This window comes from Arthrobacter sp. 147(2020) (assembly GCF_013116715.1).
Taxonomy (GTDB): domain Bacteria; phylum Actinomycetota; class Actinomycetes; order Actinomycetales; family Micrococcaceae; genus Arthrobacter_D.
The window spans coordinates 1-57,671 of record NZ_JABFOM010000015.1 but is presented as its reverse complement, the minus strand read 5'-3'; the positions used below and the strand labels follow the sequence as shown (position 1 = coordinate 57,671).

47 protein-coding genes, 2 pseudogenes and 1 riboswitch are annotated in these 57,671 nt (G+C 60.1%); of the genes and pseudogenes, 25 read left to right on the top strand and 24 right to left on the bottom strand.

What is annotated here, in order from left to right; genetic code table 11:
* Nucleotides 1–257: 257 nt before the first annotated feature.
* The gene (locus HMI58_RS11230; RefSeq protein ID WP_171619821.1) at nucleotides 258–1,289 is read right to left on the bottom strand and encodes a LacI family DNA-binding transcriptional regulator; all 1,032 of its coding nucleotides are present in this window, start codon (nucleotides 1,287–1,289) and stop codon (nucleotides 258–260) included.
* A gap of 595 nt (nucleotides 1,290–1,884) precedes the next feature.
* Between HMI58_RS11230 and HMI58_RS11225 the strand changes: the two genes are divergently transcribed.
* Together HMI58_RS11225 and HMI58_RS11220 are read left to right on the top strand one after the other, a co-directional pair.
* The gene (locus HMI58_RS11225) at nucleotides 1,885–2,301 is read left to right on the top strand and encodes a hypothetical protein (RefSeq protein WP_171619819.1); all 417 of its coding nucleotides are present in this window, start codon (nucleotides 1,885–1,887) and stop codon (nucleotides 2,299–2,301) included.
* Between the two features lie 179 nt (nucleotides 2,302–2,480).
* Nucleotides 2,481–2,885: a MerR family transcriptional regulator gene (locus tag HMI58_RS11220; RefSeq protein ID WP_171619817.1), complete on the top strand. Its 405-nt coding sequence runs from the start codon at nucleotides 2,481–2,483 to the stop codon at nucleotides 2,883–2,885.
* Nucleotides 2,886–2,888: 3 nt separating this feature from the next.
* Here the strand turns inward: HMI58_RS11220 and HMI58_RS11215 are convergent, their stop codons facing one another.
* Both HMI58_RS11215 and HMI58_RS11210 read right to left on the bottom strand, forming a co-directional pair.
* Nucleotides 2,889–3,299 (bottom strand): hypothetical protein, encoded by a 411-nt coding sequence (locus HMI58_RS11215; RefSeq protein WP_171619815.1) that lies wholly within the window; start codon nucleotides 3,297–3,299, stop codon nucleotides 2,889–2,891.
* A gap of 45 nt (nucleotides 3,300–3,344) precedes the next feature.
* On the bottom strand, nucleotides 3,345–5,363 hold the full coding sequence (locus HMI58_RS11210; protein WP_171619814.1) for an acyltransferase family protein: 2,019 nt from the start codon (nucleotides 5,361–5,363) through the stop codon (nucleotides 3,345–3,347).
* Between the two features lie 94 nt (nucleotides 5,364–5,457).
* On the opposite strand from HMI58_RS11210, the gene HMI58_RS11205 reads away from it, so the two are divergent.
* Nucleotides 5,458–7,083, top strand: a complete 1,626-nt coding sequence (locus tag HMI58_RS11205) for a peptide chain release factor 3 (protein WP_171619867.1) — start codon at nucleotides 5,458–5,460, stop codon at nucleotides 7,081–7,083.
* Here the strand turns inward: HMI58_RS11205 and HMI58_RS11200 are convergent.
* Entirely contained in the window at nucleotides 7,067–7,432 is a 366-nt protein-coding gene (locus HMI58_RS11200) for a MerR family transcriptional regulator (RefSeq protein WP_171619812.1), read from the bottom strand. The two genes, HMI58_RS11205 and HMI58_RS11200, sit on opposite strands and share 17 nt — an antisense overlap.
* 180 nt (nucleotides 7,433–7,612) lie before the next feature.
* On the opposite strand from HMI58_RS11200, the gene HMI58_RS11195 reads away from it, so the two are divergent.
* The 6 genes from HMI58_RS11195 to HMI58_RS11170 all read left to right on the top strand — a co-directional run bounded on the left by HMI58_RS11195 (nucleotide 7,613) and on the right by HMI58_RS11170 (nucleotide 14,908).
* On the top strand, nucleotides 7,613–9,142 hold the full coding sequence (locus tag HMI58_RS11195; protein ID WP_171619810.1) for a SulP family inorganic anion transporter: 1,530 nt from the start codon (nucleotides 7,613–7,615) through the stop codon (nucleotides 9,140–9,142).
* A gap of 58 nt (nucleotides 9,143–9,200) precedes the next feature.
* Nucleotides 9,201–10,451 carry an MFS transporter gene (locus HMI58_RS11190; RefSeq protein WP_171619808.1) on the top strand — a complete coding sequence of 417 codons (1,251 nt, stop codon included), beginning with the start codon at nucleotides 9,201–9,203 and terminating at the stop codon, nucleotides 10,449–10,451.
* Nucleotides 10,452–10,637: 186 nt separating this feature from the next.
* Nucleotides 10,638–11,648 (top strand): type I glyceraldehyde-3-phosphate dehydrogenase, encoded by a 1,011-nt coding sequence (gene gap, locus HMI58_RS11185; RefSeq protein ID WP_171619806.1) that lies wholly within the window; start codon nucleotides 10,638–10,640, stop codon nucleotides 11,646–11,648.
* A 57-nt stretch (nucleotides 11,649–11,705) separates the two neighbouring features.
* Nucleotides 11,706–12,896, top strand: a complete 1,191-nt coding sequence (locus HMI58_RS11180; protein ID WP_345890621.1) for an ROK family protein — start codon at nucleotides 11,706–11,708, stop codon at nucleotides 12,894–12,896.
* A gap of 139 nt (nucleotides 12,897–13,035) precedes the next feature.
* Entirely contained in the window at nucleotides 13,036–13,188 is a 153-nt protein-coding gene (locus HMI58_RS11175; RefSeq protein WP_171619802.1) for a hypothetical protein, read from the top strand.
* Between the two features lie 58 nt (nucleotides 13,189–13,246).
* Nucleotides 13,247–14,908, top strand: coding sequence for a ribonuclease J (locus HMI58_RS11170; RefSeq protein WP_171619800.1), 1,662 nt, complete (start codon nucleotides 13,247–13,249; stop codon nucleotides 14,906–14,908).
* 1,076 nt (nucleotides 14,909–15,984) lie between these two features.
* Here the strand turns inward: HMI58_RS11170 and pyk are convergent.
* Together pyk and rapZ are read right to left on the bottom strand one after the other, a co-directional pair.
* Nucleotides 15,985–17,466, bottom strand: a complete 1,482-nt coding sequence (gene pyk / locus HMI58_RS11165) for a pyruvate kinase (RefSeq protein ID WP_171619798.1) — start codon at nucleotides 17,464–17,466, stop codon at nucleotides 15,985–15,987.
* Nucleotides 17,467–17,499: 33 nt separating this feature from the next.
* Nucleotides 17,500–18,351 (bottom strand): RNase adapter RapZ, encoded by an 852-nt coding sequence (rapZ, locus tag HMI58_RS11160; protein ID WP_240153766.1) that lies wholly within the window; start codon nucleotides 18,349–18,351, stop codon nucleotides 17,500–17,502.
* Between the two features lie 224 nt (nucleotides 18,352–18,575).
* Between rapZ and HMI58_RS11155 the strand changes: the two genes are divergently transcribed.
* From HMI58_RS11155 to gnd, 5 genes are all read left to right on the top strand, one after another.
* A complete protein-coding gene (locus tag HMI58_RS11155; RefSeq protein ID WP_171619796.1) occupies nucleotides 18,576–18,857 on the top strand; it encodes a hypothetical protein in 282 nt (93 codons plus the stop codon).
* 135 nt (nucleotides 18,858–18,992) lie between these two features.
* Nucleotides 18,993–20,180 (top strand): potassium/proton antiporter, encoded by a 1,188-nt coding sequence (locus HMI58_RS11150; RefSeq protein WP_171619865.1) that lies wholly within the window; start codon nucleotides 18,993–18,995, stop codon nucleotides 20,178–20,180.
* Between the two features lie 292 nt (nucleotides 20,181–20,472).
* Entirely contained in the window at nucleotides 20,473–20,748 is a 276-nt protein-coding gene (locus HMI58_RS14865) for an SGNH/GDSL hydrolase family protein (RefSeq protein WP_263971916.1), read from the top strand.
* 44 nt (nucleotides 20,749–20,792) lie between these two features.
* Entirely contained in the window at nucleotides 20,793–21,257 is a 465-nt protein-coding gene (locus HMI58_RS14860; protein WP_263971917.1) for a hypothetical protein, read from the top strand.
* A 65-nt stretch (nucleotides 21,258–21,322) separates the two neighbouring features.
* Nucleotides 21,323–22,219 carry a phosphogluconate dehydrogenase (NAD(+)-dependent, decarboxylating) gene (gene gnd / locus HMI58_RS11140; protein ID WP_171619794.1) on the top strand — a complete coding sequence of 299 codons (897 nt, stop codon included), beginning with the start codon at nucleotides 21,323–21,325 and terminating at the stop codon, nucleotides 22,217–22,219.
* A 50-nt stretch (nucleotides 22,220–22,269) separates the two neighbouring features.
* On the opposite strand, the gene HMI58_RS11135 is transcribed toward gnd, so the two are convergent.
* From HMI58_RS11135 to mobF, 5 genes and pseudogenes are all read right to left on the bottom strand, one after another.
* Entirely contained in the window at nucleotides 22,270–22,938 is a 669-nt protein-coding gene (locus tag HMI58_RS11135; RefSeq protein WP_171619792.1) for an FkbM family methyltransferase, read from the bottom strand.
* A gap of 346 nt (nucleotides 22,939–23,284) precedes the next feature.
* Nucleotides 23,285–24,113 (bottom strand): annotated as a pseudogene (locus HMI58_RS11130) (hypothetical protein); the annotation flags it as partial.
* Nucleotides 24,114–24,143: 30 nt separating this feature from the next.
* Nucleotides 24,144–24,212: pseudogene (locus HMI58_RS14710) on the bottom strand (hypothetical protein); the annotation flags it as partial.
* A 452-nt stretch (nucleotides 24,213–24,664) separates the two neighbouring features.
* Nucleotides 24,665–26,593 carry an AAA family ATPase gene (locus tag HMI58_RS11125; RefSeq protein ID WP_171619790.1) on the bottom strand — a complete coding sequence of 643 codons (1,929 nt, stop codon included), beginning with the start codon at nucleotides 26,591–26,593 and terminating at the stop codon, nucleotides 24,665–24,667.
* Nucleotides 26,594–26,944: 351 nt separating this feature from the next.
* The gene (gene mobF, locus HMI58_RS11120; protein WP_192476296.1) at nucleotides 26,945–31,720 is read right to left on the bottom strand and encodes a MobF family relaxase; all 4,776 of its coding nucleotides are present in this window, start codon (nucleotides 31,718–31,720) and stop codon (nucleotides 26,945–26,947) included.
* Between the two features lie 577 nt (nucleotides 31,721–32,297).
* Between mobF and HMI58_RS11115 the strand changes: the two genes are divergently transcribed.
* Together HMI58_RS11115 and HMI58_RS11110 are read left to right on the top strand one after the other, a co-directional pair.
* Complete coding sequence (locus HMI58_RS11115) at nucleotides 32,298–32,726, top strand: hypothetical protein (protein ID WP_171619786.1); 429 nt, start codon at nucleotides 32,298–32,300, stop codon at nucleotides 32,724–32,726.
* A gap of 260 nt (nucleotides 32,727–32,986) precedes the next feature.
* Nucleotides 32,987–33,844, top strand: a complete 858-nt coding sequence (locus HMI58_RS11110; RefSeq protein WP_171619784.1) for a hypothetical protein — start codon at nucleotides 32,987–32,989, stop codon at nucleotides 33,842–33,844.
* Nucleotides 33,845–33,954: 110 nt separating this feature from the next.
* On the opposite strand, the gene HMI58_RS11105 is transcribed toward HMI58_RS11110, so the two are convergent.
* The gene (locus HMI58_RS11105; protein WP_205208110.1) at nucleotides 33,955–34,899 is read right to left on the bottom strand and encodes an oxygenase MpaB family protein; all 945 of its coding nucleotides are present in this window, start codon (nucleotides 34,897–34,899) and stop codon (nucleotides 33,955–33,957) included.
* 500 nt (nucleotides 34,900–35,399) lie between these two features.
* On the opposite strand from HMI58_RS11105, the gene HMI58_RS11100 reads away from it, so the two are divergent.
* Entirely contained in the window at nucleotides 35,400–35,984 is a 585-nt protein-coding gene (locus tag HMI58_RS11100; protein WP_171619780.1) for a recombinase family protein, read from the top strand.
* A gap of 121 nt (nucleotides 35,985–36,105) precedes the next feature.
* Here the strand turns inward: HMI58_RS11100 and HMI58_RS11095 are convergent, their stop codons facing one another.
* Nucleotides 36,106–36,639: a hypothetical protein gene (locus HMI58_RS11095; protein ID WP_171619778.1), complete on the bottom strand. Its 534-nt coding sequence runs from the start codon at nucleotides 36,637–36,639 to the stop codon at nucleotides 36,106–36,108.
* A 579-nt stretch (nucleotides 36,640–37,218) separates the two neighbouring features.
* On the opposite strand from HMI58_RS11095, the gene HMI58_RS11090 reads away from it, so the two are divergent.
* Nucleotides 37,219–37,854, top strand: coding sequence for a DUF305 domain-containing protein (locus HMI58_RS11090; protein WP_171619776.1), 636 nt, complete (start codon nucleotides 37,219–37,221; stop codon nucleotides 37,852–37,854).
* 54 nt (nucleotides 37,855–37,908) lie between these two features.
* A complete protein-coding gene (locus HMI58_RS11085; protein WP_171619774.1) occupies nucleotides 37,909–38,553 on the top strand; it encodes a DUF3105 domain-containing protein in 645 nt (214 codons plus the stop codon).
* 157 nt (nucleotides 38,554–38,710) lie between these two features.
* On the opposite strand, the gene HMI58_RS11080 is transcribed toward HMI58_RS11085, so the two are convergent.
* From HMI58_RS11080 to HMI58_RS11070, 3 genes are read right to left on the bottom strand one after another with little or no spacing between them, the layout of a single operon-like run.
* A complete protein-coding gene (locus tag HMI58_RS11080; protein ID WP_225668041.1) occupies nucleotides 38,711–40,198 on the bottom strand; it encodes an FAD-dependent oxidoreductase in 1,488 nt (495 codons plus the stop codon).
* Between the two features lie 26 nt (nucleotides 40,199–40,224).
* The gene (locus HMI58_RS11075; RefSeq protein WP_171619770.1) at nucleotides 40,225–41,097 is read right to left on the bottom strand and encodes an FAD:protein FMN transferase; all 873 of its coding nucleotides are present in this window, start codon (nucleotides 41,095–41,097) and stop codon (nucleotides 40,225–40,227) included.
* Nucleotides 41,094–41,555, bottom strand: a complete 462-nt coding sequence (locus HMI58_RS11070; RefSeq protein WP_318779191.1) for an FMN-binding protein — start codon at nucleotides 41,553–41,555, stop codon at nucleotides 41,094–41,096. The genes HMI58_RS11075 and HMI58_RS11070 overlap by 4 nt, the downstream gene beginning before the upstream one ends.
* Nucleotides 41,556–41,892: 337 nt before the next feature.
* On the opposite strand from HMI58_RS11070, the gene HMI58_RS11065 reads away from it, so the two are divergent.
* Nucleotides 41,893–42,459: a DUF3093 domain-containing protein gene (locus HMI58_RS11065; RefSeq protein WP_318779192.1), complete on the top strand. Its 567-nt coding sequence runs from the start codon at nucleotides 41,893–41,895 to the stop codon at nucleotides 42,457–42,459.
* Nucleotides 42,460–42,706: 247 nt separating this feature from the next.
* Here HMI58_RS11065 and HMI58_RS11060 read toward each other — a convergent pair whose 3' ends face one another.
* The gene (locus tag HMI58_RS11060) at nucleotides 42,707–43,465 is read right to left on the bottom strand and encodes a metal-dependent transcriptional regulator (protein ID WP_171619768.1); all 759 of its coding nucleotides are present in this window, start codon (nucleotides 43,463–43,465) and stop codon (nucleotides 42,707–42,709) included.
* Nucleotides 43,466–43,551: 86 nt separating this feature from the next.
* Nucleotides 43,552–44,829 (bottom strand): Nramp family divalent metal transporter, encoded by a 1,278-nt coding sequence (locus HMI58_RS11055; RefSeq protein WP_171619766.1) that lies wholly within the window; start codon nucleotides 44,827–44,829, stop codon nucleotides 43,552–43,554.
* A gap of 471 nt (nucleotides 44,830–45,300) precedes the next feature.
* Here HMI58_RS11055 and HMI58_RS11050 point away from each other — a divergent pair, with 471 nt between their 5' ends.
* Nucleotides 45,301–46,080 (top strand): CHRD domain-containing protein, encoded by a 780-nt coding sequence (locus HMI58_RS11050; RefSeq protein ID WP_171619764.1) that lies wholly within the window; start codon nucleotides 45,301–45,303, stop codon nucleotides 46,078–46,080.
* Nucleotides 46,081–46,523: 443 nt separating this feature from the next.
* On the opposite strand, the gene HMI58_RS11045 is transcribed toward HMI58_RS11050, so the two are convergent.
* Together HMI58_RS11045 and HMI58_RS11040 are read right to left on the bottom strand one after the other, a co-directional pair.
* The gene (locus HMI58_RS11045) at nucleotides 46,524–46,682 is read right to left on the bottom strand and encodes a hypothetical protein (RefSeq protein WP_171619762.1); all 159 of its coding nucleotides are present in this window, start codon (nucleotides 46,680–46,682) and stop codon (nucleotides 46,524–46,526) included.
* A 198-nt stretch (nucleotides 46,683–46,880) separates the two neighbouring features.
* Nucleotides 46,881–47,747: a LysM peptidoglycan-binding domain-containing protein gene (locus HMI58_RS11040; protein ID WP_171619860.1), complete on the bottom strand. Its 867-nt coding sequence runs from the start codon at nucleotides 47,745–47,747 to the stop codon at nucleotides 46,881–46,883.
* Between the two features lie 3 nt (nucleotides 47,748–47,750).
* Nucleotides 47,751–47,964: riboswitch (cyclic di-AMP (ydaO/yuaA leader) on the bottom strand.
* A 314-nt stretch (nucleotides 47,965–48,278) separates the two neighbouring features.
* On the opposite strand from HMI58_RS11040, the gene HMI58_RS14855 reads away from it, so the two are divergent.
* Nucleotides 48,279–48,695, top strand: a complete 417-nt coding sequence (locus HMI58_RS14855) for a metal-sensitive transcriptional regulator (protein ID WP_318779193.1) — start codon at nucleotides 48,279–48,281, stop codon at nucleotides 48,693–48,695.
* Nucleotides 48,696–48,806: 111 nt separating this feature from the next.
* Here HMI58_RS14855 and HMI58_RS11030 read toward each other — a convergent pair whose 3' ends face one another.
* The 4 genes from HMI58_RS11030 to HMI58_RS11015 all read right to left on the bottom strand — a co-directional run bounded on the left by HMI58_RS11030 (nucleotide 48,807) and on the right by HMI58_RS11015 (nucleotide 53,682).
* A complete protein-coding gene (locus HMI58_RS11030; RefSeq protein ID WP_318779194.1) occupies nucleotides 48,807–49,706 on the bottom strand; it encodes a F510_1955 family glycosylhydrolase in 900 nt (299 codons plus the stop codon).
* A gap of 88 nt (nucleotides 49,707–49,794) precedes the next feature.
* Nucleotides 49,795–50,433: a DUF305 domain-containing protein gene (locus tag HMI58_RS11025; protein ID WP_171619758.1), complete on the bottom strand. Its 639-nt coding sequence runs from the start codon at nucleotides 50,431–50,433 to the stop codon at nucleotides 49,795–49,797.
* Between the two features lie 730 nt (nucleotides 50,434–51,163).
* Entirely contained in the window at nucleotides 51,164–53,134 is a 1,971-nt protein-coding gene (locus HMI58_RS11020) for a copper-translocating P-type ATPase (protein WP_171619856.1), read from the bottom strand.
* A gap of 224 nt (nucleotides 53,135–53,358) precedes the next feature.
* Nucleotides 53,359–53,682, bottom strand: a complete 324-nt coding sequence (locus HMI58_RS11015; RefSeq protein WP_171619756.1) for a heavy metal-associated domain-containing protein — start codon at nucleotides 53,680–53,682, stop codon at nucleotides 53,359–53,361.
* A 286-nt stretch (nucleotides 53,683–53,968) separates the two neighbouring features.
* Between HMI58_RS11015 and HMI58_RS11010 the strand changes: the two genes are divergently transcribed.
* The 3 genes from HMI58_RS11010 (at nucleotide 53,969) to HMI58_RS11000 (ending at nucleotide 57,562) form a co-directional block, all read left to right on the top strand.
* A complete protein-coding gene (locus HMI58_RS11010; protein ID WP_171619754.1) occupies nucleotides 53,969–55,207 on the top strand; it encodes an MFS transporter in 1,239 nt (412 codons plus the stop codon).
* Nucleotides 55,208–55,223: 16 nt separating this feature from the next.
* Nucleotides 55,224–55,568 carry a metalloregulator ArsR/SmtB family transcription factor gene (locus HMI58_RS11005; protein WP_345890623.1) on the top strand — a complete coding sequence of 115 codons (345 nt, stop codon included), beginning with the start codon at nucleotides 55,224–55,226 and terminating at the stop codon, nucleotides 55,566–55,568.
* A gap of 929 nt (nucleotides 55,569–56,497) precedes the next feature.
* Nucleotides 56,498–57,562, top strand: coding sequence for an IS30 family transposase (locus HMI58_RS11000; RefSeq protein ID WP_318779195.1), 1,065 nt, complete (start codon nucleotides 56,498–56,500; stop codon nucleotides 57,560–57,562).
* The last annotated feature ends 109 nt before the right edge of the window (nucleotides 57,563–57,671 follow it).

Genomic DNA, 57,671 nt, shown 5'->3' with positions numbered 1-57,671 from the left:
CCGCCGATCACTTTTTTTGGGTACCTACATCGGGTCGAGTCGATCATTCACGCGATGCCAGCCCACTAGCAATACATCAGAATGATTGACCGCTAGCTGAGGCCACTGCTGGGCCTAACACGGTGACCCGGTAGTTTAGGATTTTCTGATCCTGGGCATCTGGGGGTCCGTAGATATTTGACGGCTGGCCCCTTGGTGAGAGTGCGGCCAGCTTTACGCTTCTCGTTGAAAGGTAAGTTGTCCCGGTGAGATCGGCGTTACGGAGTAGGCAAAGATAAGGTTCCCGCAGGGATACGAGTGCTTGCTCGTTCAATTAGCGTGGGTTCGAACCGTAGGTGCTGTCGGCGGGGCGAATTGTGGGTGAGTAGATTCACCGCGGCTTTCCCAATTTCATCTGCCGGGAGCTTGATGGAGGAGAGTGCTGGACGGGTCGACGCGGTGAAGGGCGAATCATCGAAACCTATGAGGGCAAGGTCTTGAGGAATCCTCACGGCGTCCTTCAGTTTGGCGGACTGCAGCAGACCTAATGCCAACGGATCGTTCGCACAGATGATCGCGTCGGGTATTTGATCAGGGTCTCGCTGTGCAATGGCGTTGCCGATCGCCAATCCTGCCGCGCTTGAGTTGGATTCCGCTGCTATCACTTCTAAAGACATTCCGTGCGCTGAGTCTAGTTCCGCACGCGCGCCGTAAAGTCGTTGTGCTGATTGTGGTACGAAGGCGGAGGATATGAACGCTATCCGCCGACGACCTGTCTCTAACAGGTGGGCGGCGGCTAGGCGCCCGCCGGCAACGTTGTCTGCCGACACCGAGTTATAGGCCAGCGAGAAGCCGTGGCTTTCAACGAATACCGCAGTTCCGGCGAAGCCCGTTTCGGGAATCGAATCGATACCGCTCGAAGACACGACAATCAGGCCAAAAACATGTTGTTGCACAAACATCTCAATGTTGCGCAATTGCCTTGCTCTCCCGCCACGACCGTTGGCGATGATAGTGGCAAACCCTTGGCGTGCACCTTCTTCGCGTGCGGCGGCGGCGATCGCTCCTTGGTAAACATTGGAGGAGTCCGCAAGAATCACGCCGATCACGCGTGCATGTCGATCCACCTTTCGGCTTTTGACCGAGCTTTTAACGCTCGAGTCTCGGAGGTATTCGAGCTCAGCAACGGCTTGCAAGACACGGTCTACCAGCGACGGATTTACCCGTCGCGAGTCCGATAGGACTTTGGATACGGTGTCGGTCGATACGCCTGACCGGATGGCCACCGTGGTGATGTCTTTGGTGTTCATTTCAGTTTCCTTCTGTGTAGTTTTGGTGACCCCGGCGATACAGAGGCCCGGCCGGATTTGTCGCGTTCTTTACCTTGGTTTACGCTTTCGTTCCATTGCGGCCGGACGGTAGTCAGGTGGGAGCGGCGCCGCTTCTTGGGTGCTTCGCAGGAGCTCTTCCCGATCGCAGGCACCACACATGGGGACCTCGTGCCACCCAAGAATGGACAGTTGATTGCCGCGGGAAAAAGCGGTCAATGTCTGAGGGCGAGTTGCGATGTCCTCGCCACCGCACGTCGCGCACCGATGGCGAGTTCCGCGGTCCCACTCCAGGCCGCAGGTGCTGCATAAAACGCGGATGCCAGTGTTGGTTTTGTGACCCCGTAAATTGGTATCTTCACCGCAGCTAGGGCATTCTAAATCCGCCAAAGGGATACCTTCTTCCTCCCAAAACCAACTCTACTCTAACGTTACAGTAGAGTGAATGAGTTCGGTTCGAAAATTTGGTGACGCCTCTCATTCAAAGGAGTCATGCAAGGGGTTACACAGGAAGGAACGTTGCGTGTGCAAAGGTCCCGGCAGGGTGATGCGATTAGCGAGGTCTTCGCGGTGGACGATGATTCAAGCCGTGGTGGTTCTGTACTTGCTGGCGGCGGGAATGGTGCTGTCAGGGTGGTGGACGATGCAGGCCTTCTCTATGCCTATTTTGGCGGTGTTCGTTCTGTGCGTGGCCATGTTCAGGGTCGCGCTCTCGGCGCAGCGTGCTCTGCTGAGCGATCGTCCGGCAATTGGGCTAGATGTCCGGAGGAGGACTTCTTGGTTAGCGAAGTTTGATCTTGATAACCTGCGGAAAAGACCGATCAGCACCTTGACCGCGATGGCGGGTGCCTACTTCGGTGTTGCTGCAGTTTCTACTGGATTGTTTCTAAACGAGGGGGGAGCTGCGATCAGCGCCGTCCTTATTCAGCTCTTCATCGCTGTACTGGCTATTCCGCTCTATGGTGCTGCCAGTACAGGTCTGGAAGATGGGTAACTGAAGGAGACCATTTTTTCTTTCGATGTGTTAGCTGCCGGTTGCGTTCCGGGGTGTCAGATTGGGCCGGTAGACTCTACGGCAAAGTACACAGGGATCTGCATGGTGCAGAGTGCCTGATGTAACTCGAACTCAACGTCACGAGAGGTTGTCGCCGGTGCTGCGCAGGGAGTGTAACTATGGGTGAACCTTCGGGCCCGGTGCGCGAACGTACGATGCATATAGGCGAGGTCGCGGAGCGGACCGGATTGTCTTTGCGGACGATCCGGCATTACGACGAGATCGGTCTACTTCCGGCGTCGGCGCGTACCGAGGGTGGTTTCCGGGTTTACACCGATGGCGACGTTGAGCGCTTGCTAGTTGTACGCCGGATGAAACCCTTGGGTTTCACCCTTGAGGAAATGACTGATCTGCTTTCCATCGTGGACGGCTTGGCCAAAGCCAACGCTGACACACGAGGCGATACGTCCGATTTACGGAAAAGATTGGACAGCTATTTCAAGTCGGCGGCGGCCCAGCGCGAGAAGATGGCCGAGAATCTTCGGCGCGCAGATGAGTTTATTTCGACTTTGGAGACCTATTAAGTGTTAGGTGAGCCAGGCGTAGCGATGAGATAGCGCCTGGATGAGAGCCTTCCGTGCGGCGATTTGTTCGTCTGTGGAGACAGGTCTCCGGCGCATCGCTCCCATGAAGGCTCCTAGTCTGACACGATGTCGAGCCGCGAGTTCTGACCCGGGGTGGGTTCCCAATATCTCAGCTACTTGCACCATGTCCCGCATTTCTTCCAGCCGAAAATTCAGGGCATTCATGGCGGCAAGAATCTCCAGCAAGGGGGTCTGGTCCAGGGAGAAGAGTTTACCGTCCGAAGTTCCGTCGCCCGCGGGAGTGATGAGGTTCAGGGCAACCAGCTGATCGATAGCCTGAGAGGGCACTCCACTAATATCTGCGGCTTCGTCCTGTCGGATCAGCTGGGGCTGAAACTTTCCAAGGTGATTCATACCTCCTACCCTACAGTTACGTGAGGGTAGATATCCACTGGTTGGCTACCACCCAGTTTCTTCCAGGAGCCGTTGTTCGAGGTCGGGGATCATTGTTTCGACGTAGCTTCTGTTGAGGTGGTCGAAGTCACGGTATACATAGACGTTGCCCACCATGGCTGGGCAGGTGGTCTCTGTGCAGATTCGATCTGTCAGATCCACTGAATGAAAGAGCGGCTCGCTGGTAGCGATGAGGTCCGCGGGGTTTTCCGGAAGCAAAACTTCTTCTCGATCAGGGTTGCACTGTGCCGCATCGATTCCTTCTACTTCGGCGCACTCGAACATGTTGAAGGGGAACCGGGGGTTGTCGCGAATCGAAATCACTTCGATGCCTTCGTTGAGGAACGGCTGAATGCCGGCTTGATAGTCCGGTACCAAAGATTCGCGGGGACCGTCGGTATAGGTGAGGGTTCCCAACGTGAGGATGGCGTCAGGATCCTTGTCGAGCGCGTAGTCTCGTGCGGCGGAATTGAACTCGTTGCAGTCTTCGTCGCGCTCGGCCGACTCACCGCCGTAGCGGCAGGCATCTTTCAACACTGAAACCACACGCCAGTTGTTCTCGACCGCGATAGGGCCAATCGCCGCCATCAATTGCTGCGCGTGTGAATCTCCGATGACGATAATGGTCTTTTCGGGGTCACCCTCCGGCTCGATCTGGTGACAACGTTCCATGGCCGGGTCGATGGTTCGATAGTCCGGGCCGCAGGCGGGCCCCGCGTTCCCCCATTCGTTCCCTAGGTCGGTCGCGGCTGGTATGGGGGCGGCATCCGGGACTCCATTTTCAGGGTATCCCGGGACCAGTACCGCTGCGCCAGGGTTGAGTTCGCTTGGTTGGGATGCCAGCTGGTGTTCGGTCGATGAAATCTGCGTTTCCCAACCGGTGAGTGGTACAGCAACCATCAGTGTAAGTGCCACGGTCAACGTCGCCTGACGGCGTCGTCGCCGTTGTATCCAACGCCAGGATCGTAGTGGACGTTCCACTAGGCGGGTGGTCGCTGCTGCCAGCACTATGGAAGCTGCGATGATGGCCGCACCGACGCCTACCGAAACGTGGTCGGATCCTGAGGCGACCAGATAACTGATCAGGATTGGCCAGTGCCATAGGTACAGGGCGTAGGATATGGCTCCGAGTCGCAGCACGGGCGAGGCAGAGAGGATCCTCTCGACGCCGTACTTGCTACCACTTTGGCCGGCGGTAATCACAAGCACTGCCCCGATGGTCGGTACCAGCGCTACATAACCGGGGAATGCATCGGCGACTGGAATGATGCTGCCGCACAGCGCAATGGCCAGTATTCCTATCCAGCCCATTGCGACGCGCGCGAGGCGGTATGGGCGCAGCCACGGCAAGGCGAGAGCAAGAAGCGATCCAAGCGCAAATTCCCATAGGCGGGTGCGTGTATCGAAGTAGGCGAACGGCTGGTTCTGTAAAGTTTCGCTGATTGAGTAGGACAGCGAAATGATGAACACGGTGGTGAAGACCGTGCCTGCGACCACCCGGAAGGAGGACCTAAGTGCGCGGGCGGCGGCCGCACAGCCAACGAGAAGCAATGGCCAGAGAATAAACACCTGGCCCTGAATTGATAGGGACCAAAAGTGTTGCATGGGACTGACCCCTGCGCCCGCCTCCTGATACTCAACCGCGCCGAGGGCAAGCGCCCAATTCTGCACGTACAAGAGGGAGGCCCAGCTATGGTCGATAACCGTCCCCCACCTCGCTTGGGGGAAAATGACAAGTGCTGCGGCAATAGTCGCCAAGAGCACGATCACAGCAGCTGGCACGAGCCTGCCAAACATCCGCACCCAACGGCCCACGAGCTCGAACGGTCGCTTCGTGTCCACCCGATGAGTAAACGACAGGGTAAGCAAGAACGCCGAGATCAGAAGGAAGACATCAACCCCACCCGAGACTCGATCCAGCCAGACGTGATAGACGACCACCATTAAGACTGCAACTGCACGCAGCCCCTCGACTTCCGGGCGAAACGCCTTCTGATCCTGCCGCGATTCAAGGGCCGAGCCCACTACCAACCTCTTTCATTGCCTCAATGCATTAGCGTCTCGCCGCCCCATCAACTCTAACCTCACGTTAGAGAAGAGTATAATTGGGTCCATGACGATGACTACCTCAAGCAATGCCGTGGACGGTCGTGAGATAAGCCGGCAGGCGGGACGTCGTCGGACCTTCGCCGTCATTTCGCACCCCGACGCCGGTAAATCCACCCTCACCGAAGCTCTCGCCCTTTACTCGAAAGCAATCAAGGACGCAGGAGTCACCCACGGAAAGTCCACCAGGCACGGTACGGTGTCGGATTGGATGGGGATGGAGCGCGAGCGGGGCATTTCCATCAGTTCTGCCGCTTTGCAGCTTGAGCATCAGGCTAAAGTTCTCAACTTGGTAGACACTCCGGGTCACGCCGACTTCTCGGAGGATACCTACCGGGTGCTCGCTGCGGTTGACTGTGCCGTGATGCTCATTGACGCCGGTAAGGGTTTTGAACCACAGACGGTGAAACTCCTGGAAGTTTGTCAGCAACGTAACTTGCCGATCATCACTGTGATTAACAAATGGGACAGGCCGGGCCTCGACGCGCTAGATCTGATTGACCAGATTGGTGAGCGGACCAGGATGACGCCAGTACCGCTGAGTTGGCCGGTCGGTATCGCCGGACACTTTTCCGGTCTCATCGATCTCAGGGCTCGTCGTTCACTCAGGTTGGAAAGCGTAGACGGTGGGGCGAAGCCAGCTGTGGAAATTGAGGTTGACCCCGGCAACCTCGAAGAGTTAGAGGCTGCTAAATGGGAGGCTGCTCTCGAAGAAGCAGCTCTGGTCGGCTCGGCAAACGGTCAGTTCAACGCCGCGGCCTTCGCTGATGCGCAGCAAACGCCAGTATTTTTTACCGCTGCTTCGCGCAACTTTGGTATCCGTCAACTTCTGGACATGCTCGCCGAGGCTGGGCCGCCACCCACGCCACGATTGACGGCGGATGCGTCCCGGCGCGGTTTGGAAGCCGGATTCTCCGGATTCGTTTTTAAGGTACAGGCTGGCCAGGACACCGCGCACCGCGATCATATTGCCTACGTGCGGGTATGTTCTGGGATGTTTGAGCGTGGGATGATCGTCATCAATCCTCGGACCGGACGGCCTTTTGCGACCAAATACGCCCACAGGGTTTTGGGTCAGGGGCGTGAGGTCCTCGACGTCGCCTGGCCAGGTGACGTTGTGGGGCTGGTCAATGCCCACAGTCTTCGCGTTGGGGACAGCTTGTATCAGGACGACCCGGTGACCTTCCCTGATATCCCACATTTCTCGCCCGAACATTTTGCTGCCGCCCGGGCCAATGATCCCGGCCGATACAAACAGTTCCGCCGCGGTATCGACCAACTTGACCATGAGGGTGTGGTCCAGGTGCTCCGCTCTGACGTACGCGGTGACCAATCACCAGTGCTCGCTGCCGTCGGACCACTGCAATTCGAAGTAGCCGAACAAAGAATGCGCACCGAGTTCAACGCGCCAATATCGCTTGACCACCTTCCCTACAGTGTTGCGCGGCGCGTCGTAGAGGGTACAGCAGATATTCCCGACAACTTTAGAGGCGGGGAATTGCTACGTCGCCCGGATGGTGAAGCCATCGCGCTTTTCGGGGACAGGTGGAAGCTTGGGCACTTCGCTGAGGCCTTCCCGCAAGCGGTTCTTCAGACTATCGGGGCCGAGCCGTCTTCGGTAGTCAGGGAGAGGAACTGATCCGATCAGTCATCGCTGCAATGAAACTATCGGCTCTATCAAGGTTGACCGCCATCGCTTCGCGACGTGCGCGGGCTTCTTCAAGAAACCGGTCCAGTCTGAGACTCGCGTTCTCGTCGGCGTGCCGCTTACGGCTAAGCGCGTCGAGCAGGTCGGCGACTTCATCGAGACTGAACCCCAGTGCCCGGGCCTGACGGATCAGCATCAGACGTTGATAATCATCTTCAGAGTAGATCCGGAAATTGCCGTCAGTTCGCGCTGATGGATGGAGTAACCCCACCTCGTCGTAGTGCCGGATCGTCCGCAAAGATAGCTGCGCGCGTTCGGCCAGCTCGCCAATTTGCATCATGCCCCGTCCTTCGATGGAAAAGTAGTGGATTTAACTCTACCATCACGTTAGGGTAAGGTCAGGTTGGGAAGTGTCGATGCCGGACCTTCCACCCTCTTCTTGGCGCAACGCAGCGCCCACCACACTTCGCTTGATTCCCGGACACGAGTGTGTCCACCCCGAGCCTGAAATGGAGCCCGCATGGCGACAACGGCCTATGCCCCTAATCCGGATGCAAAACTGACCCCTGAACAAATCCAGTCCGTCTGGGGGACGTTGCGTTCCCCGCGGCGTCTGAAGACCGAGGTGCTCGCCGGTCTCGTCGTCGCTTTGGCGCTGATCCCGGAAGCGATCGCGTTCTCCCTGATTGCTGGTGTGGATCCGCGCATCGGCCTTTTTGCGTCCTTCACGATGGCTGTTTCCATTGCGTTCCTCGGTGGGCGGCCAGCGATGATCTCGGCCGCCACAGCCGCGACCGCCCTGGTCATCGCGCCGCTGGTTTCTAGTCACGGAGTCGACTATTTTATCGCAGCGGTCATTCTTGCTGGTATTTTCCAGGTAATCCTGGGGCTTATTGGTGTCGCGAAGTTGATGCGTTTCATTCCCCGCTCCGTCATGGTCGGGTTCGTCAACGCCCTGGGTATCCTGATCTTCACCTCGCAACTGCCCGAGCTGCTGAATGTGCCGTGGCTGGTCTACCCGATGGTCGCCGTGGGCTTGTTCATCATCTACCTGCTACCCCGGATCACGAAAGTTGTACCCGCACCCCTGGTAGCGATCGTGATCCTCACCGCCGCTGCAGTCGTTTTCGCGCTCAACGTACCCACCGTGGGGGATAAGGGAGAGCTGCCCGAAAGCCTGCCTTCACTTTTCATCCCGAATGTTCCCTTGACGTTCGAGACGTTCCAGATCATCGCCCCCTATGCCTTGGGTATGGCCGTGGTTGGTCTGATGGAGTCCTTGATGACCGCGAAGTTGGTCGATGACATCACCGACACCCGGTCCAACAAGGTCCGCGAGTCCTGGGGTCAGGGGACAGCGAACGTCATCACCGGGTTCTTCGGCGGCATGGGCGGTTGCGCCATGGTCGGTCAGACCATGATCAATATCAAAGCCTCCGGGGCGCGGACCCGGATCTCGACCTTCCTCGCCGGCATATTCGTCCTCATCCTCGCCGTGTCCCTCGGAGACATTGTGGCGCTGATTCCGATGGCAGCCCTGGTCGCGGTGATGATCTTCGTTTCCGTCGCCACGTTTGATTGGCACAGCATCAAGATCGACACGCTCCGGCACATGCCCAAGAGCGAAACCACGGTCATGGTGTCCACCGTAGCCCTCACGGTCATCACCCATAACCTGGCCATCGGCGTCATCACCGGTGTCCTCGTCGCGATGGTTGCCTTCGCCCGCCGGGTCGCCCACTTCGTCAGTGTCGAACGGACCATCGAGGAACACTTCGGGGAAACCTTCGCCAAATACGTCGTCAGTGGTGAACTGTTCTTCGCCTCCTCGAACGACCTCTACATGCAGTTCGAGTACGCCGAAGACCCGGACAAGATCGTCATCGACATGTACCAATCCCACCTCTGGGATGCATCCACGATTGCCTCACTGGATGCGATCATCGAAAAGTACCGCCACTACGGCAAAGAAGTAGAGATCCAGGGCCTCAACACCGCCAGCACTGCCATCCGGGACCGACTCAGCGGCCGGCTCGCCGGAAGCCACTAGGTTCCACAGAAGAACGGATAGGCACGACGGGAGACAGGTGGCAACGGGAACGGACGCAGTGAGAAAGTCACGGGGAGCGGGATCATGGTCCGGCACGGTAGTAGCAGCCGCGCTGATCACCGCGGCCACGGCGCCGGGACAGACCGCGGGGCTCTCACCATTCACCGACCCGCTGATCGAGCAGTTGGATGTCTCGCGGACCGCTATTTCAGTCAGCTATCTGATTGGAACGTTAGTTGGTGCGGCTGCCCTTCCATTCATCGGCAGGGGCGTAGATCGGTGGGGTGCCCGGACCATCATCACGGCGGCGGCTCTGGTATTCGCTGGGACGCTACTCGCGCTAAGCTTCGCCACTGACATTGCTGGTCTGACAGTAGGTTTCGTGTTCTTACGGATGGCGGGACAGGGTGCTTTGACCCTGGCCGCTACGACCGCCGTGGTCAAAGCCATCACCACCAGGCGCGGTCTCGCCCTCGGCATCACAGCCGCCGTCGGATCGGCCGGAATATCCCTTACCCCCGTTCTGGTCGATCGTTTGATTAGCGCCGGGGGCATAGAAATGGCCTGGCGATACCAAGCCGTGGCTGTACTGGTGGTCATCTTGCCGATGGTTCTCCTACTCCCGAAGCACCGCAAAACAAGTACCGCAAAGCCGGCCCGTAGCCAGGCCGCGTCCCACCCAAATATGGTCCTCGGCGCTGATTGGTCGAGCAGACAAGCTAGCCGGACGCCCATCTTCTGGGCGATCGCAGCGGCGCTGGCTGCAACCGGTATGCTCACCACTGGTCTCGCCTTCCATCAGATATCCATCCTTACCGCACGCGGCTTGACCAGTACCGAAGCCGCGGCGAACTTCATTCCCCAAACCGTGACCGGCATCCTGGCAACTCTTGTCGTAGGTGCCCTTTCCCACCGCATTGACCCCCGGTATGCCCTGGCCGGATCAATGGCACTTTTAGCGGCTGCGCTCGGTTTTTTGCCTCTGGTAGACGGCATACCATCGGCCCTGCTTTACGGGCTGGTGCTGGGCGCGGCTGCCGGCTCGATCCGAGCAGTCGAACCCATCGCGCTGTCCCACTATTTCGGGACAGAGAATATTGGCGGAATCCGTGGGATCATCACAGCCATCAATGTGGGCTCCACCGCTCTGGGCCCGATCATGTTCTCCCTCGGGCGCGACCTTACAGGTAACTATGCTGTGCCAGGCTTGATCTTCGCGGTACTTCCGCTAGCGGTAGCAGTGTTCGCCCTGCTGTGTCCGGTCCCGGGTCGAAACCGCAAACTTATGACCCGGAACCGGATTCAATAGATCCCGCCACGATGCCGAAAGCATCGTGGCCACTTCCCGAATCTTCAGCCAAACCTTCAGCCTTCGGCAGCAACTCGCTTTGGAGTAAACCTAACCTTACGTTAGAGTAGGGTATGAGTGAGCGGTTCGTTAGCATCCTCAACAAGAGCACCTCCGCTCGCTATCATCAGCAAGGAGCATTCACGGATGACCATTCGCGTAGGCATCAACGGATTTGGCCGGATCGGCCGCAACTACTTTCGAGCCTTCCTCTCCCGTGGCCAAGGCTTCGAAGTCGTCGCGGTCAATGACCTTGCGGGTGCGGAGATGCTTGGGCATCTGCTGAAGTACGACTCTGTGGCGGGGCGACTTGAACAAAGAATCGAAGTCTCCGGCGATAGCCTCATCATCGGCGACAAGACCGTCAGGGTTCTGGCCGAACGCGATCCTGCTCGTCTGCCTTGGGGGGAACTCGGTGTAGATATTGTCATCGAGTCCACCGGTTTTTTCACCCAAGGCGCTGAGGCTCGCAAACATCTCGAAGCCGGTGCTCGAAAGGTGATCATTTCAGCGCCAGCATCGGACGAGGACTTCACTGTCGTCATGGGAGTCAACGACTACCTGTACGAGCCCAACAGCCACCACATCGTCTCCATGGCGTCGTGCACTACCAATTGTTTGGGCCCGCTGGCCATGGTCCTCAGCGAACGCTTCGGCATCTCTAGCGGACTCATGACGACTATTCATGCTTATACTGCGGACCAGAATCTGCAGGATGGACCGCACAATGACCTGCGACGGGCGCGGGCCGCGGCCCTGAATATGGTTCCCACCTCGACGGGGGCCGCAAAGGCCATCGGAGCGGTGCTGCCAGAGTTGAAGGGCAGGCTCGATGGTTACGCCGTTCGGGTGCCGGTGCCTACGGGATCCGCAACTGACCTGACAGTCAACGTCGAGCGTGAGACGACGGTTGAGGAGGTCAATGCCGCGTTCAAGGAGGCTTCCGCAGGGGATCAACTGGGCGCCTACCTTTCATACACCGAGGATCCTATTGTGTCCTCCGATATCGTGGGAGACCCGTCATCATGCATCTTCGATGCGGGACTGACCAAGGTGCTGGGTAACCAGGTGAAGGTTGTCGGGTGGTACGACAACGAGTGGGGTTACTCCAACAGGCTGGTCGACCTCACCGCACTGGTGGCGAACAAACTTGTTTGAGCTGCGTGCAGGTACCCGTCACCTTCCGGGCAGTGGCATCCCCCATCTAGGCTCACAATGGTGACGGCCACTCCCCCGCGGGGGGCAACCATGCCGGGTGGCCGAACCGGTCCGGGATCCCAACGGGCTTTGCGTCGGCTCAATGAGCAGTCGGTGCTCTCTGTCGTCCGCGACCATGGACCGATCTCTCAGGCGGATCTCGCACGGAGGACAGGTCTGTCCCGTGCGACTGTGTCGATTCTCGTCGCCTCGCTTCGCATTGAGGGAAGCGTCTGCACTTCCGTGGGGGTCAGCTCCGGTAGGCGCGCTGTCCTTGTCGAGTCGGTCAACGAGGAAACACTTTTCGCAGGAGTCACTTATCTGCCCGACGGTATCGTCGCCAGCCTTGTTGACTCGGGCGGAACGATCGTTGCCCGATCAGCATCACATTTCATGCGCCAACCCAAGAAGTACGGCGTCCAGCCGTGCCCGCAAATCGTCGTAGCGGAGTTAATGCAGGAATCGGGAATTCCCCTCAACTTCGTGGCCGGCGTGTCCGTGGCGGCTGATCCTCGCGCCCCCTTACCTGGTTGCACCAGTCACGACCACGTGGCCGTGATGCCGGTGCTGGGGGAAGTGCTGTCCCTGACGGAAGCCACGGCTCTGAGCGTCGCGACGGCCGGGAGGGAGAGGACACTCTTCATCGACGTCGGACTTGAGATATCAGCAACGATGCTCACTGGCCGGTCGCTGCTTCCCTGCGATCCCCTCACCTCCCAGTTAGCCCACCTGAGGGTGGGCGGCAGCACTCTTCCCTGCCCGGTCTGCCGACGCACTGGATGCCTTGATGCGGTTGCGTCCTTGGCGGGCATGGCCACTGTCGCGGGCGCGGCGGATATCGCGAAGACGCCAGGGCCCACACGGGCTGTCGAGGAGTTTCTTGATCTGGTTCAACATGATGACCAAGGTGCGGTTCGGGTAGTGAGCAGCGCGGCCCTTACGCTGGGGGAAGCGTCGGCGGCGATGATCACTTTCGCAGGTATCACCAACATCGTCCTGGCAGTTCCTTCCGTCCTCGCCGCGCGCTTCGTGAAGGATTTCACGCGAAGCTTGCGCAGTACCGCTTACCTGCCTTATTCCGGGCCGGTCTCCATCGCTTCCTGCACCCGGGACCCGCACGCGACGGCAGTGGGAGCGGCACTGCACGCCCTGCACACCGTCACCGGACCGAGAACCTCATCTATCGCACACCGCGCCCTATCGACATGATCTGACTGACACTACTGCTTCATGCCGGCACCGTTGCCCTTCCCAGTACGTACTGGTGGGGCGCACGACTGGCTTGGATCACCGGGCCTTGAGGGCCCACCGACTGTCCTTTACGGGACAACAAGAAAAGGAATAGGAAATGACTGCACACAACACGATTACCAAGACCGTCACCGTCCAGAACACCGAGCACCTCGACGAGGTGACGGTTCACGTCGAGATGGATGTCGCCTGCACCTGCAGCTCCGGTCTTGGTGGCTCCTATACCCGTTCGGACTTCGGTCATCGCTGAGCGCATGCGGAATGTGAGGAAAGATTCCCGCCGCCCGACAAGAAGTAGCGATACGAGCATGCCAGCTCCGCTTCAGCAGGGGGCAATGCGGATTGTGGCTCTTGGTGGGATCGGCGAAATTGGCAGAAACATGACCGTCTTTGAGTTCGACGGCAAGTTGCTGATCGTGGACTGTGGCGTGCTGTTTCCCGAGGACCATCAGCCGGGCGTGAACGTCATCCTTCCCGACTTCTCCTACATTAGGGACCGGCTCGATGACGTGGTGGCCGTAGTCCTCACGCACGGGCACGAAGATCACATCGGTGGGATACCTTACCTGTTGAAGGAGCGCTCCGATATCCCTCTCGTCGGTTCCCGTCTCACGGTCGCCTTCATCGAAGCGAAGCTGAAAGAACACCGGATCACCCCCAAAACTATCCAGGTCAAGGAGGGTGACCGCCGGACCATGGGTGGATTTGACCTCGAGTTCGTCGCGGTCAACCATTCAATCCCGGACGGCTTCGCCGTCGCGATTCGCACCGCGGCTGGCATGGTGCTTCACACGGGCGACTTCAAGATGGACCAGTTCCCGCTGGACCGCCGCATCACAGACCTCGGCGCCTTCGCACGCCTAGGGGCCGAGGGTGTCGACCTCTTCCTCACGGACTCGACAAACGCGGACGTCCCAGGGTTCACCACCTCGGAGAAGGACCTCGCGCCGGCCATCGACGCCGTTTTCCGTACTGCACCGCGCAGGATCATCGTCTCGAGTTTCGCGAGCCACATCCACCGCATACAGCAGATCATTGACACCGCGCACCAACACAGCCGCAAGGTCGCGTTTGTGGGCCGTTCGATGGTGCGGAACATGACGATCGCCGCAGACCTGGGCTACCTCACTATCCCGCAGGGCCTGCTCGTCGACTTCAAAAAGCTCCAGCGAAGTGACGACCATAGAGTTGTCCTCATCTGCACGGGCTCACAAGGGGAGCCGATGGCAGCGCTGTCTCGCATGGCCAACAAGGACCACGCAATCCGTATCAGTGAAGGCGACACCGTTTTACTCGCCAGCTCGCTCATCCCGGGCAACGAAAACGCGATCTACGGAATCATTAATGCCCTAACGGAGATCGGTGCCAATGTTGTTCATAAAGGCAACGCCAAGGTCCACGTTTCTGGGCACGCTAGCGCTGGAGAACTCGCCTACTGCTACAACATCGTCAAACCTCGCAACGTTATGCCCGTTCATGGTGAATGGCGCCACCTGCGCGCCAACTCTGGGATCGCCGTCGCGACAGGCGTAGACCCCCGAAACGTCATCATCGCTCAGGATGGGGTGACGGTCGACCTTTCCCAAGGTCGCGCAACAATTTCCGGCAAGATCGACGTGGGTCTTGTGTTCGTTGACGGTGACAATGTCGGCGGTATCACCGAAGAAGACTTGAGCGAACGTCGCCGCCTCGCTGAGGAAGGCGTCGTCACGGTCCTCGCGATCATCGATCCTGACAACGGTGACATCGTCGAAGCGCCCGAGTTTTTCGTCACGGGATTCTCATGCTCGCAAGTGGACCTCGACCGGGCCGGCGATGCCGTTGAGAAGGCGCTGCGAGACGCCGCTTCGAACCGCCAAGGTGGCCGCCGGCAGGACCCGGAGGGCATCATCGAGCGGGTCACGGCCAGCTGGATGCGCCGCTTCTATAACCGCGAACCCGTTGTCACAGCAATTGTCGTCGACGCCTGACCACCGTGGGCGACCCGGAGGATGTCTATCCGCTTTGTAAGGGATGAGATCAAAAATGGAGGAATCCCCTCATCTACAGGGAAGGGGCTTCCTCCATTTCTGTGCACACTCAAAACTCGCCTGGGCCACATCCGATGTTAAGGGTTGATGCTGACAAGAGGTCAGCACGCTCATCTTTCTCACGTTGTTGCGCGAACGTCGGGTGTCTTCAGAAGATTTCGGAGAGGACCCGGAAGAGCCCTTTCGGTGATTATCGACGCGGCGGATGTAAACGGCGTCGGTCCACGCTGGGGACCGATACTGGGACCAAGTGGAGGCTCACATGGCCGATCACATCAAAAGAACCGGATGACCCCGGCTGTGCATGCACCTCAGGCAGGCGGAAAGTGAACCGAGACTCGGCTTGAAAAGCGATGGCGGAGTCGCCCATCCCCTCATCCGTCAAGGATAAGGGCCAGTGGGAAGTGACCGCCCGGAGGTGCCCTCGTCCATCACCGCAACGAAGGAGGCCTGCGTACTCCTGGACGGATTCGTAGGGGCCGCTGCGGTGAGCTTCCATAATGATGATTGCTCCCTCCAGCCAAGCAGACGATTGGGTTCCCGATGATGCGACTTGATTCAGGGAAGCCCCGGCCGGGCCGGGTTTGCTGAATCCCGAAGCTTTAGCGGCCACCTACCCGTCGGCTGCGTAGGCGAGAGCGAAACGAAGATACATGCGATCTCCTTCGATCCGCAGCAGACCGGATCTGACCGACAGTTTTGCGACCGGGCCGGGAAATTTGCCTGACGGCGCGTATCTCAGGGAAACGACCGATCGATCACCGTGGACACGCCACGCGCGGGCTATATCCGAATGCTTACCTTGAATAGTCCCGTGATCCTGGAGTTCTGCAGCGAATTTATTAGTAAATCTACTCACCATTACACTCTACTCTAACGTAAGAGTAGAGTGTAATGGTGGGTTGCCGAGGAAAGAAGTGGCTGTCGTTGGGTGAGCGCTGAGACCAAAGCAGCTGTGGACCGCCACCCTTCCCACCCTGGAGTGATTACTTGTGCCCCGGCTGGTCTTCCGATCGCTAGGACTCGGGCCAGGGTCCCACCTTCTCTTTACGGCGTTGGCGTTGATCCGACGCCGAAAGTACTTCTGTCAGGTCGCCGATGCGATGAACCTTCACCGCATTGGTCGAACCGACCTTCCCGGGAGGTGATCCCGCGGCGATCACCACCAGATCGTCCTGTTTTACCAATCCCGCCCGCAGAAGAGTTTGTTCGACCAAAGCCGTGACGTGATCGGTGTGGTCGACCATGTCGGTGCGGACTGCCTCGACTCCCCAGAACAGGCTCATGAAGCGCTGTGTGGATTCCGAGGGCGTAAACGCGAAGATCCGCTGGCCCGGACGCAGGCGGGAGAGGCGCCGCGCTGAATCACCTGATTGGGTGAATGTGCAGATGAGATCTGCGTCCAGCTGGAACGCGATGTCAACTGCTGCACGTGTGATCGCACCGCCGCGAGTTCGGGGGTTGCTGCCCAGGGCTGGGAGCCGTTCGAATCCCTCAGTCTCGGTCGATTGGATGATCCGGGCCATGGTGTCCACCGCTTGAATAGGGTATTCACCCACACTTGTTTCGCCCGAAAGCATCACCGCGTCGGCGCCGTCAAGGACAGCGTTGGCGCAGTCCGAGGCTTCCGCCCGGGTAGGTCGTGGGCTAGTCATCATGGACTCGAGCACCTGAGTGGCAACAATGACAGGCTTGGCCCAACGCCGGGCAATTTCGACGGCCCGCTTTTGCACCAGTGGCACCTCTTCCAGAGGGAGCTCCACGCCCAAATCGCCACGGGCGACCATGATGGCGTCGAAGGCATCGACAATCTCTTCCAGTGCCTCCACTGCCTGCGGTTTTTCGATTTTCGCGATGACCGGTATCCGGCGGTTCTCCTCGTCCATGATCTGGTGCACTCGATTGATATCCGAGGCCCGGCGCACGAATGACAGCGCAATCATATCCACGCCTAAGCGAAGAGCCCATCGCAGGTCATCCTCATCCTTCTCACTCAGGGCCGGGATGTTGACCGCCACTCCTGGCAGGTTGATGCCTTTGTTGTTAGACACCGGCCCGGGAACGATAACTTCCGTTACCACCTCAGTGCTGCTGACCCCTAACGCCTGGAGCATGACCTTGCCGTCATCGATCAGCAGGGTGTCGCCGACATTGACGTCCTGCGGGAGACCCTTAAAGGTCGTCGAGCATAGGTCTGCCGTGCCAACGACGTCTTTGGTGGTGATGGTGAAACGTTTACCGGCCTCGAGAAGATGAGGTCCGTCCGCGAATCGTCCGAGCCGGATTTTCGGTCCCTGAAGGTCAGCGAAAATACCCACTGATTTGCCCAGATCGGCAGAAACCTTCCGGATGGTTTCATATGTGCGCTGGTGCACACTACGGTCATCGTGGCTGAGGTTCATCCTTGCGACGTCGACTCCAGCTTTCACGACCGCGAGCGTGTTGTCGTACCCTGCGACAGCGGGCCCGAATGTTGCCACTATCTTCGCTCTTCGCATAGCTGCGGCTCCTTCTTTGTTGTGGTGATTGTTCTACTCGCGTCCCAGATCGCGGTGCTGCAAGGAAATTCGCACATCAGGAACGAGGGTGAGGCGTCGCTTTAGAGCGCTGGCCATAGCAACTGAGCGATGCTTCCCGCCGGTGCATCCCACCGCGATCGTGGCGTAATGCTTATTCTCCTGGCGGTACCCCTGGATGACTGGTTCCAGGGACCTGGCGTATCCGTCGAGAAAGTTGATGGCGCCGTCACCGGCAAGCACATAATCGCTCACAGCCTCGTCCCGACCATCAAGCGGTCGCAACGCCTCTACCCAATGCGGATTGGGCAGGAACCGCACGTCAACGACGTGGTCGGCATCGACAGGCAGGCCATATTTGAAACCGAAACTCACTACGTTGATACGGACAACTATGACGCCCGTTGCGGAGAACAGCTCTGCAACGCTGGTGGACAGCGTGTGAACGTTAAACGAGGTGGTGTCGATGACCAAATCCGAGGCTTCCCTGACACTGGCCAACAACTGACGGTCAGCAGCAATCGATTTCTGCAGGCTGGCCTCGGGAAGTACTGGGTGGGGTCGGGCTTCTTTCACGAAACGCCGCTCAAGCTCTTCGCTCGATGCCTCCAGAAACAGCAAGTGATAGTCGATGCCGGAGGCGCTCAGAGATCGCAGATGGGACTGCAGATCAGTTAGTGCGGTTCTGTCGCGGACGTCGAGTACAACAGCTAAGCGCCCCCACTGCGCCTGAGGGTGGGCCATGAGGTCGGTGAAAGACCTCAAAAGCAGGGGCGGCAAATTTGTCAGGACATACCAGCCCTGATCCTCCAAAGCATTCGCTGCACTGCTGCGTCCTGCTCCTGATAGGCCCATAATAATCAGCAACTGTGAAGCGGACGCCGAATCGACGTCCTGATTCTCACTTTTTTCACCTGCGCCTTCAGCGGAAGGGCGAGTTCCTACTTCAGCTAGCTCACTCTTGACTGCCAGATACTCGGGGTCCGAGATCCCATGCTGGGAAGGACGCCTGCGATGGACACGGCGAAACGGCCTCATGGCTCTTTGAGGACGGACGTGACGACACCGACTTCCTCCCAGGGCACCAACACGTGCAGGTCCTTGGTTTCATGCTCACCGCCGAGCGTCAGGCGCAGGAGTATGCCCGGTTCACTCCCTGCGCAACGAGCAGCGCTCACCGCAAGGACCCGGGGCGGGACATCGATACCCGTATACACGGCAGGATGATCATTGTCAGCTCCCGCTCGAAGGGCATACCACTGGTCACCATTGGCCAGCTTCTGCCCATGAGCAGTACAAATTGGCAAATCTCGGTTCACGGGCTCCCCCGCGTACTGCAGGTCATCAGCGGGATCAACACAACCTACTACTGAGCAAACAGACATGACGTGCTCCTTACCTTCACAGCGGGATTACGGACAAATGGAAACACCGACGAATTTAAACCTACTATAACGTAAGAGTAGATATGTCCGGCTGATCTGTTCCTCGCCTCGTAGGAGAACCCCATAACTCTGGATCTTTTCAACCTCACCCTTGTAGGGGTCAGTCTGCTGGTGCTGATAGCCGTAGCCGCAGTGGGAGTTTCTCGCCGAGCCGGTCTGCCGGCTTTGCTCATCTATATTGCCCTCGGGCTAATCGTCGGAGAGGCAGGCTTTGGTTTACGGTTCGACGACGCTGAACTCACGCAGGTTCTCGGGTTCGGCCTCTTGGCCATCGTGCTCACAGAGGGAGGTCTGACCACTCGATGGACGGTAATCAAACCTGTTCTCGGCGTGGCACTGGCATTGTCCACTCTGGGGGTTGTTATCAGTGTGGGGGTGACCGCTCTTCTGACCTACTGGGTATTGGGCGTCGACGTCCGGACAGCTCTGCTCCTCGGCACGGTCGTCTCTTCCACAGATGCGGCCGCGGTGTTCTCTGTCATGCGACGCCTTCCACTCAGAGCCCGACCCAAAGCCATCCTGGAAGCTGAATCGGGGCTCAACGATGCTCCCGTCGTTATTGTGGTCTCCCTCTTAGTTTCCGATTCTTGGGCCACAACCAATGGGTGGCTCGCGGCTGCCGAAGCCGTCTTTCAATTGGTGGCAGGTGGGATCCTCGGATTTCTTATCGCCTGGTTTGGGAAGGCGGCGATCAGGCGCACAACCATTCCGGCCGCAGGCCTCTACCCGATCGCAGTGGTCTTCATCGCGCTCCTGTCATTCGGTGTAGCCGGGCTAGCAGGCCTATCGTCCTTCGCTGCGGTCTACGTAGCCGCTCTGAAGCTCGGTAACGCCAACCTGCCGCACGCCCGGTCCACCCGGGGCTTTGCCGAGAGCCTTGCCTGGCTCGCCCAGATCGCTCTCTTCGTCCTCTTGGGCCTATTGGCGAGCCCCGCACGTCTTACGGATGCGCTGCTTCCGGCCTTGGTCGTGGGATCAGTGCTTCTGCTGGTCGCACGACCACTGTCCATTGTGATCGCCAGTATCGGATTCGGTCTGCCTTGGCAGGAGAAGGCCTTTTTGTCCTGGGCCGGACTCAGGGGGGCGGTCCCCATCGTCTTAGCTACCATCCCCATCAGTGCAGGGATATCCGAACCACAGAAGATCTTCGACATCGTCTTCGTGCTGGTCGTAATTTTCACCCTTGTGCAAGCCCCCGTCCTCCCCAGACTGGTCAAAATTCTCGGCCTCGGGCGAAGCCCCGAACCGTAGACCCGCCGCGTGTACCGGGTCCGGCTTCAACCCCGAGTACCCTGGCTACCCCGTCTGCGGACGTACATGACAGCTATGCAGCGGAATCCAATACAGAAAACTCGAAACTTCCCATTACGTAAGAGTAGAGTTACTGGTGAAACCTCGAAACTAGGACTGAACCGGATGCGAAGCTCATCTTCATAAAACAGTGAGCGCCAGGGCCGGATAAGAACGGAGCGAATTGTCAAAAGAATCGGCATCAGAACAAGGCCAACAAGGGGAAGATTTCGTTCCGGTTCGGTTCGTGGCTATGGGAGATTCCTTCACTGAGGGAGTTGGCGACGCTGACCCCAACTTGACGGGATCCTTTCGTGGGTGGTCGGATCGCGTGGCGGAGGTCCTCGCCACCTTGGATCCTGATTTCGCCTACGCCAATCTTGCGGTGAGAGGTAAGACGCTGCGCGAGATCATGGATGAACAGCTTGAGCTGGCCTTGGCGATGACCCCGGATCTGGTCAGCTTCTGCGCCGGGGGCAACGACATCATCAGACCGGGTTCGGACCCGACCTTCTGGCGGTCCAGGTAGACGTTGCGGTTCGGGATCTCAGATCCTCTGGTGCCAAGGTGTTGATGTTCGCAGGGCCAGATATCGGGGCGCGTCTGGCGCCAGGCAGGCTCAGGGGGAAAGTAGCGATCTATAACGAGAACCTGAGATCGGTTGCGGACGCTCAAGGCGCCGTGTTGATCGATTTATGGGCTGAGCACTCTTTGCGGGAATATCACATGTGGTCCTCGGACCGTCTTCATTTCTCGTCGGCCGGGCACGAGTTCATCGCCTCGGTTGTCCTCACGAAACTAAAGATCATTGATGCGTCCGCCCGTTCCGGTATGGATTTCGGCCAAGCATCCACGCCGCTGGGATTCCGGGAAGACCTTCTCTGGGCACGCCAGCATCTTCTTCCATGGGCGTTGCGTCGGGTACAAGGAAAATCATCCGGCACCGACCGCGAAGCCAAGAGACCCGCGCTGACTCCACTCTCCCAAGGTCAAGTGTGGGAGTCCAGCTCAGGGGCACCACCGGTCTCGTCAACGTGATGAAGCACTGTCAACGTAGCGCAGCAATAAGGGCATAAACCATCCGCAGAAATCAGGAGAACTTCATGCACATCGGCCTCGTAGGACTCGGAAAAATGGGATTCAACATGCGCGAACGGTTGCGGCAAAGAAGTATCGAAGTGACCGGCTTCGACCGTAATCCCGACCGCACTGACGTTTCCACCCTAGAAGAGCTCGTCGCGGCACTGCCAACCCCGCGGGTTGTTTGGGTGATGGTTCCCGCGGGGCAGATCACCGGTGCCGTTATCAAGGACTTATCCGAGGCTCTCGCCCCAGGCGACCTAGTGATCGACGGCGGCAATTCAAAGTACACCGATGATCAGCTCCATGCCACGCTTCTCGCGCAGAGGGGCATCAGATTCCTTGATTGCGGCGTATCCGGAGGGGTCTGGGGCCTAGAGAACGGCTACGGGCTCATGACGGGAGGCGCCCAAGAGGACGTCGATCTCGCAATGCCAATCTTCGACGCGCTCCGTCCAGACGGAGACCGTGCCGAAAGTTTCATCCACGTCGGCGATGTCGGCGCAGGCCATTACGCGAAGATGGTCCACAACGGCATCGAGTACGGGTTGATGCAGTCCTACGCCGAGGGCTACGAACTGTTGGAAGCCAAAGACATTGTCAAGGACGTGCAGGGGACTTTCGCGGCGTGGCAGAAGGGTACTGTGGTGCGGTCGTGGCTCCTTGACCTCCTCGTTAAAGCACGTCAGGAGGACCCAGGCCTGTCGCAGATCGCAGGTTATGTAGAGGACTCGGGCGAAGGCCGCTGGACCGTCGAGGAAGCCATCGCCAATTCGGTGCCGGCACCAGCCATCACCGCCGCCCTATTCGCTCGGTTCGCGTCCCGTCAAGAGGACGCGCCCGCCATGAGGATGGTCGCGGCGCTGCGCAACCAGTTCGGCGGTCATGCCGTGAAACCCGCCCAACCGAAAACCAAGTGAGCTACCGGCGTTCTCCACGCTCACTATGAAGACGGACTTCCCAGGCAGTGTCACACTACTTTTACAGTAAAAAGATAGTTGCGTGTTGCAGGGTGTACGGCGTCGGTGGCGATCCAAGCATCTTTCGCCCACCGGTACAGCCGGTATTCCGGCCAGGTGTTGAGGATATGCGCCACGACCTCTGCGCCCGTATGCCCATAACGGGCGGTGTGTCGGTCTTCGATCTCGATGAGCATTGAAGGGCGGCAACGTTCGATCATGGTTTGCGCACCCTTGACGACGTCGAGTTCGAACCCTTCGACGTCAACCTTTATGAACGCCAAGTCCTCTAGGCCCTGCTGGTCGCAGAAGCTATCAATGGTACGAACCGAAACTGCCCGGTAGCCCCAGGGACCTGATTTGCGAGGATGGGTCGCTTCGAGATGGGCGTGTCCATAGATGGGTACTCTGAGAAATTTTGGAAGTACCAAAATTGACTCACCTCCGCGGGCGCCAAGAGCGGCGTCATCGACCTTTACCTGATGCAGCCGAAAAAAATTCGAAAACACCTCTAATGCCCGCCGCTGCCTGGGCTGAGGTTCGAAGGCCACGACGCGGCCCGAGCGCCCGACCAACCGAGCCAGCGGATAGGTATACATGCCGTGTGCGGCCCCCACATCAATCACCTGATCCCCCGGATACACAATTGATGCGAGCCCCGCCAACTCCGGCTCGACCAAATGCAACCGAGCGAGGGCTCGGACAACTCTCTGCAGAGGACCCTTTCGGGGCAAATTAACAAGAGCGGGGGCGACGGCCATTAAGGTTCCTCATCTGTAGGTCTCGTGAAGGAGATCGAAAAATCTCCAGACGTAGTGCACCTCAGCTGAAGTACAAGGCTTTGTGACCATGAGAGGTCCATCGTCACGCGAGGAATGGAGCTACTAGTACCCCGAACGGGTAAACCTTCCTCCGTCTGGGCACGTCATCCTCTGCTGCACGAATCGAGTACCTCTAAAATCTCATAACTACTCTAACGTAAGAGTAATGTTTCGTCGAAAAGACCACATTGAACCGTGTCGAGAATCATGTCGAGGGCGCGGTGGCGTTTAGTGGCGGATGACGATAACTCAGCAGAGCTATCGTCATCCGGGCGTTCCCCATGGTGCGTACCCCTACGGTTCGGTGGCCACATGCCGGATCTCCTGACGTTGGTGGGGCTACTGGTGGTTCAGCCATGAGGGATTCGCCCTCCGGGGCGTCATGCCAGCGCTTATTCGTGTCGTTGAGCAGGGCCTCAGTTTTGGTTAGTCCAATGTGGACCGGGATGCCGGGACGTCCGCCTACCTTGATGAGGAACTTTTCCCGCCCAGGGGGTTCGACGTCGATGCCGTGTGAGTCCCGGGCGGGGTGGGTCTTGCCAGGACACGAGTTTTTGCTGTTCCTGCCGGGAGAGCGGAATCGCTTTGGTCAGCAACGCCATTTCCGAGGCCGGAAGGCCACCACAGATGACCATGCCCGAACGTTCCACAAACCCTTGTGCCTTCATCCGATCTTGTTCCGCTGGCAGGGCGAGTAGGTCACTCATGGTGTGGGAGATCATCACCTGTCCGACACCGACAGAACGGTTCAACCGGGTGAGCGCGTCCACACGGTCCACCATGCCTTTACCGGCCCGTAATGCCCGCCACAGCTCATCCAAGACCACAAAGTAGTGACGGCGCGGCTCCAGCCCAGCGTCTGCGAGAGCGTTAGCGACGTTGACCGTACCGAAGCGGTAGGACCAGCACGCCAGCAGCACAGCGGCTTGGAGATCTGTTTCTGTTTCGTCAATGGAGGACACATCGAACACCACAGCCCGGTCACGCTGCATCGGGTTAGTGGTGTGCTGGGAGAGAATTTCGCCGAGCTCACCTCGAAGGTCGTATGCCAGGCGCGCGATGACCTTCCTCCCCCATCCGTCCTGCTCCTGGCGCGCGAGGACGTCTCGACCAATGCCCAAGTACAGCTCGATCAGCTGCGTATTGACGGTCCGCTGGGCCGTGTGGCGGGCACTACGTACTCGATCTTTTAGCGCCTGCAGCGTCGAGCCGTGTTCATCAGGCAGTGCGACGTCGGAGGCTGGGCTATCTGGCTGTCATCCTGGTCGCCCTTGGTGTCGGGCTCCTCATAAAGGAACAGCCTCCCCTATCCATCCTTGGTACCCTGCAACTACTTAGTAGCAGGACCGATAGTTGAACCTGTGCCAACTTAAGTTGACCAAGAGTAAACCCAAACGGTGTGCCAATTCAAGGGTTTAAAAGGGCCTAAGTGGCCTCCTACATTGCATCTCCTACGGAGATTTGGTCGAACACTGCAGTGAGTCCAACAAAGGTAGGCCGAGCGCGCTGTTCCGCGGCGGTCATCGTGCCAAATAACAGGGACGCCGACGTCGCGCAGCGTTCCTAGCCCCTAGACCGTGCGACTTCATGTCGACGGCTTTGCCTCGAATGCCTTCGTAAACTTGTGGTGCAGCGAAACGAGTGATTGCTTTCCCTTGGCGGTGAGGCGTAACGAGTCGTGCCGCAGCAGTGCGTAAGCGACTTCCACCTTGCTGGGCGTCCCAACTCGGTTCTTCCTCGCCCAATCTTGGAACGTCTTAGCGATCGGTTCACCCTGTACGAGGTCGTCGACGCCGAATCTCTGCTTCTGACCCATGATGTCTAGGAATCCGTTGACGACCTTGAGATAGGCGGTGGGCTCGATGAGGTCTTCCACGGCGTGGCCTTCAGGAAGCGAGCAGGTTCGCTTCCGGTCGACACCGGCAGCCACGAGTAGATCTACATGGTCCGTTCCGCCTTGGTCTCCGTCGACGAGGTAGACAACCTTAGCTGCGACTTCTTCAACTCTGATGCCGGATCCATGCGCGTTGGCCAACCCCTGGGCTATCTGATAGTCGAGGTCGGAGAGGCCGGTCGCCTTACGAATGAGGGTGGGAAGGAGCACCATGTCCGACGCTCCCTCGGCCAGAACCGCCTGGCGGCACATTGAGAATGCAGCGGCGCTTGCGCCCATGGCGAAGAGGAGCGGAGAGAACCCTGGGCCCTCCCCCTCCCAAAAGTTGTTCCTGATGACGCTTGCGTTTGCGTGCTCCGGGTCGCGAACGACGACACGGATGCCCGTTCCTAAATCGCTCGGGAGACAACCTGGCGAGTGCGTGGTGTAGAAGACCTGTGTGGCGTTGATGTTCTTCAGGAGCACTCCGACTAGGTCGGCTTGAGCGTCGTAGTGCAGGTGCGTCTCCGCCTCGTCGATGAGAAGGATGGGCGGTACCGAAAACTCACCGGCGGCCAAGAACGCGACAAGAGCAACGAAGGTTCGTAGCCCGTCGCTGCGTTCGCCGATGTTCGTTACGTCTCCGCCTTCGTAAAGTTCGCGGACCATAATCTCCAACAGTGTGCCGTCGACGTTGAGTCGGACAGTGATCCCCGACTGATTCCACGCCTGCGAAAACAGGTTCTGCAGTCGCTCGTTCCCACGCTCCAGGAGCGTCGCGCGGTTAGTGCTGTCACCGTTCTGTATGTGCGTCCATAGGACGTCGAGGTCGACACCAGCGATGTGCAGCAATGAGTTGACCGCAGGCGGTATCGCTCGCTGCGGTGCGGTCAGTTCATAGGTCGACTCAATGGTTCGGTGCTCATCCTTGAAAAGAACGAACTGAGGCATCCGGAGACGCAGCACCTCCCAAATCTCGTCTGTCGGGTGGACGCGCCTCGCAAGGTTTCCGGCCGCCTCAAGCAACGCTACGAGTTTGGCGTCACGAGGCGTCTTGCGTCGGTCAGGGACAACAAGTAGCCAATCACGGAGCTCTGCCAAGGCCGTTAAGTCCGCACTGTCCCAACCACGATCGGGGTCTTTCAAAGCCGACGCAAGCGTGGATGCCCACTCAAAGGGGCCATCATCTTCTTCGTCGTCCTTCAGTTCGAGGTCCGTGTCGGGTTTGATCGGCAGGGAAGCCATGGCCGTTTCCAGGCGAGCAAGCGCCAATGTAAACGGCCTCCTAGGACGTTGCGGCCACGGTCTCAGCGTGTAAGAGCGCTCATCGTTGACTTTCCGAGCCAGAGAAAACGAAGTTGGCGGCGTCTCACATGGAATGTCAATAATCGCCTGCTTGTCCTCCTTACTCAGTTCAAAGAAGATACGCACAACTTCTGAGGTATCGCCCTGCGGTGGACGAGTTCGGTTCTTGTCCGTCACGCGTAAGGCACCGCCCGCGCTGAACCAGGCGAGTCCCGACAGGAGGGTGGTCTTGCCCGCCTCGTTGAAACCAACAAAGGCTGTGATGTCACCATCGATGTTCGTCGACGCGCTAGCCAGCCGCCGGTACCCCTCAAATTCAATGCGCGAGCAGCGCATCAGTTGACCGCCGAAGAGAACGGGGGCTGGGAACTACCCTGAGGTAGACGTCGCTGGCTTGCTTGCGGATCAATCATGGTTCCGTCCTTTACTGGGCTTCCGATCATCCTGCCTTTGCTCAACAGCATCGCAGTGGATCCGACACGGTGTTAACATTTAGGCTACCGAGAGCAGCGTCGTCGTGCGCTCACTGCTCGTGGTGTGGTCGACGCCCGCCTCTGGCCTCCAGGTGGTCGAATTAGGAGTGCCAACGCGAAGCTAATCGAAGGCAAAAAAGCACTTTAGCGGCGCGCCGATCACCGAAAAGGCTCTGACTGGTCCTTCCAAAGCGCCGAGGTGGAGCTGCGGAAGCTACAGCGATCTACCTCTACTTCGATCTGCGGCTTCCGCGGCCTTACGGGCGGCGGATGCCGCTTCTTTTTGCGCAGACTTCGTTGTGGGCTTCTCAGAGGCGGCTTTTTTCCGCTGAACGGCTTCCTCGGCTTTCTTTCCCCACCCTGAGTTGCGGTTGGTGGAATGGGTGGCATCCTTAGTCTCATTCACGTGGGGCTGCTTCGTGTTCTGGTCCTGTGGGCCGCGGGCGGAATTACCGTCGACCTTGGGCGTCTGCGGCTTTGCCGTATCTGCAGCGGCCGCCGCCTGTGCGCGGTGCCTGGTGAGCACACGGGCGACCGCGGCCGACATATCGTCGCCCTGCTGCGGAGCTGATTCGGCCTGTAAAGCGTCCACGATGCGTGCCTCGCGCTGCTGCGGCGCCGGCAGGGTGTCGCTGGCCGCGGCGCGTTCTGCTCGCATCCGGTCGATGACGCGGCGGGCTGCTGCCTGGTCGGTCGTCATGCGGTCAGTAATCGCGGCCTCGTCCGTCCCCTGCTGGATCTGCGTGGCCGTCCGCGGTGCAACGGTAGTGAGCTCGCTGTGCTTGTGTAGGGCGGTGGCGCGTTCGATGAGGCGCTGCGCGGTCGGATCATCCCGGTACTGCTTGGGAATCAACGCAGCCTCATGGGTGCCGATGTTGTACCGGTTCCGGTATGCCTCGGTCTCGGCCGCGATGCGGTGCCACTCGGCTGCCTTCGCGTCCTTCCCGGGGACGGGCCCGAGCGCGTTCGTCCACGCGGGCTTCTCTTCCGCTAGTTGCGCACCACGGATCATGACCCTCTGCCCGAGGTGCGCCCGGAGCCGGTCAAGCTCCGTCCGATAGGACGAGGGCACCAGCTCGTCGCGCACGAGCACGGACGGCGCGAGGTCATCGCTGACCGACGGGGTGGCCGCTGGCCGCATGCTTGCATTGCTCGCCGTGCTGGCCTGTGGCAGTGCGACGGAGCGGAGTTGCTGCTCGTTCCTGATGGCGTCGCCGATGGTGACCTGATGCGCGGTGCGCGGCTCCTCCCCGCGTGCGGTGCGCTCGATGGTGGCCTGCGTCGGGGAAAGATCCTGCCGGCGTTCCAGCTCGACCGTCATCGCCTGCACAGTCCACTGTGCCTTCCTCGTCGAGGCGTCGACGGGCTGGTTCGGGTCGATTGCCTGCACCTTCTGCAGGGCATCGGTGCGTGCATCAGCAAGCTTGTCGGTCCGCATGAGTGCGAAGGGACGTGCCGCCCACTGCGTGTCCATCGGCATCTCTCCGGGCGAGCGGCGCGGCAGTCCGGTTCCTGCTGCGTGCTGCGTAGCCTGCTGTGCGAGGCGGGTCAGGTGCTCATCGGACACGGCGCCGAGGGGACGCTGGTCGGCGTTGGCGAGGAGCCTGTGGGCGGCGTCGATGCGCTGCTCGAGGCGGTAGGCGAGGACGGCTGCCGGGTCCTGTGCTCCGTCGAACCCGGGCAGGTGCCCGGTGTCGGCATGCTGCCCGCGCCCGGTGCTGTCACGGGTGACGCCTGCGGCTTGGGCCAGGAGTGAGGCGGGGTCGAGGCCCTGAGATTCGGCTGTACGCAGGTGCGTTGTCACTGCTCCCCATGCTTCGTGCGAGGTGAACTGCACGGCGGTCCGCGGCCCCAGAACTGAAGCGGCGATGGTCCTGGTCTTGGCTTCCCACGCGGCTTTCTCGACCTCGTTGTAGACGCCGGCGAGGGTCGCGACGTCGCCGGTGCGGACGGCCTCGATCCGTACTGCTTCGTGCGCTGACAGTGTGCGGTCGTAATTGGCGGTGATGGTGGACAGGACGCTGTCGCGGGTCACGGCCTGGTCGTTGTCGTCGCCGAGGGCGACGTAGAGGCGGTTCGTCTCGCGTCCTCGGGTGGCGGCGACGTAGGCGCCGGCGCGGTCGGTCCGCTCGTCGAGGATTGCGTGCGCGGTGTCCACGGTCGCGCCCTGGGCGCGGTGCACGGTCGCGGCGTAGCCAAGCTGGCCGTGCTCGTGGAGGTAGTCGGCGTCGACGGTGATCCGTCCCCGGTGGCCTGCGTGCCGGAGGGTGATGCGCTGCCGTTCCTGTCCTGCAGCTGCATCGGTGGCGGGGTCTGCGGTGACCTTTTCGATGGTCCAGACGTCGTTGTTCTTGACGAAGTCCTTGCCCTGGTTGACCTGCAGGGTGCGGTCGTTCTTGCGGGTGACGGCGGTGTCGCCGGCATAGGCGCGCAATCCGTCGCGGAGCACGACGGACGGTGTTGTCTCGGTAATCGGGCCGATGCCGTCGGTGAGGTCGCCGGTGGCGATGCGGGCAGCCTGGGCGCGGGCGTTGAGGTCGGTGACGGTGGCGTTGTCGGTGGCGATCAGCAGCGAGGTCTTGCCGGCTTGGGTGTCGGCCATCCACGCGGCGAGTGCGTCCTGGGTCATGGCTTCGGTGGTGCCGGCGGTGACACGCTTGTTCTCGAGGTACCAGTGGAACGGAGTATCTACACCGGCTGCGGGAGGTTCGCGCAGCGCCAGGGACGCCTCCGACTCACCTTCCGTGCGGAAGCGGTGGACTTCCTCGAGGCGGACCGCTCCGACCTCGTTGTTGAGCAGGCGCAGCGCCCCGCCGGAGCCGATGGCGCCGAGCTGCCGGTCATCTCCGATGGCCCTGATGACTGCACCGTTGCGGGCCGCGACGGCGACGACCTCGGCGAGCTTCGGGGTGGTGACCATGCCGGCCTCGTCGACGATGATCACATCTCCGGCGCCGAGGATGAAGGACGGGTTGATGGAGCTCGAACGTGCGCCCGCGCCGTTGTCCTGCTGGTTCTGTTGTTGGTTGCGGTGGGTGGCCAGGAACGCGTCGATGGTCGTTGCTTCGGTTCCGAGGTCCCCGCTCATGACTGCGGCCGCGGCGGCGGTGGGGGCGAGTCCGATGACCCGTCCGCCGGTGTCGCGGACGGTGTCGGCGGCCAGGGACAGGCTCGTGGTCTTACCCGTTCCTGCCGGTCCGATGCCAAGGGTCAGCAGCTTCTCGTCGGTGGCGAACGCGCGCGCCAGGTCGATCTGTCCTTGAGACAGGGCTGGTCCGCCGGCCTTGGCCGCAGCTTCGGTGTGCTTCGCCAGGACTGCGTCGAAGCGTTCCATGGACACGGCCGGGATGACGGTCTTCTGTCCAGCGGCGAGGATCCTGTGCTCGGCGTTCAGCACCTCGTGGGAGGTGAACAGGGCGCTATCTGCCTGCTGGAACTGACTCGTTCCGTCGGTCCGCTGGAACTCGCGCAGGCTTGGGGTGATGGCTTCCGGTGTGACTTGGAGGCTGTGTGTGCCGGTGACGGAGCGGGTGACCTTCTCCACGGTCTCGTCGGTAATGCTCTGCCCGGGGAAGGCTTCTTTGAGGTGTCGGCGGGTCTGGGCGATGACATAGTTCCGGCCCCATGAAGCACGCTTGGCTGACAGCTCGTGGACGATCTGACGGGCGTGCTCGTGCACGTTGAGGTCGGCGATACTGGGGCCGGCGGAAGCGCCGAGCCCGGCGCTGCGGACGTGCTCGAGGAGAGTCGGTCCGACCGGCATCCCCATTTCGGAGCTGTAATCCTTCTGCCATTCGTCGACCAGCTCGGAGAGCCGGCGGGCGCTCTTTTTCTCTGGTCGGGTCTCCAGTGTGGCCTGCTGCGCCAGGGCGATCTTTTGCTTATCGCTGGGCGCGTAGCCGTGCCGTGAAGTGAACTCGGTTTCGAGCCGGTTGATCGCCCCGGCGATGTTTGTGCGTCTCGAGGAGGCTCGGTGGATGCTCTCGAGGTCGATGCCGGCGACCTCGTAAACGGGCTCTCCACTACCAGTGGATCGGGCGACGGTGCTGACGCCCAGGGACGCGCAGACCTTCTCGATGACCTTCGCGTTGTACGTCTCGGACGCGGCGACGCCCATCTTGTAGAGGGTGCGCCCATCAAGGGAGGACCACTTCCCGTCGACGCCCATGACCTTGTTCGCGATGACGACGTGGTCATGCAGCTGCGGATCCCCGGCGCGGGAATCGTAGTGCCGGAACTGGGTAGCGACCAGGCCGCCGTCGACGTCGATCTGGCGGACACCGTTCTTCCCGCGGCGCGTATAGGTGGCGTTGTTCTCGAGGAAGGTGATCGTCTCTTTGATTGCTTCATTGTGCGCAGCCTCGACTGCTTTGCGTGCTTCGTCGCCGCCGAGCGCCCACAGCAGGGACACCGATTTGGCGGGCGAGAACACAAGGTCATACCCGGCGACGGTCTGCTTCGACGGGGTGGTTTGCGTGGTCACGTACCGGGCCAGTTCTTCGTTGCTGCGGGCGTTCCGACCGTGGGAGTCACGGAACAACTCTCCACCAATACGGGAGCGGATCTCGTGCATGGCCTCTATTGGCGGCGCCTTGTCGGCGTTCTCCGGGCCGCTCCACGCGGGTCCACTGGTGCGCCGGAAGCGGGCCACTTCCTCGTCGATCCGGCGCGTCATCGTCGTGTCCGCGGCACCGTACTGGTGGTACTTCTGGCCCAGCTTCACGTCGTTCGCGCTGCCGCCGGCGGCGAGGATACTCGCCGCCTCGGGGTGAAGGCCTTCACCAAACAGGGCTTTCATCTGCGCTTCAGTGACCTCACCGGTCACCCCCAACAGTTGCTCGGAGTGTCCAACCCACTGGCCCGGAGGCATTCCCTCGACGGTGTAGTAGTCCCCCAGCTCGCGGCCCCCGGCTCGCAGCTCGTCGGCACTGGCGACCTCGGAGGTGTAGTAGGCGTAGCCGTCCCCGGCACTGAGCTTATGGACGGTCATCACTCCACCATCCTCACCCACTCCCCCACCCCACTTGAGGCGGCACGCCGGGCAGGGCTGACCTCATTTATCGAGATGCAAGAGGTGTGACCAATCATGTGGGTGGAAGGGAGCAAAATCTGTCGATGACGTAGCAGGAGGAAAACCAGATGAAGCGCTGTGGAACCCAGTACAATTGGTCCATCGAATCTCGATGCGGTTGTGCGCACGAGAATGGGCGGTGGGTAACACGATTTTCGTTATCCACCGCCCATTCGATTGTGTGGAACCGCTAACGGACGTTATCCACCGGGTGGGCAGCGGAGAGACGTTATGTTATCTCGGAGCTGTCCACGTGTGGTCAACGTCCGTTAGGTCCAGCCCGAGCGTCAGCGAGGTCCGCATCGGCAGTTCCCGGTCAACTTATGGGTGCCGGTGGTGGCGTCGGGCACGGTCGGTGATCGGTCCGGATTAGCCCGTGGTGGGCGATCGCTAACCGTTAGGTTAGGCAGGGAAAGTGCGCCGGTTCGCAAGTCGCGGCCGGGGCAGTACCAGGTACAGGTTTTGAACACAGGATGAGTGAAGGGGACGAGTCATCATGGCAGCACCGAGGAAGTCAGCGCAGCAGGTTGCAGCACGGGAAAAGGCGAGGGCGAAAGCCCAGGAGCTGACCGAGCGGCACGAACGGTTGATCGATCTGGCGGCGGAGTTCTTTGAGCAGGAGCAACAGGCAGAGCATATCCGCGCTGAAGCGCGTGAGCGTGCCGACGCGATCCTGACGAAAGCCGAACAGGACGCCGAAGCGGCCGCGAAGGAAGCCGGCGCGAAGGTTCAGCAGATGCTTAATACAGGCGAAAGCCGCGCGGCGGTGGCGGCCCGGCTCGGGCTCAGTACCGCCGAGATGAAACGGGCCCTGGATGGTGCCGGTGTCAGCTCTCCATCCGGGGAGGCGCGAACCGAGCCGACGCTGGCAGGAACAGCGGATGACGTCGCGGAGCAGGTTGCCGTCGAGACGAATGCCGCGTAGCGGGGAACACGAAGTGAGGGGACCTGGTGCGCAGCACCAGCGCAAGGGTGAACTTGAGTGCGAGGACGGCGGTTCGTCGCCGGCGACCACAGCTCGAGGTTCCCGCAGAAGCGGCGAGCTGACCGCCTTCCCCTCTCCCGGGCCTCATCAGGCCGGAGCGAAGCGCAGGACCGTTCAGAGGTTGGAAAGCCGGTCGAGAATCATCCAGAACAAGCGGCTACCTACAGTCCCCCTGTCGTTGTCGGTGGCATGCTTGACGCATGAAACCGGAGGACACAGCTGCAAAACATCTGGGCGTACTCACCCAGTTCGTAATCCGTGCTCGGCGTGTCGCCGCCCATAGTCTCAGCTCCTGGAAACACCTAGACCTTCTTCACACCGGAGGCTTCGAGGTCATTATCGGCGGCGGGCACCCGCCGATAAATATCACTCAGCTACCCGAGGAAGAGCAGCTTGAGTCAGCCGCCGCTCGCGTTCGGCCCCTCTTCCTCCAAGGAGATTCCATCCACTACAGCAAGGTTCTCAACGCACTCGGCTACTTCGCCCGACACCACCCTGATCCGGAGCTGCGCGAAAAGATTAAGCGATGCAAGGTGCTTTGGGCCCGCACCAGCAGGACCGTTTTCAGTTCCTACACCGTCCAAGGGGAGAGAAAACCTCCCATGCCTGACAGCGTGCTCTTTCAGGGATGGCTTTACGGAGACCTCATCCATGCAGGAACCGAGGCGAGACAAGCCGCTGAGGGCACTACCCTTCAAGAGCGCTTCGAGGCGGCGGCCGTCATGATTGCCGCCGTCATCATCGTCACCAGGACCACGTTTCGCTTCCTCGAAGAATGCCAAAAAGCGGGCCTCTTTAAGATCCCCGAAAGCGCTTATACAGAACCGGTCACTGTGACTACCGGCGAGATCCGGCAGTACATGGTCTTCTACATCGACGTTCAGGGTGCACTTGAGGACGACGACGGTTCGCGTGATGTGAGCGAGTATGTCGAGTGGATGCCTGGCATGTTCGTCCATCGCCTTGCCATTGACGCTTTCGAAGAACCCCGGAAAGCCATCGAAGCCGAGCGTCAAATCCGGAAAGCCCTACCGATAGGTACTGATCTGACCGACTAGAAGAGGGTTGGCGTTTCGGGGTCGATGCCGGTAAGCAGCGGCCGGATGATCGGCACGTCCCATCCGTGCTTGAAGAGGGCCGCCCGGCTGAGCGCCGGCGCGGCCGAGACTCAGTCGAGCCAATCGGGAGGGCCGGCGAGGCCGAGCCGGTAGCGCGCCGCATCCACGGAGGGGCTGTGCGGTCCGAGGGCCAATTGGAAGGTCCGCAACTGCAAGCGGGTGCGCTGCAACCGGAGGCGGTTAGCGAGCGAGCGATCGCCGCGACCGGGCACCCCTGCGCGGGGAGCCACGGACGGGGAGATGACCAGCGCTCCGGCGCTTGCAAGGCCGCTGTAGAAAATCCGCTCGACCCGGTTCAGCCCGTCCGGTGCGGAGAGGAAGGTCAAGAGCTCGGCGGGGACTGGTTCGAGGTCGGGTTCCAGCGCGCGCAGGGCCTCGGCTAGCTCCTGGCGGTTGACCGGGAGGTCCTCAGCTCCGAGCGCCTGGGCGCTGCGGGACCAGTCGGCGACGTACGTGTCGGCCCAGTTGCGACCGAATCGCGGGGCAAGGTCGTGGCCGACGGCCTCGTGGGCCCCAAGGAAGGCATCAGTGAAGGCCAGGTGCACCCAACGGAGCAGGGCAGGGTCGGACGCAGAGTAGGCGCGGCCGTCGTCGGTGGTGCCGCGAACCCGCCCGTGCATGCCGCGGACCCGTGCCGAGTCCCGCTCGGCGAGTTCCTCGGAGCCGAAGGTCGTGATGGTGAGCCAGCGCGCTGTCCCGGCGAGGCGCGCCCAGGGGTCACTGCGATAGGAGGAGTGCCGCGCAACCCCGGCCATCGCCAGCGGGTGCGCGCCCTGTCCGAGGAGAGCCGCGACACCGCCGACCAAAGTGGAAAGGCCACCGTGGACCTGCCAGACAACGCCGTCTGGTTCGAACAAGCCTGGTCCCTCCCCGACCAGGGCAATGTCGCGCACCCAGTCTGGTGCCCCGGTGGGGTCACCGGAGACCCGGGCACGAAAAGCGCTGCGGACGCGGTCAGCCAACTCGGCAGGGCGCGGGATCGAGCTCACAGACATGATGCTCCAACGACGGTAGGTCGGGTACGACGGACACCCAAGAACAGGACTCCACTACACAGCGTAGAACACGGCCCTGACATGGTGACGGCTGCGGTGCCCTCGCATTGTCAGAAGAGCGTTGGCGCTTCGGGGTCGAGGCCGGTGAGAAGGGGCCGGATGATCGGCTCGTTCCAGGGATCCAGACTATATAGGACGCCCCATCGACCGCCGCAAGCCGGTCGATCACCGGGCGCTGCTGGTTCAGCCAGGGCTCTGAGGCTGTGCGGTTGTGGGCGGACCGGTTACCTCACCCGTTTTGAATGTCCGCAATATAGCTCCTCATCTGCAATACGATCACCTGTTTCCTATCCCTAGGGATACGAGGCGTCTCTTCGCACGACCCTCTGTCCGGTCGACGTTACCGGATTCTCCGTGGTTCACGGTTCTCATATCTATGCCTCGAAACCGTATGCTCGGATCATTGTAGGAACTCTTAGATACGAGACACCTGGAGTGATGTGGCGAAGATGATTGGATACGCACGAGTCTCAACTCGGCCTCAGTCGACAGATCGGCAGGAGGCAGACCTAATAGCCGCCGGGGTACGGCGTGATGACCTGTACGTTGACCAAGGGGTATCCGGTGCACGAGCGATGAGACCCCAGTTTGATCGGGCACTCGCTGCACTGGAGGCCAAGGACACTCTCGTGGTCACGACCTTGGACAGGCTGGGACGGTCAACCCAGAACATGCTTGACTTCGCCCAGGAGCTCCACAGTCGGGGAGCCGGTCTTCGGGTGTTAAACCTCGGAGGCGGCGACGTCGATACGTCCACCCCGATCGGTTCAATGTTGTTCACGATCATGGCGGCGTTAGCGCAGATGGAACACGACATCAAGCGAGAGCGGATTATCGACTCGATCATGAAGCGGCGGGAAGCCGGCAAGGATCTAGGAGGAAGGCCACGCATGATCAGTGACAGCAAAATCCGAAACGCTCTCAGACTCGTCGACAATGGCGAGCCGGCAGCGCAGGTCGCCCGCGACCTCGGCATGTCCCGCGCAACCTTCTACCGCCGATCACGGGAGCTAAACGCGAAGTAGAACACGCCACAACGCTGCGAAACGGTGCCACTCAGCGTTGCGACTCACAGCCAGCCTGATAGTGCAGCTCGCTATCAATCGCGTTCGGCGCGTCAGCCAGATTCTTTCGAGCGGATCTTGGCTAGTATCCGCGTCGATCGATGTACTGCTTGTCATGAATCGCAGTTAGCGCGCTGTGGCTCAGACCAAGCTGCATCATTGGCGCCTGATTGACGTGAGCGTGTAAGTCAATTGACGTCTCGCGCACCGTCCATGCGGCAGACCAATTACCATCACCCTGGGGAATTCGGTCGGTTACTCCGTACGCACTGTTGAGACGCTCATAGACAAGACGTCCGCCCACATCTGATGCTGCTCGCTCTTCAAGCATCCCGGGATAGAACATGAAGTTCAGACTGAAGAGCTTGCCATCGAGCGCACACCACGATCCGCTTTCCATGCCTGCAACCGGCATGAACAGAACACCCGACATCGATTCGGGCAAATCTTCCTCGTGCTTCAGAGCCTGTCCCGGGGTACAGCCAATCCTTTTGAAATATGCGTTGAACTGATCCTTATGTTCCGGCCACGGCTGGCCCACTACCTTTTCGATCAAGTCAGCCACCACGCTGGGATCCGGGTCAAGGAGATGGGTTTGTTCAGTTGGGACGCTCATAGCTGCACCCTACCTTCGCTCTCCGGCCCGAGTCAGTCAAAGATCCTCAAACGCACGTCAAACCGCCAAACCAAGCTGTGAAAAAGCCGCCAATCGGAGCTAACAGTCACAGCACGTCGTGTCTCACTTGTCGGCGTCTCTGAATCCATCGTTTTAGGTCAGCGACAGTCCTGCCGCAAATGGGTCAAAAACCGTCACGTGAGTCCTCAGAGTAGGCCCCATACAAGAGGGATCAACCCGGCCAAACATCACTCCCAGTAATGGAGGATCCCGCTACCCCGGTCTTCGGTCTCCAGTTAAGCTTCTTGTTCTGATAAAGAAGGAGAACCGCCCCACCCGTGGCCTAGCACCCATTTGCGGTTCTTCCCAACCTCACAGTAGTGGGTGTTGACTGCGCCTTTTTAGTAACGACCGAGGAACCACTTGTTACTTCTACACAGCGTAGAATTATAGGAACAATCAACATTCTGCCCATCCAAGTTAAGGACCCTAGGGGGTATCTCATGCGGCAGGTGTGGAACCTTGGCTGTGGTGCAGCACGTTGAAAAGATGAAATGACAACGAGTGAGGACAAGGTAGATGACGCTGCACTTGGAGACACGGCAGAAGCGCCTGCTCATTGTCCTGGCCGGAGCTCTGGTGGTCTGCATTCTTGCCTTGGCGTTCGTGGCTGGTCGGGTGGGCACTGGCCCGCAATACCCGGCGGCTAATAGCGCGGACGCTGGGTTCGCCCGCGATATGCAGGTCCACCACGCACAGGCGGTGGAAATGTCCCGCTTGATACGTGACCGCACCGACAATGAGGTAGTCCGGACCATTGCCTATGATGTCGCAATGACCCAGCAGCATCAGATCGGCCAGATGTATGCCTGGCTCGAAGAATGGGGATTGCCGCAGAGCTCCGGTGAACCCACTATGGCATGGATGGCGGGGGGCATGGACCATGGCAATGAAGGCGGAATGCTGGGAGACAACGGGTTGATGCCCGGGATGGCTACCCCTGAGCAGATCGCCGAGCTATCGGACGCTTCAGGCGCCGAAGCGGAGCGCCTGTATTTGACCCTGATGATCGCTCACCACACGGCGGGCGCGGACATGGCCCAAGCGGGAGCGGAACTGGTCCAGGAGCCGCGGGTCAGGGTTGCCGCCGAGAAAATGGTGGCGTCCCAGGTGGCTGAAATAACCGCCATGCAAGACCTGCTGGATGAGCTGTAGCGCCACCGACGGTACATTTATTTTGATCACACTTACTGAAAAAGGATTCACGTGTTGAACAAGAAGCGAGCCCAGGACAATGCCGACCGCCAGACGCGATTGAAAGCCATTCAGTCAAAGCAACGGGCTAGTGATCGCCGGCGCACCACGTTGATCCTCGGCAGTATCGGTGCAGTTGTTGTCGCCATTGTCGTTTCCGTGACCATCGTGATTGTGGGTCAGGTGCAGGAAAATCAGCGAATTGAAGCTCTCGCTAGCCAGCCGATCGAAGGTATCGAGGAATATGAAGACCTCACCTTCAATCACATCGAAGGGCCGGTCGAGTACGAACAGTCCCCACCCGTTGGTGGGGATCACAATGCCATCTGGACCAACTGTGGCGTCTATACCTCTGAGATTCCCAACGAGAACACCGTGCATTCAATGGAGCACGGTGCGGTCTGGATTACCTACCAGCCCGACCTTCCCCAGGCGGAGGTTGACACCCTGACCGATCTGGTGGGCTCCAGCGGCTACGTATTGTTAAGCCCTAACGCGGAGCAGGAAACCCCCGTCATGGTGAGTGCCTGGAGCATTCAGCTCGGCGTGGATTCAGTCGATGACAGCCGTCTCCCAGTGTTCCTCGAACGGTACATTCAGGGTGAGCAGAGTCGCGAGCCGGGCGCCGCCTGTACCGGCGGAATCACTCCCGCAGCCTAGTTGTATTGCCCTGACCACCTCATTAAACAAAGAGGTTCTCCGTCCGGCTGGAAAAATCGCTTTCAGGTCAGCCAATGGAGACCCTGCGCATTCTTCATACAGTGCATCCCAAGACAAGACTGGGGATGCTTTCTAGCTCACCAACGACTTCTCTGACCTAGTAGCCGAGGAAGGCGTCGGTCCGGATCGATTTTCCGCCGGCTTCGCGGATCACGAGTTTGGCATGGGCCAGGGTTGTCGGTGACCCAGAAATGTACGCGTGCCGCCGGTCCACGTCGGGTATGAGCGAGCGCAGATCCTTGGCTGTGGGAAAGCCTGTGCCTCCATGGATCCAGCCTTCCGGAAGCGGTCCGGGGTTGCCTGGACAGAACAGAATTACTCGCGATCGCGATAGCTCGTCGACATAGCCGAGCTCGGTCGGTGTGCTGACAACGTAGAGGAGAACGATGTCGCGGCCTTGATCCGTCCCTTCCATAGACCGCAATTGGCTGAGGAAGGGCGTCACTCCGATTCCGCCGGCGAGTAACATGAGCGGCACCGCGGGGTTCGCGGGCAGCACGAAGTCGCCGGCAACCATGGTGGCATTTACGGATGCGCCGGGACGCAGGTTCAACAGCGCCGATTTGAAGGAACTTGGGGGATCTGAAAGGCGAAGGCCGAAACGGACCGAGCCGTCCCCGGGTGAAGAACTGATACTGAAAATGCGACGGACTCCGCGCCGGTCCGGTCGGGCGTGCGGCAGCGTGAGCTCCATGTACTGTCCGGGCTTGAACCGCACAGGCTTCGCTGGTGCAAAGGAAACCTCAACGCTGGTAGGAGTCAGCTGCCGTGATTCTGCATAACGAAGACGGATACGGCGCCGCTGGCCCATAGTGAAGGCGACAGCACTCCCGATGAGGAGTGCGTACTCCGGCCCGATGAATACCGGTCCGATACTGATTTGCAGGGACAGAACTATGGCTACGAGGGCGGCGACCAGTATTTGCTGCCAACGCCTGGGCGGCAGCGTGAGGGGCTCGGTCAGCATGAACCCTAGCAGGAAGAGCACCGGGTAGGACACGAGGACCAGCTGCAGTGCGCTGGCGGGATCCGTGCCGCCGGCGGCTAGGCGCATCACGAGGATTCCGACGGCCAGTACAAGGAACACGACGCCCATGGTGAGCTTCCGGGTTCGGTACAGAATCACGATTGTGCACAACAGCACGACTGGCAACATCGCGGGATTGGCTGCCCACCACGCTGCGGCTCCTAGTCCTAGCAGCGTCACCGCTGCGGCGCCGAAAGCTGCGGGATTGAAGATGTGTCGGCCACGAAAGGCAACCAGGTACTTCGAGGCAGCCGCGATCAGTCCCGCCGCCGCAATTCCACCAACACCAGCGGCGGCATCGGAGGGAAACATCACGAAGAAGAGCAGCAACCCCGTAATGAGTGATGACTCAGTGTGGGGACGCGTCCGGACGATCATCGCCATCACTCTGGTGCCGCCCCACGAGGTGACAACGGCAGCCGCCAGCGTGGCACCCAACTCTTTCGGGCTGAAGGCCAAGAGCCCCAGTCCAGACAGGACAAACGCATAGGCCGCGAGAACCAGGAGCAAAAGCAGAACCAGCCGGTACATCGTGACGCGCCCGAGGAAAGTATCCAATCTGGTAAGCCAATTCAGCTGTCCGATCATGAGAACAACGCTCCTGCCAGTGACGATGAGTAGTGCGCCCGGCCCTCGGAGGTAATCCGAACGTAGTCAAATTCGAACTCGGCCAGCAGCACGTCGGGCGGAACAAAGAAAAGGGCCGTGGCCAGCGCATCGGCGATGAGAGCACTATCAGCTAGTACCCAGGTAGCTACGACTGTATCGACGCACCGCCCGGTGGTGGCATCCAGGACATGGTGGAGGCCGTCTGCCCAGCGGCGCCTGTTGGAGGCGGAGGCACACAGCGCCCGGTTCTGCAGCGTCACCACACCGATGGCCGAGTCCGGGGTGTACGGATGTTCAAGCGCAACCTGGAGAGCTGAGGGACCGACGGCCAGCATGTCCCCACCGGCATCAATGGTGTGTTGCGGATAGCCGGCCCTCCGCAACGACTCCGACACGAGGTCAACGAGCTGCCCCTTACCTGCCGCTCCTACATCGACCGTGACCGGCAAGGTGGACCGGATAATTGTTCCGTCCCACTGGAAAGTCTCATCCCAAGCCGTCGCCGGGACAGGTGCGCCCTGCGGCATGAAGGAGTAGCCGGCGTCGTACCCCAGCTGTTCCAGCGAACCGCCGACCAGCGGCGACATCGCGCCGTTGGTAAGCCTGTACAGGGTGCGGTAGAGGGATCCTAAAGCTTCACCGGAAGGCGGAAGGGTGATGCTGCCGCCTTCCGTGAGTAAAAAGACACGCGAGTCACGACGGAATCGGGAGTAAACGGCGTCGTATTCCTCGATCACGGCGGCCACGGCGGCACGGGCCTCCGGCGATAGCTTCGCCGGAGTGTCGATCTGCCAGACCGTACCGATGGCGTCGAACCTGAACCGCCCAGGGCAGCCCGTGGGGCTCACTGTGCGGCTTCGCGCTTGATCTGCTCGATCGCGTCGTTGAAGCCGCCGCTGGTCAGGGAGGACCCGGATACCTTATCGACGCTCAGCTCAGATAAAGGCGTCCCGACAATTTGTCCCCCGATTCCGCTACTGAACTTGCCTTGGTAGAGCTCGGTGGTGGGGTTGCTCGGCATCGGCTCGGTCTGCACATCGCTGACACTGCCCGATGCGAGCGTGATCGTCACCCCGATCGACTCCTCACCGCCGGGGGTCTGGTAGGACCCCGTCGCCGAGTACGAACCGTCTGTGAAATCGCTGCTCTCAGCGCTGCCGGTAGCCGGCTCGGCGGCGTTGGCGGCATCTCCTCCAGCGCCGGAGGACGGCGGCGGACTGGCTGCGCACGCAGCGGAGCCCAGGACGGAGGCGGTAGCGAGACCCGCCAGGACCCAACGCTGGTGGGGTTTCTTGACGTCGATCACAGAATCTCCTCGGTAGGGTGTGGCAGCCTTCTGCTCCCGTATAATTCTCGTGCACATGATTCGGTTCGTCCTACCGCAAAGATGGGTGCCCTCCTCCAACAGACGTACAAGACGAACACACACCCGAACCGAACACGGTCTGCGGCAGAGCACCGACCCTTCCGCATGAAAACCGCAAGCCCCGCAACGTCACCACCGCACTACTCAGAGAAGTTTCCGTCCCGCTATGCGGGATGAAACAATCTAAGTCACCTTCAACTTCACTATCGCCAACGTCCATTCCTCCGGGCTCTACTCATACTCCGGACTATAAGGACCCATCATCAAAGGATTTGTAGTGAAACGCAGGCCTCACGCCCGGAACATCAAGGGGACCGCCCTTGATGAAGAGAATCTGTCCGAGGGCAGGGCAGAATCCTCTCCTACCGGCATCAAGCAAGACCACTATGGGGATGAGCCTGTTCTCTATATGGAACGTCTCAGTCCGACCGTCGGAGTCTGGGCCATCACCGTGGCCCTGTCCTTTGTCCCCTCAGTGATTTTTGTGCCCATCGACATAACTATCGGGATCATCGCCTCGGTCATCACCCTGATGGTGCTTGTTTTTGCCATGGTCATGTCAACTCCGAAGATTCTCGTGACCGCCTCCTCCCTTCGAGTTGGCAGGGCACAGATAGATCGGACTTATGTCGGCCGTGTGGAGGGTTTTAGCAAAGTCGAAGCCACCACCGAGCGCGGACCCAACCTTCACGGGTGGACCTACCTTTGCATCCGCGGCTGGATCGACCCAGTCGTTAAAATCGAGATAACGGACGCTGAGGACCGCACCCCCTACTGGCTCGTATCATCACGCTACCCCGACGCGCTAGTCGAGCTACTCACTGAAAAACCGGCTAGAAGATAGCGGTGACCGGCCTGATTATTGGGCCGGGCCCCCAGAATGAGTGCGTGAACGTTGCACTCACATTGTTCGTCAGGCTTGTCCTGAAGTTATTGCCGGGAAACGCCTAGTATGAAGACCCCTGCCGGCCGCTGGGACCTTATGCAGCTGCGACGTGACCACATTTTCACCACCGTCGTCGAGGCGGGCGCCTATTGCCCATGGCAATGACACGTCTAATGGAGCTCGTCTACCGCCTGACGGGGGCGCACTACCGGGACGTTTCAAGGGGGCCTGAGTCTGATGCGGTAATCCAGATGATGTCGGCACCTGCGCCGGGGATTTCGATAATCTTTCCTGAGTTATTAATCGAGATGAAGATAGCAGTCTTGCTGAACTCGTGAACTTGAACATGAGCGCCAGGGCGCATGTCGTGAGAGGCCAACAGCCGGAGCAAATTGGGGTCTCGGTCGCTGATCCGAAGTACGGTGCCCTCGTCGTCTGGGTGAGCATTGCTGAGGAGAGTGAAGTTCGGTCTTCGGGTGTGGCCTTCAATGGTGGGGATTGGGTCTCCGTGGGGGTCGTGTTCGGGATTACCCAGTCGGTCATCAATGGCTATGAGGAGTTTGTCAGAGATGGAGTGCTCCAGGACTTCCGCTTCATCATGCACCTCATCCCAGGAGTAGCCCATCTCATTCACGAGCCAAGTCTCGATTATCCGGTGGCGCCGGACTACGGCAACGGCACGAGAGTGACCTTCAGCGGTGAGGAGCAGCGGCCCATAGGGTTTGTGTTCGACGAGGCCACTCGCGGCAAGCTTTTTCACCATTCCGGTGACCGATGCTGGCGATATTCTCAGCATTGAAGCCAGAACGGACGGCGTGATCGGATCACTCTGCCACTCGGTGTGTTGATAAATGGTTTTCAGGTAATCCTCGATCGCTGCGTCCGCGGGTCGTCCCTGCCTGCGGGCTCTGTGATGGCCCGCCCTCGATTCCAGCGAGACAGCGACGTGTCCGGTATCTCCCATAAGGCTCCATCATACGTTTGAGCGATGTTCGCCCCCGGCAGCGCAAGCAAGATTGCTGCTGAGGCGACTGGGTTGAGATCTCTTCTCTAGGACGCGGTGAAGATGAGGTAAAGCAGGGTGATGTTTAAGGTCACCAGGAGCAAGGAGACGATCATTCCAAGGGCGGTTGTCCACCAGCGGCTTCGGTGGTGGCCCATCACGGAGCTTTGAGCACTCAACCAGACCAGAGGGATCAGGGCGAACGGTATCCCGAAGGAAAGAACCACCTGGCTCAGGATTAGGGCCCAGGTGGGATCAACGCCAAGAACAAGAATTAGCAGGGCCGGAATGAGGGTGACGAGGCGCCGTAGGAGAATCGGCACACGGACCCGCAGCAGCCCGTGCATGATCTCGGCGCCAGCATAGGCACCAACAGAGCTCGAGGCCAACCCTGAGGCCAGCAACCCAAGGGCGAAGATAGTGGCAACGACGCTCCCCATGGCGGTAACGATCGCCGCGTGGGCGCCCTCCAGCGTGTCGGTTCCTTCAACTCCTTGAAGTGAGGTCGCCGCGAGCAGGAGGATCGCGAGGTTCACCGCCCCGGCTATCACCAGTGCGATCGTGACGTCCCATCTAGTGGCCCACAGAAGCCGGCTAGTTGGTATGCCAGATAGCCGGTCGGGGAAACGGTCTCGGGCCAGGGCCGAATGAGCGTAAATCGCGTGCGGCATGATGGTGGCACCCAAGATTGATGCAGCCAGAAGGACAGATTCGCTGCCGTCGAAGCTGGGGACAAGGCCGCTGATCACGTCCGTAGCTTCGGGTGGGTGCAGGACAACCCCAGTGGAAAACCCGATAACCACGATCAGCATGAGCGAAATGATGACGCGCTCAAAGGTTTTTTGGCGTCCACTGCCCTGCAGAAGGAGTACGACGAGGGACACGACGCCGGTAATTATTCCGCCCAAGGGAAGAGGCAACCCAAAAAGAAGGGCCAGCGCTATCGCACCACCGACGATCTCTGCGATGTCCGTGGCCATAGCCACTAGCTCGGCCTGGGCCCAGAACAAACGCCGTGCCCATTTCGATCCGATCCTCTCGCCCAGAATTTCCGGCAAACTCTTGCCGGTAACGATCCCGAGCTTCGCAGAGAGGTACTGCACCAGCCACGCCATGGTGTTGGCAAGGACAACAACCCAGACTAAAAGGAAGCCGAAGGTGGCCCCGGCAGTCATGTTGCTGGCAACATTTCCTGGGTCGAGATACGCCACGCCAGCGACCAAGGCTGGACCTAGAAGCCAGACGAGCCGCTGGCCGGCCATGGCGCCTGGCCTAGAAGCCTCATCAGACGGCGATCTCTGCGATGACGCGCTAGAGAGGAACATACGTCAAGATACCATTTTTAGGCGTACCTAAAAATCTGTTTTAGCGGGAGTTACCGGGTTCGCCTACATTATGTTGACGACTTTAGTGGTTCGCTTCTCGCCAGCTCACCTACCGGCGGGGGACTCTCGACGAACATGCGTGTGCCTCAGGACAATGTGACGTAGACATAGAAGCGCCGGAAAACACATGCGATGGAGGTCGCTTGTCGTGTTTCCCGGCGCTTCTGGTTCGGACGCGAACGCCCAGTAAATAATCACTCGCACTAGAGGATAGGAAAATTGTACAGCGGGTTTCTGCGATTTACCTGACAATGTGGCGTAGAAGCCGAGCATACGACCTCGAAGCAGAAAATCTGCCCAGAATGTCCCAGAAACGTTTATACATGGCCCATCCTTTTCCCTGAGTGTTACGAATCACAATAAGACGCGTCCAGTCAGGACGCGCGATCGCCGCACAGAAGGATCTATCGAATGAATAAGAAGATGCGCCTCCTCGCAGTCCCCGTCCTCGCCCTTGGCACCGTTGCCATGGCAGGCGCCCCCGCCATGGCCGATCACGCCACTGGCTCCTACTCCTCAAACCTCGGGCAGCTCAACGGCACCACCGGCACCGGCACCGTCACCGTTGATGTCGAAGGCACCACCGCCACAGTGAACCTCGAAGTTTCCGGCCTCGCCGAAACCTTCATGGACGGACCCTACCCACACGTCCAGCACATCCACGGCCTCGCCATGGGTACCTGCCCCACTGACGCTGACGATGCCAACGCTGACGGGATCGTCAGCGTTACCGAAGGCGCAGCCAAGTACGGCGGAATCCAGACCACGCTGACCACCTCGGGCGCCACCGGACCTGAAGAAGGCCTCAACCTGGCCCTCGCCGGCCAGGGTGGAAGCTACACCATCCAGCGGTCCTTCGAAATCAACCAGGGCACCCAGGACGCACTCGACGCTGGCACCGCTGTCGTCGTCGTTCACGGCCTGGATCCCGCCACCGCCGGTGTCTCCGAGGAAGTATTCAACTCCCCGAGTGACCTCGACCCAGCACTACCCCTCGGCGCAACCTCACCAGCCCTCTGTGGAAACCTCGCAGCATCACAAATGGGTGCCATGCCAGAAGGCGGAGCCGACACCGGAGTCGCCCAGGAAAGCGGCTCCAACCTAACCATGATCGCCCTCGGAGGCGGGCTTGTCCTGGCAGCAGCAGCCGGCGGAACCTTCATGGTTCGCCGCAGCAACGCCAAGGCATAACAGCACCAACATCACGAACTGACCGGCCATAGCTTTTAGCTCATCAGTTCACCAGCGGCCGCCGCGGGAACCATTCGGTTCCTGCGGCGGTCGCTTTTTTATCTTTGGCACATACGCACCGTGCATCGCCACGATTTGCCGCACTGAATGCGTGCACAACCATTACCGGGCCAGGCCCCGTTCGGCTGCGCGCCCTTTGCCTTTGGTAATCGTTTTTCTCGCAACTGGTGTTGATTGAGGACGAATCTGCACAGCGGCGCTCGGGTGCGTGCCTTGGTGCGCGTCAGCAACTAAGCTGGCGTGCACTGCTTCGCGGTCGTTGTTGCCCTCCAGAGCGGTTACAAGGTTGTTGCGGCGCTCTGCGGTATCCCACCCCGCTTGCTCAGGCTCCGTAAAACGTACGCGGCCCCCCCTGTTTGCGCCGGCTACCGCCGCTCCGATCACTACTTCATCGCCGTGGGCTGCCGCAGCGGAGCGCTCGACTTCAGCCTCCTGACGTGCCGCCTGGGCCCGGGCGACGGGGCGCGGTAGGTCGCGATCAACTCGATCAATTCGTCGACTGTTTCCGTGATGATGTAGGTGGTGCCTTCGACCATCGTCATCCGCCGACGCCGTAGCGGGGATGTAGCGAAGGTACAAGTAGAAAAAATTCCGGCGAGGTCAGGGGATCATTGAGGCCCAGCGTCCGCGATTGGGTTAGACGATGTTGAAAACGCCGAACACAAAAGTGGCAGGTGTCCTCCGTCCAGGACACCTGCCACTTTGATCAGTTTACGGAGTATTTCCGTAGGGCCGCGATGTTAGCCGTTGACTCGCACGAAGTAAGAACCGGCGAGATCGGATAGTGGGTGTTCGATGGTCTGGTTTGAACCGTTCATACCGCTGCTGATCACCTTTCCGTTCCCAACGTAGATCGCAATGTGGCCGGGACGGACGACAAGGTCGCCCGGGGCTGGGGTTGAAACCCTGGTCCCGTACTGGTCGAACTGCAGGGGTCCGAGGTCGCCAACATTCAGGCCAATGGAGCGCAATGCCTGCTCCACGAGGATGGTGCAGTCCTGGATGGCACCGAGCTGACCATAAGCAGAAGCGACAAGCGCTGCACCCACGCCGCTGGCGGGAACCGACGACGAGCTCTTAGGTGCGATCGGGGTGATGGAACCGGAAGCCAACGACATTACGGCTGACTCTGCTGCTGGTGCTGGGGCGAACACTTGACTCGCAGGCGCTGCGGGGACAGTGGCTGGATTAGCTGCCCCGCTCGCACCGCCGGAGAGCTGGATCTGCTGTCCGGGGAAGATGACTGACGCGTATGACAAACCGTTCTGTCCCAACAGGGCGTCAAGACTGATGCCGTGGCGTGCCGCGATCGCGCCCATAGTGTCACCGGAGACAACCGTGTAGACATTGGTACCGGCAGGAGCAGCTACAGGGGCGGCGGGCGCTGAAACGGCGGGTGCCTGGGCGGTGTTTGCAGCTTCCTGCGTGTAGGTTCCTGCTTGGGCGGTAGCACCGAAGGAGAAGACGAGGCTGCCGGTCGCTGCTGCGATGATGGCTGGCTTGCCTAGTGCTACAGCATTCGCCTTAGCGGAATAAGACAGGCCCTTGAGGGCGACGGAGTGGGTGGTGGCAGCGCGGTGGCGTGCCGAAATGGTCTTACGTGACATGGTGATTTGCCTCTCCCATGCCTGCGGGGTGAGCTGTCGGGTTCGGATGGGAGTCACCCGGCCGTCCACCATCAGTGCTGTCCCTGCCATCGCGGACGATACGGCAGGTCCTACACTGGCTAGTCGATCGACTTAACCCCGAGGGTCACCGCGTGCGGTGGCCCGGTGGAAACGTGGTTCCCCCGTCCCTGCCATCTGGATTATGCGAACGGGTCCCGGTGCAGCGGCAGGGCTCGGCATTCTGCACGGGAATATGATCTTGACGGGGTGCCAGGACCACTCGGACGAGAATACCCCACCGTGGTATCAAAGTCACGTTAAGGTAACGGCAGCGGATTGCCGCTCCCGTCCCGCCGCACTTTGCAGGCACGCACCGCATAGATGGAACCATTCCGAATCCTGATCGCTCACCCAGCGGGCTGGAGCGTCGTTCATACTTATAGTTGCTGCGCGGAGTGTGTAGTTGGGGACGGACCAACGATCTTATCTGGGTGTAACCGGAATCATTGGTTGGTAATGGGAGGAAAGCACGTGAGCGCCGGATCTGGATCTCGAAGTACGACAGAAGCGCCGAAGGCAGTCCCCATAGAGTTCTCCCCGACGGAGCCACCAGACGAACCACCAGCGACTGATCATCCGGCGGCCGTTCCAGCAGTGCATGGCTATACCTCAGACAAAGCAGCCTATTTGCGGCGCCTGAAGCGCATCGAAGGGCAAGTTCGTGGGATAGCGCGCATGGTCGACGAGGATCAGTACTGCATTGACATCCTCACCCAAGTCGCAGCGGTCAACAGTGCCATGCACGCCGTTAGCCTGGGACTGCTAGAACACCATTTACAACACTGCGTCGTCGACGCAGCCCACGAAGCCGGAACAACCGGATCCACTGAAGCCATCGGCGCGAAAGTCAAGGAGGCAACCCAGGCGATCAGCAGACTGCTGCGCTAACCACAAAGACGCCATTCCAGGCTGCCCGGTACGGTTCAGCTTCTCGTGCGGGTGGTGTTTTCCAACCCGTGGCCACGCACCACTAGAACACGCTTGGAGGGTTCTTCGCGGCTACTGGTGGTTCGACCTGATGTCCATGAAGGTTTGACCGTTGTCGTTGGATACCTGGACACTGTCTTCGGTCGCCACCCAGATCCGCAATGTCGAGTCATCAAGCATGTGAGTTGCGATCGCGGACGCTTCTCCGGGGGCTGTCCCCCGTTCGACCCAGGTCAGGCCAGCGTCACCACTGGTGTAGATCCGGCCATCGGTGGTGATCCCGGCGGCTTTCCCTTCAGAGAGAGCGGTCAACATCAGTAAAGGTGCCCCCGGCACAGCGGCCCACGTCGTGCCGTCGTCGGTGGAGCGTTGCAAGCCTTTTTCGGTGGTTGCCAGAACAATACTGTCCCGCGGTGTTGCCGCCAGGTTGAAAGCAGGAATCTGTTCATCCACGGATTCCCAGGAGGTCCCGTCGACGCTGACCCGGAACTGACCGTCGAATCCAACTATCCCGCCGTCGGTGGCCGCGAGGGCGTGGAAGTCAGATTGGCCCTGCCGGGATAGTGGCTGCCAGGTCTGGCCCTGGTCGTCGGATCGGATCAAGCCCACCGGGTTCGGCAGGTCAGATCCCGGGCCGGGATGACCCGAAGCGTAAAATTTGCCGTTCCCTGCCGTGGTGAAACCCATCAGGTCGATGGTCGGTCCGATCTGAATTGCCGGCGACTCAGATACGTCGAACAGCCCGTCGTGGGTAGCCAGGAGCACCCGATTCGAGCCCGGGTCCACACTCATGCCATGGATATGGCCGGCGGGATAATCCTGCGCGCTGGCGGAAGACTCAGAGACTTCACTGGCGTCCGAGCCTTGCGGGACTTCTGGGGAACAGGCAGTGACCATCAGGAGGCCGACGGTAAGGGCAGCCATCCGAGTAACCCGGTGCGGGCGTGGGACGAGAATTTGGGGGTGAGGCACGGTGATAATCCTTTGGAGTCACAAAAATAAGTGGGCAGGGTAGGAGGGCCAGGTATCTGACCCTCCCACCAACAAAACTAGCGCCGGGTTAGAGTTCGGCGAGTAGCGCTTCCATTTCCTGGATTTCGGCCTGCTGGGTCTCCACAATCGTCTCGGCCAGGGCGATCGCTTCAGGGTTCTCGCCGTTGTCGATTTCCTCCTGGGCCATGTCTACTGCTCCGTTGTGGTGTTCGGTCATGGATTCGAGGAACATCCGGGCCGCGTCATCGCCTTCGGCGGATTCGAGGTCGGCCATCTGATCCGCGTCCATCATGCCGTCCATACCACCCATGGATCCCATGTCGTGGCCCTCCATGCCACCTTCAGGCTCAACGGGTTCATCCCACGCTTCCAACCAGCCGGTCATGGTCTCGATCTCCGGCCCCTGCGCATCCTTGATCTGGGTAGCCAGGTCAACGACGTCGGAACTGACATCGTTCTTGGTAAGCATCATTTCGCTCATTTCCACCGCCTGCTGGTGGTGGGGAATCATCATCTGGGCGAACATGACATCCGCTTCGTTGTGCTCGGCTGAAACCTCAGTGCCTGGTTCGGTGGAGACTGTCATCTCCTGGGTGGAGGCCGTTGGCTCGGCGCCCGGAGTAGAGGATGTAGTGTCGCTGCCGCACCCGGCAAGGGTGACGATGGCCGCGACGCTTAGTGCTGAAAGGGAAAGGTAACGCTTCATGGTGATCTGATCCTTCAAATTCGTCTGATGAAAGTCTGTAGGGGTACCCGTGATGGGCATGACGAAGGAGCCTTCCCAGTGGGGAGCCATAAGGCTCAGGCGCACCGAGTTGGCGGGGAGCCGGTGTTTTAGGTCCGGCTGATACAGAGTTGGATCAGGGAAGGAACAGGGATCGATAGGGGTCGCAAGCGGATCAGCGGCGGGCCCCGGAGGAGCACTGATCCGGGAACGAGCCGGCCGGAACGTACCAGGAACGCCAGTGCGGCGACGACGATAACGGCCAGAAGGCACATGCCAAGTGCTATACCCTCATCCCCGCAGGACGCTACGCAACCTTGCACCGAGTCGCCGGTGCTTTCTTGAAATTCAACAGGGTAGGAATCACTCGTTTGTACTTGATGCGAACCGCCCATAGACGTTGGGGATCCGATATCCGTTGTCGTCGGGTTCGCTGCGACAGCAGCACCGTGAACGGAGTCGCTCTGTGCAGGTGAACCGTGGGCTGTGGGGCCGTGGCCGCCCATCCATACGTGCATCGCGAGGATCCCGATGATGATGGCCACGAACCCCAGGAAGGTCAGGGCTGTTCGCGACAGATCGAGGATTGCCCGTAGCCTGAATGTGCCCGTCACCGCCGTTACCCTTTCATGTCCGTGATTGTTTCCAGCCTAGTGACGGCCGACTTCTTCCTCCAATGAGGAGGAAGATAGCCGGCCCTCATGTCACACCGCTATGTGGTGGTGAAGCGTTCGGGGCTGAGGTCGATCCTGCGCAGTAGCTGGGCGTTCAGTGCGACCACAATGGTGGAAACGCTCATCAGTACTGCTCCAGCTGCGGGCGAGAGGACGAAACCGGCGAAGGCCAGCACGCCAGCAGCTAATGGTACGGCGATGAGGTTGTATCCCGTTGCCCAGACGAGGTTTTGAATCATTTTTCGGTAACTGGCCCGGGACAGGTCGATCATCGCCAGGACTGATCGTGGGTCGTTGCCGGCCAGCACTACGCCGGCGGATTCCATTGCGACATCGGTCCCGGCACCGATAGCGATGCCAACCTCTGCCCGGGCTAGCGCGGGGGCGTCGTTCACGCCGTCGCCAACCATCGCCACTTTCAGGCCGCGGGACTGCAGCTCAGCAACCTTGGAGTCCTTATCCTGCGGCAACACGTCAGCGAATACTTCGTCGATACCGAGTTCAGCTCCGACCGCGTCCGCTACCTGGCGTGCGTCGCCGGTGATCATCGCGACCTTCACTCCCCTGGCCTGCAGCACTTTCACCGCCGCCAGTGACTCATCCCTCACCCGATCCTCGAGTCGCACTGCACCAATGACAACGCCCTCGCGGACCACATGCAGCACAGAGGCTCCACGACTGACCCATTCCTGGACGGCATCTCTCATATCCGAAGGAGTCTCCAGCTGAAGTTCCTTAAGCATGTTCGGCCCTCCCACAGTGATCTCGGTCCCGTTAACCGTCGCCCGGACACCCCGGCCCGTCATCGACGAGAAGTCGCTGCCGCGATACCCGAACGCCGACGCTTCAGGCATGTCAGCCGCCTTGACGATGGCTCGGGCCACCGGGTGTTCGCTGTCGGATTCGGCCGCTGCGGCCAGAGCCAGCATTTCTGCATCGCTCATTGCTCCAGTGGTGACGGTGGCGGTGACGGCGTGCCGGCCCTCGGTGAGGGTCCCTGTTTTGTCGAACAGGACGACGTCGACGGTGCGCATGCGCTCCAACGCCATCCTGTTCTTGATCAGCACTCCCGCCTTTGCCGCGCGTTCCGTCGAAATGGCGATCACTAGGGGGATGGCCAGCCCGAGGGCGTGCGGGCAGGCGATGACCAGGACCGTGACGGTGCGGATGACCGCGTCATCGGGGCTGCCCAGCAAGATCCACGCGATGAAAGTGAGGATGCCAGCGACCAGAGCGAAATAGAACAACAGCGCCGCCGCCCTGTCCGCGAGGGCCTGCGCTTTCGACGAGGATGCTTGCGCCTCTGCGACCAGGCGCTGAATTCCAGCCAGGGTGGTATCGGCTCCGACTGCGGTCACCTTAACCCGCACCGCGTTGTCAGTTGCTACCGTCCCGGCCACCACGGTCTCACCAACTGTCCGCTGGACAGTGCGGGACTCGCCGGTGATCATCGCCTCATCGAACTCGGCGACACCGTCAACGATCTCCCCATCGGCTGGGACCCGCGCTCCTGAACGGACCAAAACGACGTCGCCGGTGGCCAGCGAACTCACGGGAACTGTTTCGATTCCCGCGTCGGTGACCTTATCCGCTTCATCCGGGAGAAGCGCAGCCAGTGCATCCAAGGCGCCAGCAGCGGATCCGAGGGCACGCATTTCCATCCAGTGCCCCAACAACATGATGACAACCAGCAGAGCCAGTTCCCACCAGAAGTCCAGGTTGAAATCACCAATCCCGAGGGTGGTGACCCAGGACGCTATGAACGCGACGCTGATAGCCATCGCGATCAACAACATCATCCCCGGTTGTCGGGACTTTAGTTCAGTAACCGCACCTTTAAGGAACGGGGCACCACCGTAGAAGAAGATGATGGTGCCCAGGATTGGAGAGATCCACATCGACCCCGGGAAATCCGGTGGCGTGTAGCCGACGATCATGGCGAACATGTGACTGAACAACACCACCGGAACAGCCAGGATCAGACTCAACCAGAACTTGTTCTTGAACATTGCGGTGGAGTGCCCCGCATGCTCACCGTGGGAATGCACCTCGTGGCCCGCGTCCTCGGGATGGGTCTGGTGACCCTGGTCTTCGTGTTGATCAGGATCCAACGCGGAGGTCGGTTCCGTCGTGGGCATGCCCTGGCCGTGCGTATCGGCATTCGTGTGGTGCTGGTGTTTCATGATTTTTCTCCTTCAGTCAAACGGGATCGTGTCCCGGACCTGCGAAAAGATCAGGCGTTAGAAAGCTGGTACCCGGCCTGCTCGACCGCAGAGCGTACTGCTGCTGCGGGAACCGCCTGGTTACTGAGGACGGTGACCGTGGAGGTCCCGCCGTAAACGAGATCAATCTGGACGTCGGTGACGTCATCAATCTCGCCGATAGCAGAGCTAACCCGGGATGCGCACGACCCACAGGTCAAACCAGCGACACCGAAGCTGGCGCTGATGCTGCCAACTGCGGGAACCGATTCGGTTTTGCTGTCCCGAGGGGCGCAGCAAGCACATCCGGAAGATGATGTGTCGGTCAGGGTCAGATCGGAAGAAGTGCCGCACATGAGGATCTCCAAAAATATGAGGAATGGTTATTCGAGAATCAGCAGGTGTAGCCACCCGGTGTCATTCACGTTGGCTACAGCCGCCCTAGGGACCTTCAAGGAGTAAGCGGCCCATGATGGGCTCGGACTTCCTGCTCCGGTTCCCTATAACTTATACCCCCCCGGGGTATCAGTCAAGGCCTATTTCCTTGCCTGGTCTCAAGCTGTTCGCAACCGCAGTGCATTAGTGCGTAAGTGTGAACATGTAGGATGCGTAGAGCTGACTAAGGATTAGGAAGGGTCGTCGATGCTTGAAGTACTTCGAGTTACCGCTTATCGGAAGCTGTTTACAGCGCAGGTTGTTGCTCTACTGGGAACCGGCCTTCTGACGGTGGCGTTGGGCCTGCTGTCCTTTGATCTGGCCGGCGGGCAGGCCGGCGCCGTTCTAGGAACGGCCCTGACGATCAAGATGCTCGCGTACGTGTTCGTCGCCCCGGTAATGGCTGCTTTAGTCGAGCGATTGCCGCGCAAAGCCGTATTAGTCGGTGCGGACCTGATCCGCGCGGGCATTGCTCTGAGCCTTCCCTTCATTGATCAAATCTGGCAGATCTACGTACTGGTGTTCGTCCTGCAGTCAGCATCGGCGACCTTCACCCCCGCCTTTCAAGCCCTCATCCCGGTTGTCCTACCAAAGGAGAAGGACTACACCCGGGCACTATCGCTGTCCCGTCTGGCCTACGACCTGGAATCGCTGCTGAGCCCAGTGATCGCTGCGGCGTTGCTGACGTTCATGTCCTATCACGACCTCTTCATCGGCACGATGGCAGGGTTTCTGCTCTCTGCCCTCATGGTCATCACCACCCGCCTGCCGCAAATACCGGACGTTGAACGGTCAGGTTCACTACTGCACCGGACCACCCTCGGAACACGGATTTTCCTTCGCGAGCCCTCCCTCCGCGGTTTGATGGCCCTGAACCTGGTCGTCGCCTGCGCAACAGCACTGGTCCTGGTTAACACCGTGATCTTTGCCCTGGATGTGTTCGAAGGATCAAATACGGATCTGGCACTCGCCTTGGCTTGCTACGGTGCAGGGTCCATGGTCGTCGCTCTCGCCGCGCCAAGGGTGCTGGACCGGGTCTCGGATCAGTCTCTGATGATCCTCGGCGGAATCATCCTGCCTTTGGGGATCATCGCAGCAGCCGTGATTGCCTGGACCGGACAATCCTGGCCATTGCTCCTAATCGTGTGGGTGATCTTGGGTGCAGGAACATCAATGATCAACACCCCCTCGGCCCGGCTTCTGCGCCGAACGGCCACCGACAGCACCCGCTCCCACCTGTTCACCGCGCAGTTCTCCCTGTCCCATGCCTGCTTCATCCTCACCTACCCGATCGCCGGCTGGGTCGGCGCCGCCGCGGGGCAGACCGCAGCCGCGGTAGTCCTCGCTGTGCTCGCTACACTGGGCACACTGGCTGCCTGGCGTTTATGGCCCCGCGGCCAGGAAACAACCCACGAAGAAGTCCCGTCAACGCAAAAGGCTCGCTGAAGTGAAAGATCCCCAGATCCACCCGAAACCGAGCCTGCATCACCCCTGCCCTCCTGATACCGAGCGGCTGGAAACAGGAGCCGCAACGTTTCGGATGCTTGCCGACCCCACCCGACTTCACATCCTCTGGATCCTCACCCTCGGGCCAACGGACGTCACATCCTTAGTGGACCAAACAGGCGCAGCCCGAACCTCGGTCAGCCAGCATCTAGCGAAGCTACGGTTCTCCGGCCTCGTCAACACCCGTAGAGAGAGCCGGAATATCGTCTACAGCATCACGGACGGCCACCTGGCACGACTCGTCCTGGAAGGCCTCAACCACGCCGACCACCGCGTCACCGGAGAACCAGCGCACGAATAGACTTCCGACGTTGCGCATCCTGAAACCGGAGACCTCGCAGAAGGGTTTTCCGCAGCAAACACCAGTTTTCTGGTCACCCAGGGACAGTGGTTGTTGGAGCGCGAACGGGGCGATCTCGCTCGGGCAGGAAAAGCCCCTCCCATCAACAGAAAGCCGAACTTGTCACGTCCATCCCAGGCCGCAGTTCAGGGGGTTCTCCCGCAGGGCCACACGTTCTCCATCACGCAGGACGCGCTCGACATGATCAACGTCTTTGGCGGCGTCCTGCACTGTTTCCAAGGACCGGGAGGCTGCCGCTCACAGGGCTTGTATTTCTCCCTCACGCTTCCGCGCGGAAACCGGTTTTCAGCACCCTTTCCCCGTCTCCGCTATAGAAGCAGATCGGGAGGTGTACGCCGCCGATCCGACTGTCGAAGGATGCAGCCTTACTGCGATTCAGCTCAGTATCAGCCATGACCTCGAACCGAAATTGACGGGGCCCTGCTGGACTTTGGTGAGTACAACAACCTGGAGCGGTTTATCTGGCTGGCCTTGCCCGCGGTGAAGGGCCCGCGGCGTACATGCCGCCGATCCTTTGGGCCGCCTGCGGGAAAGCGTTTACCTTGCCTCGATGATCAACGGCTTGGCCTTAGCGGCCCATAAGCGAAAGTGACGCGGCGCCGTTCGTATGGTGGCAGAACGTTCCGGCAAATAGCCTCAGGTGAGCGCATATAAACGTGTCGCGTAAGCCGGTGGTGAGTTCAATCGGTCGTTGCAACACCCCCTATTGATGCGAGGTGTTGTGTATGTCATCGAAAAAGGAACAGATTGTTCAGGAGGCACGGTTCTGGGTATTGATGGCCCAGGGGTCTACGCTGACCGCGGCGTGTGATGCTGTAGGCGTGAATCGACGAACTGGACAACGTTGGCGCCGGGCAACCGGCGGTCGTATCCCGCGCGCTAAGCCTGAGCCTTCGGGGCGGTACCTCTGTTTGGAGGAACGATTACGGATAGCGGACTTGCACCTGGTCGGGCACGGAGTGAGGGCAATTGCCCGAGAGATAGGCCGGTGTCCTTCGACGGTCAGCCGCGAACTACACCGGGGCGAACCACCCGCAGCCGTCCGTAGACGAGCGTCGAGCCAGGCGAAGTACGCCCCGTACGCTGCCCAGAGACGAGCAGAGCTATCGGGCCGGCGGCCAAAAGCCAGTAAGTTCGATGACCCGGAACTGGCTGATCTGGTGCAGTCTAAGTTGTGTGTGAAGTGGAGCCCTGAACAGATCAGTGACCACCTTGCCATGGCTTTTAGTGAACGGCAGGAGTTACAGGTGAGTCCCGAAACGATCTACCAAGCCCTCTACGTCCAAGGACGCGGGCATTTACGCGCTGACCTGCACCAACATCTGCGTACCGGTCGTGCAGTGAGGCGTCCCAGACGCTCCACCGCTACGAAGAGTTCGGGGAAGATTCCGGACATGATCCTCATCAGTGATCGCCCCGCAGAGGTCGCTGACCGTGCCGTACCCGGTCATTGGGAGGGCGATTTAGTGCTGGGTTCGAACTGCCGGTCAGCTATCGCCACCCTCGTGGAGCGACAGACACGGTTCGCGATGCTCATCCATTTGCCGGGTGATCACAGCGCGATCACCGTCAGGGATGGTTTGCTGGCCGCCATCAAGACCCTGCCGGCGCACTTGGCCAGATCGCTGACATGGGACCAAGGCACTGAGCTGGCTCAGCATCGCCAGATCACCATGGCCACGAAGATGGCGATTTACTTTTGCGACCCTCACTCGCCGTGGCAGCGTGGGTCCAACGAGAATCTTAATGGTTTGCTGCGCCAGTATTTCCCGAAGGGCACAGACCTTTCCGTCCACTCACCCCAGCGGTTGCTCGAGGTCGCGACCGAACTCAATGACCGGCCGCGTAAAACCCTCGGCGGAATCACCCCCGCATACGCCATGCAACAACTACTATTCGAACCAGAAACCCCTACCGTTGCGACGACCGCTTGAATACACCGGTCCTTCACCGCGACACTTTTTTACCGTTCCCCCGCCAACGAAAATTGTCGTTTTCAGTAGCTGTCTGCACGGGCGCCCGCGGAATTCCGGGGTAGTGCAG

Bases quoted from the DNA above. Each gene is read 5' to 3' on its own strand.
- HMI58_RS11230 (WP_171619821.1), bottom strand. From the start codon at position 1,289: ATGAACACCAAAGACATCACCACGGTGGCCATCCGGTCAGGCGTATCG.
- HMI58_RS11225 (WP_171619819.1), top strand. From the start codon at position 1,885: ATGATTCAAGCCGTGGTGGTTCTGTACTTGCTGGCGGCGGGAATGGTG.
- HMI58_RS11220 (WP_171619817.1), top strand. From the start codon at position 2,481: ATGGGTGAACCTTCGGGCCCGGTGCGCGAACGTACGATGCATATAGGC.
- HMI58_RS11215 (WP_171619815.1), bottom strand. From the start codon at position 3,299: ATGAATCACCTTGGAAAGTTTCAGCCCCAGCTGATCCGACAGGACGAA.
- HMI58_RS11205 (WP_171619867.1), top strand. From the start codon at position 5,458: ATGACTACCTCAAGCAATGCCGTGGACGGTCGTGAGATAAGCCGGCAG.
- HMI58_RS11200 (WP_171619812.1), bottom strand. From the start codon at position 7,432: ATGATGCAAATTGGCGAGCTGGCCGAACGCGCGCAGCTATCTTTGCGG.
- HMI58_RS11195 (WP_171619810.1), top strand. From the start codon at position 7,613: ATGGCGACAACGGCCTATGCCCCTAATCCGGATGCAAAACTGACCCCT.
- gap (WP_171619806.1), top strand. From the start codon at position 10,638: ATGACCATTCGCGTAGGCATCAACGGATTTGGCCGGATCGGCCGCAAC.
- HMI58_RS11180 (WP_345890621.1), top strand. From the start codon at position 11,706: ATGGTGACGGCCACTCCCCCGCGGGGGGCAACCATGCCGGGTGGCCGA.
- HMI58_RS11175 (WP_171619802.1), top strand. From the start codon at position 13,036: ATGACTGCACACAACACGATTACCAAGACCGTCACCGTCCAGAACACC.
- HMI58_RS11170 (WP_171619800.1), top strand. From the start codon at position 13,247: ATGCCAGCTCCGCTTCAGCAGGGGGCAATGCGGATTGTGGCTCTTGGT.
- pyk (WP_171619798.1), bottom strand. From the start codon at position 17,466: ATGCGAAGAGCGAAGATAGTGGCAACATTCGGGCCCGCTGTCGCAGGG.
- HMI58_RS14865 (WP_263971916.1), top strand. From the start codon at position 20,473: ATGGGAGATTCCTTCACTGAGGGAGTTGGCGACGCTGACCCCAACTTG.
- HMI58_RS14860 (WP_263971917.1), top strand. From the start codon at position 20,793: ATGTTCGCAGGGCCAGATATCGGGGCGCGTCTGGCGCCAGGCAGGCTC.
- gnd (WP_171619794.1), top strand. From the start codon at position 21,323: ATGCACATCGGCCTCGTAGGACTCGGAAAAATGGGATTCAACATGCGC.
- HMI58_RS11125 (WP_171619790.1), bottom strand. From the start codon at position 26,593: ATGCGCTGCTCGCGCATTGAATTTGAGGGGTACCGGCGGCTGGCTAGC.
- mobF (WP_192476296.1), bottom strand. From the start codon at position 31,720: ATGACCGTCCATAAGCTCAGTGCCGGGGACGGCTACGCCTACTACACC.
- HMI58_RS11115 (WP_171619786.1), top strand. From the start codon at position 32,298: ATGGCAGCACCGAGGAAGTCAGCGCAGCAGGTTGCAGCACGGGAAAAG.
- HMI58_RS11110 (WP_171619784.1), top strand. From the start codon at position 32,987: ATGAAACCGGAGGACACAGCTGCAAAACATCTGGGCGTACTCACCCAG.
- HMI58_RS11105 (WP_205208110.1), bottom strand. From the start codon at position 34,899: ATGTCTGTGAGCTCGATCCCGCGCCCTGCCGAGTTGGCTGACCGCGTC.
- HMI58_RS11095 (WP_171619778.1), bottom strand. From the start codon at position 36,639: ATGAGCGTCCCAACTGAACAAACCCATCTCCTTGACCCGGATCCCAGC.
- HMI58_RS11090 (WP_171619776.1), top strand. From the start codon at position 37,219: ATGACGCTGCACTTGGAGACACGGCAGAAGCGCCTGCTCATTGTCCTG.
- HMI58_RS11060 (WP_171619768.1), bottom strand. From the start codon at position 43,465: ATGGGAGATACCGGACACGTCGCTGTCTCGCTGGAATCGAGGGCGGGC.
- HMI58_RS11055 (WP_171619766.1), bottom strand. From the start codon at position 44,829: ATGTTCCTCTCTAGCGCGTCATCGCAGAGATCGCCGTCTGATGAGGCT.
- HMI58_RS11050 (WP_171619764.1), top strand. From the start codon at position 45,301: ATGAATAAGAAGATGCGCCTCCTCGCAGTCCCCGTCCTCGCCCTTGGC.
- HMI58_RS11045 (WP_171619762.1), bottom strand. From the start codon at position 46,682: ATGACGATGGTCGAAGGCACCACCTACATCATCACGGAAACAGTCGAC.
- HMI58_RS11040 (WP_171619860.1), bottom strand. From the start codon at position 47,747: ATGTCACGTAAGACCATTTCGGCACGCCACCGCGCTGCCACCACCCAC.
- HMI58_RS11025 (WP_171619758.1), bottom strand. From the start codon at position 50,433: ATGAAGCGTTACCTTTCCCTTTCAGCACTAAGCGTCGCGGCCATCGTC.
- HMI58_RS11020 (WP_171619856.1), bottom strand. From the start codon at position 53,134: ATGTTCAAGAACAAGTTCTGGTTGAGTCTGATCCTGGCTGTTCCGGTG.
- HMI58_RS11015 (WP_171619756.1), bottom strand. From the start codon at position 53,682: ATGTGCGGCACTTCTTCCGATCTGACCCTGACCGACACATCATCTTCC.
- HMI58_RS11010 (WP_171619754.1), top strand. From the start codon at position 53,969: ATGCTTGAAGTACTTCGAGTTACCGCTTATCGGAAGCTGTTTACAGCG.